This window comes from Streptomyces sp. NPDC050508 (assembly GCF_040655155.1).
GTDB lineage: Bacteria > Actinomycetota > Actinomycetes > Streptomycetales > Streptomycetaceae > Streptomyces.
The window spans coordinates 57,251-111,609 of sequence record NZ_JBFAJJ010000013.1 but is presented as its reverse complement, the minus strand read 5'-3'; the positions used below and the strand labels follow the sequence as shown (position 1 = coordinate 111,609).

Sequence of the window (54,359 nt, the reverse complement as noted above, 5' to 3'; positions counted from 1 at the left end):
CAGGTACTGCTTGAGGCTCTTGCCCTCGGCCGCGGCAGCCGCGCGCACTCCGTCGAGTTCCTCTTCGGTGAAGGACACATTCAGCGATGGCATGCCTCGATGGTACCTAGTTGGTGCCGACGATGCGAGGTGTCCGTCATGGCCGGGCTGCGACATCGGTCGACCCCTTGCTATGGTGCGCCGATGTCCTTGATCAAACAGATCCAAGTCACCTTCGACTGCGCGGAACCCGAGCGCGTCGCCCGCTTCTGGTGCGAGGTGTTGGGGTACGTCGTACCGCCGACGCCGGAAGGTTTTGCCACGTGGGACGACTTCACTCGCTCGCTGCCGGCTGAGCAGCGGGACGCATGGTTTGCGTGCACTGATCCCTCGGGCGTGGGCCCGCGGCTGTACTTCCAGCGCGTGCCCGAGGGCAAGGTCGTCAAGAACCGGGTGCATCTTGATGTGCGGACCGCCACCGGTCTCGTGGGGGAAGAGCGCCTCGCCACGCTCGAAGCAGAGTGCGCACGACTGGTCGCCCTCGGCGCGGTGCACGTGCGAACGCTGGTCGCCGACGAGGAGAACGAGTCGTGCATCGTGATGCAGGACGTCGAGGGCAACGAGTTCTGTCTCGACTGAGCATCCCCCCATAGGCTGCGGAAATGATCTCGCGCGATTACCTCCTCGAACTGTTCTCGCTGGACGGCCGGGTCGCCCTGGTGACGGGCGGCAGTTCCGGCATCGGCCGGGCTGTGGCCGGGGCTCTCGCGCGGGCGGGGGCAGGCGTCGTCGTGGTGGCGCGCAAGGAGGAGGAACTCGCCGCCACGGTCGACGAGTTGGTGGCCGAGGACTGCCGGGCCGCCTGGGTGAGCGGCGATCTGGGGACACGTGACGGGGTGCGGGCGGCGGCGGAGGCCGCGGCCGAGGTGTTCGGGGAGCCGGACATTCTCGTGAACAGCGCCGGCATCAACCTGCGGCCGCCGATGGGCGAGTTGGACGACAAGGTGTGGGACACCACGATGTCGGTGAACCTGGAGGCGCCCTACCTCCTGGGGCAGCGGTTCGGTCCCGGCATGGCCGAGCGGGGCTTCGGACGGATCATCCACATCACCTCCCAGCAGGCACACCGCGCGTTCGTGCAGAGTGGCGCCTACGGGGTGTCCAAGGGGGCGCTGGAGTCACTGGCCCGGTCGCAGGCCGAGGCCTGGTCGCCGTACGGCGTCACCTGCAACACGCTGGTGCCGGGTTTCGTGATGACACCGCTCAACGCGCGGCTGTCGAACGACCCCGAGAAGGTGGCGGCACTGGCCGCGCGAACTCTGGTCGGGCGCAACGGTCTTGCCGAGGACTTCGCGGGTGCCGCGGTGTTCCTGGCGAGCCGCGCGTCCGCCTACGTCACCGGGCAGTCGGTCTTCGTCGACGGCGGATTCTCCGTGCACTGAGGCCTGTTGGGAACGTCATGATCGTCGAGGCCCTGAAGAGTCACTGAACTGGTTGCGAACAGCCCTGTGGGGCTTCGAGGATGGGACCCATGCCTGAATCCCCCGACATCGCGGCTGTCTGGAGCATTCTCCTGGAACGCAGGCCCGGCACTCGGGGGGCCACGCAGGAGGACCTGTTGCCAGTCGTCGAGGCCGCGTACGCCGAGCCGCGCCTGCGCGCTCTCTACCCCTTCCCGACGCATGGGACGCTGCGCTTCCTGCGTGGCACCCCGCCGTGGAGAGAACCGAACCACGACGACCTGCCCTTCATCCTGTACGGCGGGCCGCCGTACGAGGTCTACACATCCGGCTACGGCGAGCTGCTCGGCGAGGCCGGGACACCCGCGGAAGCCGCCGCGCTCGTGGTGAGCCACCTGCCCACGGGGCAGGGCCCCGCCTGACGACCTGTCACCGCCCGCTCCCCCGCCGTAGAAAACGGATCACGGGATGGCCGGGGTCGTGATCGATCTCGACGCGGACGCCGTAGACGTCCTTGATGAGGGTGGGGGTGAGGACGTCGGTCGGGGTGCCCTCGGCGACCGTGCGGCCGTTGTCCAGGACGAGCAGGCGGTCGCAGTACATCGCGGCGAGGTTGAGGTCGTGCAGGGCGATCACGGTGGTGACCGGGAGGTCGGCGACGAGGTCCAGGAGGTCCAACTGGTGCTGGATGTCGAGGTGGTTGGTCGGCTCGTCCAGGAGGAGCTCGCGGGGTTCCTGGGCCAACGCGCGCGCTATCTGGGCGCGTTGGCGTTCGCCTCCGGAGAGGGTGTGCCAGGACTGGTCGGCCCGGTCGGTCAGCCCGGTGCGTTGCAGTGCCTCGGTGACGGCGCGGGCGTCGGCGGCCGACGCCGGTGACCAGGCTCGGCGGTGAGGGATACGGCCGAGGGCGACGACCTCGCGGACGGTCAACTCGGTCTGGGTGTGGGTGTGCTGTTCCACGGTGGCGATACGGCGGGCGGTGGCGCGGCGTCCGACCGCGGGCAGCGGCCGCCCGTCCAGCGTGACGACTCCGGTGGAGGCGGGAAGGACACCGGCGAGCAGGCGCAACAGCGTTGACTTTCCTGACCCGTTGGGGCCGAGCAGTCCGACGGTCTCGCCGGGCCGCAGGACAAGTGTGACGCCGTCGACGATGAGCCGACCGTCCGTGCGGCGGGCGACGCGGTCGGCGCACAGTCCGCCGCCCGAGGCGTCGGACAGGAGGTCGCTCATGCCTTCCTCCGCCCTCGGTACAGCACCACCACGAACGCGGGTACGCCGATCAGGGACGTCACCACACCCACCGGTACCTCCTGCGGATCGACGACCGTACGGGCGAGGGTGTCCACCCACACCAGGAACACGGCCCCGGTCAGTGCGGTGACGGGCAGCAGACGTACGTGCCCGGCACCGGTGAGCGCGCGCGTGACATGGGGCAGGACAAGGCCGACGAAGCCGATCGCTCCGGCGCAGCTGACCAAAACGGCGGTGAGGAGTGCCGTGGCGCACAGCAGGATCAGCCGGGCCCGGGAGACGTTCACGCCGAGCCCCGCGGCCGCCTCCTCGCCGAAGGCGAACGCGTCCAGGGTGGTCGCGTGGCCCAGGCACACGACCAGGACGAGGGCCAACGCGCCAGCGCACAGCGCCACTTGACCCCAGTCGGCGCCGGACAGCGAGCCGAGCAGCCAGAACAGCACGCCCTTGGTGGTCTCGGCGTCCGCCGAGGTCAGCACGGTGAAGGAGGTGAGCGCGGAGAAGAGTTGCGTGGCGGCCACGCCGGACAGCACGACCCGGTCCATGCTCGCGCCGAGGCTGTGGCTGAGCAGCATCACCAGCCCGAAGGAGAGCAGCGCACCGACGAAGGCGCCCGCCGACAGCGACACGGCTCCGCCACCCACGCCGAGCACCACGACCGCGACCGCGCCCGTGGACGCCCCGGAGGAGATACCGAGCACGAAGGGGTCGGCCAACGGGTTGCGCAGCAGGGACTGCATGACCGCGCCGCACAGCGCGAGCCCCGCACCGCAGACGGCGGCCAGCAGGGTGCGGGGCGTGCGCAGGTCCCAGACGATGCCGTCGCGGAGCGGGGCGAGCGTGCTGTCCCCGCCACCGAGGTGGGAGGCGACCGACGCCCACACATCGGCCGTGGAGATGTCGGCGGGTCCGATGGTTACGGCGAAGGCCACGGAGACCGCCAGTGCCGCGAGTCCGCCGCCCGTCAACAGCAGGGTGCGGAGGGTCACTTGGCGAGTCCGAAGTCGCGCAGGCCGGCGGCGACCTGCTCGATCCCCTCGACGGTGCGGATGGAGGGGTTCATCGCCTGACCGCTGAGCAGGATGTACCGCTTCTTCCTGACGGCGGTGAGGTTGCGGGTGGCGGCGTTGGTCTCCAGGAAGTGGATCTTCGCCTTGGCGGTCTCCGCGGTCTGTGACTTGCGGGTCAGGTCGCCGAGGACGATGACGTCGGGGTCGCGGTCGGCGACGGTCTCCCAGTTGATCTGGGGCCACTCGTCGTGGGTGTCGGCGAAGGCGTTCTTCGCGCCGACGGCACGGGTGATGGCGCCGGGGGCGCCGCAGCAGCCGGCGAGGTAGGGCGACTGGGAGTTGGCGAACCAGTACATGAGGGAGGTGCCGGAGGCGTCGAGGCCGGTGGTGGCCTTGGTCACCCGCGCCTTCAGCTGGGCCACGAGCCTGTCGCCGCGTTCCTTGACGCCCATCGCGCGGGACAGGTCGCGTATCTCGCCGTAGACGGTGTCGAGGGTGAGCGGTGTGCTGCGCGAGCCGTCGCCGCCGCTGTCGTTGTCCTTGCCCGCGCAGTCGGACGGCGAGACGTACGTCGGCACGCCCAGCTTCTCGAACTGTTCGCGGGTGGCGACACCGCCCTTGCCGAGCGTCGAGACGAAGGAGGCGGTGACGAAGTCGGGTTCGGCGTCGAGGACCTTCTCGAAGGAGGGGGCGTTGTCGGCGAGGCGCGGCACGGTCGCGTTCGCCTTCTCCAGGCCCTTGAGCACCGGGTCGGTCCAGGTCGCGGTGCCGGCCATGCGGTCGGCGAGGCCGAGGGAGAGCAGGATCTCCGTGGTGCCCTGGTTGAGGGAGACGACGCGCTTCGGGGCCGACTTCAGCGTGACCTTCTGCCCGCAGTCGGTGAGGGTGAGCGGGAAGCCCGCGGCGGACTTCTCCGCCTCGCTGTCGGCGCTGTTCCCGTCGGAGCCTCCGCATGCGGTCAGCAGCAGGGCGGGCGCGAGGAGAAGGGCCGCGGTACGGCGGCGCAGCGGTACGGGGGCGGTACGGATCACGGGCATGCCTTGCCTGTCGGGGCTCGAACGCGGAGCCTGGCCTACGAACTTCCCCTCGCCGAGGGCGAGAAGGCGCCAGCAGGTCTTCGGACTCGGGTTCGTCCGGACGGGGCGCCTTCCCGGCGCGTCACGCACCGGCTCCTTCGGCCGGCCCGTGTCGCTCCAGTGACGTCAGTGCCCCGCCCGTCCCCCTCACCGCTGCGCGTCAGTTCCGGATTCGCACCGGATTCCCTGGCCTCGGTTGTGGCACGACTGGCCCCCACAACGTATCAAGATCACCCATTGGCTCCCGCGACGGGGTCACCGGGGTGTGCGCCGCGTTCGCGATCGGTGGCACGGATGCGGATTGCGCCCACCCGACCGATGAGTTCCGTCTCGCCGCGTCGTCTGCATGGTGGGAACGTCTCCTTCCGCACCCGCGGAGGCCCGAGACGACACGAGACGACAAGGAGCGTGCACACCGTGGACCGGGAGAACGTGAGAGCCACCCTGACTGTCGCCGCACCCGCAGCGAGGCTGTTCGCGGTGCTGGCGGACCCGACGACCCATGCTGCGATCGACGGCACCGGCTGGGTTCAGGATCCCGTCGAGCGGGCGCCGCTGACCGAGGTCGGGCAGATTTTCCGGATGGACATGTACCACGCCAACCATCCGAACGGTGACTACCAGGTGGTCAACAAGGTCCAGGTGCTCGACCCGCCACACACCATCGGCTGGCTGACGGGGCAGGACAAGGGCGGCGGTGACCTGGAGTTCGGCGGCTGGAGCTGGCGCTACGACCTCGCACCGCTCGGTCCGTCCGAGACGGAGGTCACGCTCACCTACGACTGGTCGGCGGTGCCGCAGTTCATCCGGGACCGCGGCATCCGGTTCCCACCGTTCGGCCCTGACCATCTCACCAACTCGCTGCACCACCTGGCGGAGCTTGCCGTACCGACGCCCCCTGCCAGGCGGCAGAGTCTCCCGCACTCGTAGGACCGTCCAGCTTCTCTTCGGATCCGTCCGGCCCCTGTGCAATTTGCCCGGGTCGGGCGGATCGTGAGTGCCTCGACTCGTACGCGTGGAGGTCCAACGGCCATGTCCCAACTGATCGTTGTCAGCGTCGACGGATCCGCGGACAGTCGCGTCGCGGCCAACTGGGCAGCAGCCGAAGCGGAGTTGCGAGGACTCCCCCTGCGGGTCGTACACGTCTCGGCCCTCCCCGAGGAGCAGCTGCTGACCACATGGCCGTATTTCCGTGAGCCCTCCCCCGACGCGCTCGTGGCAGCGCTCGAAGAGGACCACCCGGGGCTCCGGGCCGAGGGGCTCGGTCTGACCGGAGCGATCGTGCCGGCGCTGCTGCCCCTGACCGCCGAGGCCGACTGCACGGTGCTCGGGCTGCGTGGTGCGGGTGGATTCACAGGCCTGGCCCTCGGTTCCGTGGCGCACGGGGTCGCCGAGCGCTCGGAGGGGCCGGTGGTGCTGGTGCCGAGGGGATCGGGTCGGACGCGCCGCGGGCGGTCGCCGTACGGGGTGATGTTGGGCGTCGATGTCGGCGCCCCGGTGACCTCCGTCGTCGACTTCGCCTTCGACGCCGCCAGCCGGCGCGGCACCGGTCTGCACATCGTGCGCGCCTGGCGACTGCCCTCCCCCGCCGAGCGGTGGATGCCGTACGCGCCGCCCGAGGAGGACCGAGGGAGCTGGGAGGACCAGGAGGTGCAGCGCCTCTCGGACGCGTTGCGGCCGTGGCGCGAGAAGTATCCGGACGTGGGCGTCTACGAGGATCTCCGCCTCCAGAGCCCACCGGCGGCCCTGCTCCAGGCGTCGGCCTCGGCGGAGTTGCTGGTGCTCGGCCGCGCGGACCGGACACTCGGACCCACGCTGCACGCCGTACTGGAACACACCGCGTGCCCGGTGGCCGTGGTCCCGCACTGAGCACGCACGCCGTTCAACTGTTCGGACAACCCGGAGTGGCGGCTCCGTCAGGCTGATCAACGAACACCTGCTGCTTCGGCGGCAGTTGGCCACCGACAGGCACGGCGATTTCATGCACCGTCACGCCGGGACGGGATCCGGCTCCTTCGAGGGAGTGGCGGCGTCCGGGCGCGTGGGCTGGAGGAGGCGTTCGGCGAGCGGGGCGAAGATCAGGCCGAGGGCCGTCCAGAGGATGAACTGCGCGGCGACGGAGTAGAAGCGGAAGGCGTACAGCACGTCGGCGGGGAAGCCCGGGTAGACGATGGTGCCCTTGGAATTCTTCAGCGGCAGTGGTGTCTCGGTGGCCTGGTTGCCGAAGTTGGCCTTGTTGTACGAGAGATGGCCGAACTGAGGCAGGAGCAGCATGACGATCCCGATCGCGACGACGAACGCGGCGCCGGCGAGGAGGGTGGCGTTCCAGTTGCCGAAGCGCGTCTGGAGTCGCTTGCCGAGATAGACGGCTCCCGCGAGGAAGGCGACGGAGCACACGACCATGATCAGGTAGAGGGCGCTGCGCTGCTGGATGGTCTCTTCGTGGCCGATCGCGGGCGGGTTGGCCGGATACTTCAGGAACGGCACCAGGTACATGCCGAGGAACCCGCCACCGGCGACGAGGAGTGCGAGGTTGCGCGCCCGCAGGCCACCGGTGCGGCCGAGGCAGACGGTGTAGGCGACGGCGAACAGGGCGCCCATCGCCATACCGAAGAAGACCATGCCGACGCCGATGCCCACGTTGGCCTGGATGGTCCGGCTGAAAAGGTCGTGGCCTGCGACCTCGGCGGGCATGCCGGCCGCCTTGTCCAGGGCGTTCTGGGCGGCGTCACGTCCGCTCTCGTAGTCGATGGCCTTGGCGATCTGTGGCTCGGCGAAGATGCGCGCGAACACGAACGCGAGCAGGCCCGCGACTGCGCCGGCAAGTATGCCGCGCAGTATGAGCTTCTTTTCCATGTCGAGTTGTCCGTACGTCCAGGTGCCGGCGGAAGGTCAGTGGCAGGGGAAGCCGAGGAAGTGGCGGGCGTCGTGGACGAACTCGTGGACGTGCGTGTCGTTGCCGAACACCGACACGGCACCCTGGTCGACGCCGACGAAGTAGTAGACGGCCAGCGCGATCAGCGCGGTGCCGACCAGCCAGACGATCGACTTCGAGATCGGCAGGACAACCGGCGTGGCGACCGGACGGGATGTGGAAATGCTGCTCAAGGTGAGCCCTCCTTCGGGATCGTGCGTCCCTTGCGTGTACGGGCGAGTGAGGGTTCAGTGTCTGACTCGCCCACCACCTTCCGGCGGCGGGCTCACAGTGGCGCGACCGTGCTGGAATTTCACCAGCTTCCTTATGCCATCACTACAGGGGGAGAGTACGGCGCGTGTCTCCGGACCGTCAATCAGGCCCGGTCCAAGAGCCGGTCGGCGCAACGACGCCGTCGGCACCGGGTGTTGCTGCGGTTGGGCGCCGGGCACGGTCAACAGGCGCCCGGTGGCAGGCCGTTCACGTGTAGCGCGGCGGGGTGGTGCGCGTGTGCAGCATCACAACAGACACGTCATCAAGCGGGCTCGCGGGTGGCGGCGTCCTCCTTGGACACTCCGGCGAGCAGACAGTCACCGAACGGATGAGCGGACGGGCGCCATGAAGGCCCCGGCGGCGGACCGGCGTCACACGGGTGGCGTATTCGCGTGGCGGGGCGGCAGGCAGCGGCCTAGTAATGGACTGGATCAGCTTGTTCATCGCGCATCGGGGGGCGATAGCAGCATCACCCTCTTCATGGAGCCGAGCATGACCACCCGCTCTTTCTCGCCCAGCCCGGACCGACCCGAAATACCTCACGGCAGCGCGGCTCCCGCGCAGGCCGGCCCTGAGGACGAGCACGCCGATCCGATGCACGGCCTGGTGCATGCCGCCGTCGCCGACCGGCCTCTTGAGGAGGTCCTCCAGCTCATCACCTTGCTGGAGCAGTCACCGAAGTACGCGCAGGCCACCGTCGACGCCCTGCGGGCGGTCGGTGTGGACCGGTCCGTGGAGGACGTGACGCGTCTGGTGACCCTGCTGACCCGGCCGCCGCGCAATCCCGACTGCGCCGACGAGGCGATCCGCGCGGCAGCCGAATGCCGGCCCGTGGAGGACGTCACGCGGCTGATGGACCTGCTGCACCAGGCACCGCTGGAGCCGCACTGCGCCGAGGAGGCGGTACGGGCCGCGGCCGGCAGGCCCGTCGAGGAACTCGTCCAGTTGATCGGCCGCCTGGCCGAGGAACAGGACACACCCGGACACGTCTCGGGGGTGGCGGCGGATCAGTCCACCGCTCAGGCCGCTCCGGTCTCCGAAGCGGCCGGACGAATGCCGGCAGGCCCACCCGATCCGGAGCGTGCGGGCGGTCGTACGGCTCGTCAGCACCGTCCACGGCGTCCGCGGACGGCGACGCGGGGCAGCGCTCCCCCGGCCTGGCCCAGGCTGTTCGCGGCTGCGGCGCTCGTCCTGTGCGGGCTGTCGTACTTCCCGCTGCACCGCGACGGAGCCTCCGGCACCGCCTACGGGTTCGCGCTCGGTGTCTCGATCCTGTGCGTTCTGCTGGCTCCGGCGCTGGTCCTCCACGGCAGCGTGTCGGTGCTCGCCGTTTCGCTGGTGGTGCCGGCCGCGTTGGCGGCGATCCAGTTGTTCGACGGGAGGTTCCACTCGACCCGCCTGTCGCAGGCGCTGCGGATCACTGCCGCGCCGCCCTGGTTCGCGGGGCTGATGGCCGTGCTCGCCGCACTGGCGGCTCTCACGGCGCTGCTCGCGCTCCTCGCCTCACGGAGGTTCGGCAGGCAGCTCGACCTTCCCGGTCATCCCGATGACCGGGCGCCGGCCGAGGCGAGCCGGACACCTCAGTAGGGTCGGCCACCGCCGGGTCCGGTCATGGGGTCTGCGATTCCCGCAGGCCCCATGACCATCGCCAGGGCGTACCGTCACGTCGACGACTGTTCCGAGAGCGTCTCGGTGAACGGAGTCACAGGCCGTTCCAGACTCTCGCCGTCGACGGTGATGTCGACCGCTTCGTTGTAGAAGGCGCGGAGGTCTTTGACCGCGCCGACCGCGGGCAGGGGCTCCGGGTAGCTCCAGACGATGTTCGGCGGAACGCCGGGAGCACCGGCCTCGTTCTGCCAGGACCAGTACGTGGCGGTCCCCTTGTAGGGGCACCCCGTGCTGTGGTCGGTCGGTTCGAAGAGGTCCAGGCGGACGTCCTCGCGCGGGATGTAGTAACGGGTCGGCAGGCCGGTCTCGAAGAGGAGGACCGGACGGTGGGTGTCGGCGACGACCGTGCCGCCGATCTCGACCCGGACGTGACGGCTGCTGGGGATGGCGTCCACCCGTTTGTGCGGGTCGCGGGGGTGGATGAAGATCTCTTCCTCCTCCTCGTACCAGTGGTCCAGGCCCCGGCCGACCCGCCGGAACCACTCGAACGCGATGTATCCGGCCAGGTCTTCGGCGGGGAACGTCCAGGCCGCGTTCTCCACCAGCTCGCCGTCGACTTCGAGGTCGTAGAAGATGCGTGATCCGGTGTGCGTGCCGGTCGCGGGGTGCTTCGCCGGGTGGAGCAGGTCCTCGCGGGTCTCCTCGTGGGGGAAGGCGTACAGCGGTACCGGTACGCCGGGCTCCCAGACGAGGACGGGGTGCCTGCTGTCCACGACGGTGACGTCGCCCTTGCGGCCCCGCACCCAGCGGGGGCTCGGCTCCCACAGGAGTCCTTCAGGGGTGGTCCTGACGTCTCGCGCGGTGGGGAACGTGCTCATGGCCGTTGCTCCTTGGGGTGTGAGGCGGGATGAACATCCCCAAGTGTCACCGTGTGCGGGTCACAGCTGTACGGCCGTGCGGATCAGCCCGGCGAGGGCGAGGGAGCGGCTGTGGGCGGGCCAGGCGATGTGGGTGACGACGAGGGGTGCGTCGGTCACGGGGACGGCGGCGTGCTCGGCCCACAGCCAGGAGCGGGCGGAGTCGGGGAAGACGGCCACGGTGCGTCCGAGGGCGATCAGTTGGGCCAGTTGTGTCTGGTCGTGGATCTCGGGGCCCGGGCCGGGTGGATACGTGCCGTGGCGGGGCCAGCGGGCGAGCGGAAGATCGGGGACGTCGCTGATGTCGGCCAGGGTCAGCGTCTTGCGTGCGGCGAGGGGGTGCCCGGCGGGGAGGATGGCGATCTGCTCCTCCGTCATCAGTTCCTCGCTGTCGAACCCGGCGAGGGAGTTGAACGGCGCGTGCATGAGCGCAACATCGGCGCGGCCGTCGCGCAGCAGCTCCGGCTGCTCGCACATGCCGCTCGGCAGCACCTCGATCTCGGCGGCGTCGGGCTCGGCCGCGTAGGCGTCGAGGAGCTTCCGCAGCAGTTCGTGCGACGCGGCGGCCTTCACGGCCAGCACCAGGCGGTTGCGGGGACCGCCGGGGCTGTCGGCGCCACCGGCGCGACGGGTGCGGCGAACGGCTGCGGTGGTCGCGTCGAGGGCCGCACGGCCCTCGTGCAGCAGCACCTCTCCGGCGCCGGTCAGGGCGACGCCGCGGCGGTTGCGTTCCAACAGGCAGACACCGAGGCGCCGTTCGAGCTGCTGGATGGCCCGGGAGAGCGGTGGTTGGGCGATGCCGAGGCGCTCGGCGGCGCGGCCGAAGTGCAACTCCTCGGCTACGGCCACGAAGTACCTCAACTCGCGGGTCTCCAGGGTGTCCATGGCCACAGCCTAGTTCGGTGATACCCACCGGGTATGACAGAGCACCGTATCGGTGTTGGCCGGGCCGCTCGTCCGCGAGTGACCATCAACGGCATGAGCGAAACGAAGATCGCGCTGGTGACCGGCGCGAACAAGGGAATCGGGTACGAGATCGCGGCCGGGCTGGGCGCCCTCGGGTACCGCGTGGGCGTGGGAGCCCGCGCGGAGGCCCGGCGCGAGAGTGCCGTCGAGAAGCTGCGCGCCGCCGGGGTGGACGCGTTCGGGGTACCGCTGGACGTGACCGGTGACCGGAGCGTCACCGATGCCGCGGAGCTGATCGAGCGGCGGGCCGGGCGCCTGGACGTCCTGGTCAACAACGCCGGTATCTCAGGGGAGATCGGCCCGGGGTGGGTGCAGGACCCGACCACGCTCGACCTCGACCTGGTCCGCACGGTCGTGGAGACCAACGTCATCGGTGTCATTCGGGTGACCAACGCGATGCTGCCGCTGCTCCGGCGCTCGACGTCACCGCGCGTCGTCAACATCTCCAGCGCCGTCGCCTCCCTGACCCGGCAGGCGGACCCGGAGATCGAGATTGGCCCCGTCATGGCGGCCTACTCGCCGTCGAAGTCGTTCCTCAACGCCGTCACGGTGCAGTACGCCCGGCAGTTGGCCGATACGAACATCCTGATCAACGCCGCCTGCCCGGGCCTGGTCGCGACCGACTTCACCGGCTTCCACGGACCCCGTACCCCCGAACAGGGCGCGGCCACAGCGATCCGGCTCGCCACGCTGCCCGACGGGGGCCCGACCGGTTCGTTCTTCGAGGACGACGGTGTCGTCCCCTGGTGACCCCGAACGGCGATGCACCGACCTCGGGAGTCGGCTCACACTCCGTGCAGGCGGGCCTCCCAACGGGCGTGTGAGCGGCGGCCCGACAGGCGCCACAGCAGGCGGGCGGGCAATGGCGCCTTGGTGAGAATCGTTTGCTGCTCTTCGGGAGTTGCTACCGCCATCAACGCGCTGAAGGCGCGCAGCAGATACTTCTTGTCCAGCTTCGCCAGGCTGATCTCACCGAGTTGCTCCCATTCGGCGGCGCTCAGGTATTCGGCGGCCAACGGCAGGATGGTGTGCTCCTCCTCGTCCATGTGCGCGGTCAACACCGAGCCCAGTTCGGTGAGTTGCGCCGCCACCTGCTCGCACAGGAGCTGCCGGGGATCGGCGGCCAGGCTGTCCAGCACGCTCGTCACCTGCGTGGCCAACTCCTCAAGCCGGTGGTGCTGTTCCTCCATACGCGTGATGGCCTCGGCCTGCACCGTCGTCCGTGCCGCGAGCCGGGGCCAGAGGAATTCGTCCTCGCTGACGTGATGGGCTTCCAGACCCATGAGCATGAACCGCACGGCGTCGACGACCAGTTCGGCCCGCGCGGTGTCGCCGAACCGCAGTCCGCGCACCAAGTCCGGCAGTTCCGCGCATGATTGACGGAAAGTGCGATGGACGACCACCATGTCGTGGACATCCGGCTTCGAGGTGACTACATCAGACATGGTGTTCCCTAGCCCTTGCTCAGCTGGTCGTGAAAACGGTGTGCCAGGTCCGTCAGCTCTTCCGCGTTCCGCGCGGTCTGCTGCAGGTCGATGAGGACCTCGTCGGCCCCGGCCGCATGGGCGGCGAGCAGGTAGTCCGAAACCTGCACGACCGTTCCCCGGTGCGGTACGGCGTCGCTCGGCGCGGCCTCGGCCGTCACCACGGGGTTCACCCGGACGACGGTGCGCAGGGTGTCGGGGTCACGTCCGTTGGCCTCCGCGATCTGCCGGATCTGGCTGATGACGTAGGCCAGTTGCGGCACCGGCAGCGCCACTCCCGCCCAGCCGTCGGCGCGCCGACCGATACGTTCCAGAGTGGCCGGAGTGAAACCGCCCAGGAGCACCGGCGGGCGGGGACGCTGTACGGGGAGCGTCTCGATGTGCGCGCTCGGGATCGTCCACAGAGCCCCCTTGTGCTCGGCCGACGAACCGGACCAGACGTGTTCCAGCACGTCCAGGATCTCTTCCAGCCGTGCCCCGCGCCCCCGCCACGGCACACCGATGGCCTCGTACTCGTCGGAGGACCAGCCGAGCCCGAACCCGATGTCGAGCCGCCCTCCGCTGAGGATGTCGACGGACGTCAGTGAACGGACCAGCAGGAGCGGGGAGTAGAAGGGCGCGTTGAGCGTGCTGGTCCCCAGGCGCAGCCGTCGGGTGGCGTGTGCCAGGAAGGACAGGGTCGCGATGGGGTCCAGGAAGTTGTGGTACTCCTCCGGGACGGGACCACCGCCGGGATACGGGTCACGGGGTTGTGTCGGGACCAGCGCCCGGTCGCCCACCCACAGGCTGTCGAAGCCGATCGCTTCGACCGTGGTGGCGAACCCGGAGATCGTTGAGGGGTCGGTGAACGATCCGTACTGGGGAGAGCCCAGGCCGATCTTGAGCATGTCTGTCACCTGTTCGTGTGCGTGGAGATGCGGAGGCAGCGGAAGGACGTGCGGATTCCCTACGGCTGCGGTCCGTTCTCGGATCACCGTGCCGAACTCGGATCGACATTCGGTCGACGGCGTGTGAAAGCGCGGCCGACTCGGTGGGCGAACAGGCTCAGCGGTGCGCGGCTTCCCGCCGCAGGCGGTCGCTCACCTCGTACACATGCTGGGCCGCGGCGATGTTCACCTCGGCCCGGTCCGAACTCAGCGCGGTGAACAGGCGGGCCACCTCCTGGCTGAAGTAGGCCGGGCTGTTCGGATCGTCCTCCGCGCCGCCGGCGGCCTCCGACTCGGCGAAGAACTCGACGGCCTCCGTGGTCCGCCCCCGGTCCGCCAGTACTACCGACAGCAGCCGGGTGGACAGGAACAGCGTCAGCGGGATGCCACCGTCGCGCGAACGCCGGATCCCCTCGCGCAGATCGGTTTCCGCCGCTGTCAGATCACCGCGGATGAAGGCGAGCCAGGCCCGGATGTGCCGGGTCTCCGCCGGCATCGCCGGGTCGTCGCCCAGGTCGGCCGCGGCGACCGCGTGGTCCGTGACACGTTCCAGTTCCCGCTGATGCGCGGGGCCGGCGAAGAGTCCGCTCGACGCGATCACCGAGAGCGCGGCGACGACGATCCGCGATGCCCCCGGGATGTCGCGCAGCACGCGGGAGAACACCGCGACCAGCAGCGTGTGTTCGGCCAGCAGCCAGGCACGCGCTTCCTCGGCGTCGGCGAACCGCAGTCCGGTCTGTGGCACGGAGAAGAGATGGATGCTGAGCGAGCCCGCCTGCTCGGTCGCGCTCATGGCCTGGAGCAGGGTGGCCTGAAGGAACATCGTCAGCCGCACCAGAGCCGCCTCGCGGTCCGCGACGGGATCCTCGCGGTCGGCACGACGGGCGGCGAACGCCCGTACCAGATCGTGGAAGCGGTAGCGGTCGGCCGAATGCGGTTCGAGGAGACCGGCCTCCACCAGATGTTCAAGTTGCTCCTCGGTTTCCTGTTCGGGCCGGTCGAGCAGTACCGCCGCGACGGCGACCGGGAAGTCGGCGGCGTCGAGCAGTGCGCACAGGCGCATCGCCCGTGCCCGATCCGGGGCGAGGGCCCGGTATCCGACCTGGAAGGTGGCCTCTACGGACATGTCTCCGGCGCGCAGCTCGTCGAGCCGGCGCTCCTCGGCACGCAGGCGCAGCAACTGCGCGCCGAGTCCGCGTCCGGGGCGAGCCGCCGTACGGGCACCGATGATGCGCAGCGCCAACGGCAACTGCCCGCACGCGTGCACCAGTTCCAGGGCGAGTTCCGGGTCGGCGGCGATCTCGGCGTCGCCGGTGAACCGGCCCAGCATGGCCACCGCCTCCTGCTGATCGGGCACCGGTACCTCGAAACGCGTCGCGCCCGGCGGTACGAGCGACCGGTGCCGGGTCGTGATCAGCGCGGCGTTGCCGGGTGTGCCCGGGAGCAGCGGGGTCACCTGGGCGGTGTCGGAGGCGTTGTCCAGGAGCACCAGGATCCGGCGGTCTGCGGTCAGGGTGCGATAGGCCCCGGCGCGGGCGGTGGGCGTCGCGGGGATGTCGGCGGTGGGCATGCCGAGTGCCAGGAGGAAGTCGACCAACACGTCTGCGGGGTCGGCGGGTTGGCCGCCGTCGCCCCGCAGGTCCACATAGAGCTGCCCGTCCGGATAGTCGCCGCGGCTGCCGTGGGCGACGCGCAACGCGAGCGCGGTCTTCCCCACGCCGCCGATCCCGCTGAGCACCGTGAGCGCGACCGCTTCCCCACTGGGCCGCAACGCGAGCCGGAGCCGCTCCCGCAACCGCTCCCGCCCGACGAAGTCGCCCGGCGCCGGGGGGAGTTGCTGCGGGCGGACACCGACCGGGACCTCCTCGATCCGCGTGGTCGTCGACCGATCGGCTTCGGGAGCGGTGCCTGATGCGACGACCTGTCCCTCGACGCCCGACCGCGTCGCCGCGATATCGCCGACGGCACCGGCAGACGCCGTAGGACTGGTCGATGCCGTAGGACCGGTCGAGGTAGTGGTACCGAACAACGGCGCGGCACCGGCGAGTTGTCCCTCCGAGCGCGGCTCGACGGGGTCGGGCTCGGTGCCGCTGAGGATGCGTGTCTGCAACTGACGCAGTTCCGGCCCTGGTTCCATGCCCAGTTCGGCCACCATGGTCTCGCGGGCCGCAGTGTAGACCGCCAGGGCCTCCGCCGCCCGCCCAGCCTGGTACAGCGCACGCATGCGCAGCGCGTACAGGTCCTCCCGCAGCGGATGGTCGGCGATCAGCGAGCTCAGTTCCGTCGCCACGCGGGCGTGCTCGCCCAGTTCAGCGGCGCAACTCAACTGCCCCACCCGGGCGTTCAGCCGTAGATCCACGAAACGTCCGCGGTGCCGCCGGGCGTAGGGGCCGGGTACGCCGGACAGTGGTTCCCCCGACCACAGTGCCAGCGCGGTGTCGAACGCGCGCAGGGCGGGGCCGGTCTGCCGCGCGGCCCGCAGTTCCTCGCCGTCACGGACGAGTCGCTCGAAACGCAGGGCGTCGACGGCCTGTTCCGGGATGCCGAGTTGGTAGCCGCCCTGTGTGGTTTCCAGTCGGGAACGCTCCTCGCCCAACGCGAGGCGGATGCGGTAGACGTACGTCTGCACCGAGCGCACCGCATTGCCGGGCGGCTCTTCCCACAGCGCGTCGATGAGGTGGTCGAGGCCGCACTGGCGTCCTTCTCCGAGCAGGAGCCGGACCAGGACCGCACGCTGCAGCGGGCTGCCGAGCTCCAGCGCACGCCCGTCATGACGGCCTCTCAGTGGCCCCAGCAGCCCGAACTCGTACCCTTCCACCGCCGTTGCCACGCGGCCGAGTCTAGCGGGGCGAACGAAATCGCCTCGTCGAGGGGAACGAAAGCCAACCGTTGACGAGTGGGCGGAGGACGGATCCAGTGCACAACCCTGACAAGAAACTGTCACACACGGTCCGGAATCCCCCACCGGGCGGCCGAGGTTGGCACTGGCACGACCCCGCTTCGAGGCCGGGCCTCGCGCGACGAAGGAGTGACCATGACCGTCGACCTCACTACGACAGATCTGCAGGCCTTCGCCCAGGAATGGCTGGAGTGGTACCGCGGTCAGGAGGAACGGCTCGCGGCCCCGCACGGGTTCCTGGCGATCACCGGCCTGCACTGGCTCGACGGCCGGCCGCAGCGGTTCCCGGACGCTCCGGGCGCCTGGTGGACCGACGACGCGGGGGTCGCCGTAGCGCTCGACGACGGTGAGGAACTCGTGGTGGAGGGAACACCGGTGCGGGGTGAGCACCGCTTCGGTGTGCTGCCCGAGCGTGGGGGTGTCGACGCCGTGTGGGGCGATGCCGTGATCGAGGTGGCCAAGCGCGGCGGAAACGACATCGTGCGGCCCCGGCACCCGGACGCGCCGCTGCGTACCGCCTTCGCCGGTACGCCTGCCTACGCGCCGGATCCCCGGTGGGTGGTGCGGGGACGGTACACAGCCTTCGACGCGCCGCGTCCGACGACCGTGGGTGCCGCGGTCGAGGGGCTGGAGCATGTGTACGACGCGCCGGGCCGGGTCGAGTTCGAACTGGACGGGCGCCAACTGGCCCTGACCGCGTTCCCCGGACGGGGACCGGGCGGGCTGATGGTGCTCTTCACCGACGCCACCTCCGGCGTGACCACGTACGCCGCGAACCGGGCCCTCGTGCTCGCCCCGCCGGCCGCCGACGGCACGGTCGTCCTGGACTTCAACCGCGCGACGAACCTGCCGTGCGCCTATACCGACCTGGCCACCTGCCCGCTGCCACCGGCGGAGAACCGGCTGCCGGTGGCCGTCGAGGCCGGGCAGAAGACGCCCCGTGAGCGGGGTGGGGTCTGACCCGGTACGTCCCTGCGTCCCCCTTCGACAACCATGCGCACCCCTGAGTCGTCCCTCTTAGTGGCGCGCCCTTTTTCGCGCGGCCGTACCCCCCACCGACACTGCGTACCGCCTTCGCGCAGGAAAGAGGCCGCATGCTCCGTATCCACTTCACCTCGCAGGACCTGCAGAACATCCGGGTCGCCCGCCAGCCCCATGCCCTCTGGGAACTGGTGTGTGGTGTCTGCCGGTTGGACACGCGACAGGGGGCGCTCGAATTCGGGCACTGGCGCCGTTCGGTGCACGACCGGCTGGCCGAGGAACCACGGGCCAGGCGTGCCCTGCTGCCCCTGCAGACGCTGATTCCTCCGGTGGGCTACATCCCCGACTTCCTCACGCCGTCGGTCACGAGCGGCGGGCTGGCCGGCGGCCTCGACGAGGTACGGGCCACCTCCCGCAACCGGTTGACCCGTGAGCTGTCCCGGCTCGCCGAGTCCCGTCCGCTGCCGCCCTGGGTCGCCACCCTCAACAGGCCGGGCACCAAAGCCCTGGGAACGTTGACGCGAGCGCTGGAGCTGTCCTGCAGGACACTGCTTGAACCGTACTGGCCCCGCATCCAGACCGCCGTCGGCACCGATGTCGAACTGCGTGCGCGCACGCTCCTCGACGGCGGCACCTCCGGCCTCCTCAACGCGCTGCGCCCGCACGCCCGTTGGCACGCTCCCGTGCTGGAGGTGGACTATCCCGTCGACCGCGAGCTGCACCTCGACGGGCGCGGTCTGCTGCTCATCCCGTCGTACTTCTGCTGGCGCAGGCCCACCGCCCTCGCGGACCCCACGCTCGGGCCGGTGCTCGTCTACCCGGTCGCCAAACAACCCCTGGAGATTGTCCGCGCGAGCAAGGACGGGCTGGAGCGGCTGCTGGGCCGTACCCGGACGGTCGTCCTCGCGTATCTGGCCAGCCATGGAGCGCGTACGACGTCCGAAGTGGCCATGGCGGCCAACATCGCGCTGCCCAGCGCCAGTTACCAGTTAGGCGTGCTGCGCGACGGAGGACTCGTCGCCAGTCACCGGGACGGCCAGTTCGTACGGCACTCGGCAACACCCCTGGGCCTGCGCGTGCTTGACCGATGAACGAGCGCGGCAGGAGCGAAGAAGGAGTCGCCTCACAAACCTCGATCGGAGTCACTTAGAACGGTTTCGAATTCATTGCCACCTCGTGCCCCTCACGGCCATCGTTTGAGCCGATCGCACACGACCAACTGGATCGACGGCGTCGGCCGTTGCCAGTGACACGCCTGACGCTGACCACGTCATCACATACAGGGGGACATCTCATGCGCCGTACTTCGGCCGTCATCGGCACCGCCGTCGCCACGCTCGCCTTCCTCGCGCCCGCCGGCATGGCCGTCGCGGCACCCGCCGAGACGTCGTACACCGTCGTGCCGTACGAGAACGTCAAGGTGCGCCAGCTGCCGACCAAGAACAGTGCGTACCTGGCCACTCTGACCGCGGGCAGTTCGTACACGGCGTACTGCTGGACCCACGGCCAGTCCATCAGTGACCACGGCATCACGAACGACATCTGGATCTCGTTCGCCGACGGCTACAGCAGCGCCGTCTACTTCAAGGGCAACCAGTACGGCAACCTGCCAGCCTCCGCGGAGTGCTGAGACCGGTCGACAGACACGCCGACGTGGCGTAGCGCGGGCGCGGCGGCCACCGTACACAGGGGGACGGTGGGCGCCGCGCACGCGGGTCAGCCCGCCTGTCGCCGGTCCGCCGTGCGGCGATGAGTGAGGGGTTCCCGCAGGTCCAGGTGCTCGCGCAGGGTCGTACCGGTGTAGTCGGTGCGGTAGACGCCGCGTTCCTGCAGTGCGGGGACCAACAGGTTCACGATGTCGTCGAGGCCGTCGGGGATCAGGTAGGGCGTGACGTTGAAGCCGTCGACGGCGCCGTGCCGGACGAAGTGGGCGAACTTGTCCGCGAGGCCTGCCGGGGTGCCGACGTGGCCGCGTTGGGGGCCGAGGGCGATGACGGTCTCGCGCAGCGACCACCGGTTCGCGTCGGCCTTCTCCCGCCATTCGGCGACCACTTGGCGGGGGTCGGCGATCCGCCGTGCGCCGAAGGAGCCGTCGTTCTCGGCGACGACCGGGTCCTCCTTGGGCAGTGGTCCGTCGGCGTCGCGGCCGGAGAGGTCGATGCCCCACAGGAGGCCGGCGATGCCCAACGCAGTTGCGGGGGTGACCTGTTGGAGGCGGATCCAGCGCTTCTTCTCCAGGGCCTCCTCCTCCGTCGCTCCGATGATGATCTCGGTGCCCGGGAGGATACGCAGGTCGTCGTCGGGTCGGCCGACGGCCCGCAGTCGGCGCCGCAGGTCGTCGGCGAAGGCGAGGGCGTCGTCGAAGTCGCTGCCGTGGGCGGAGAAGATGACGTCGGCGTTGCGGGCGGCGAAGTCCCGGCCCTCGCCGGAGTCCCCGGCCTGGAAGATCACCGGGTGTCCTTGGGCGCTGCGCGGCAGGGTGGGTGCGAGGTCGACGTCGAACTGCGGTCCCTGGTGGTGGACTTGGCGTACGGCACCGGGTGCCGCCCACGCCGGGGCCCCGACCGAGCCGGAGATGGCGCCGTCCGCCCAGCTGTCCCAGATCGCGCGGGCGACGGTGAGGAACTCCTCGGCGCGCCGGTAGCGGTCGGCGTGGTCGAGGTAGCCGCCGCGGCGGAAGTTGGCGCCGGTCCAGGCGTTGTCGGTGGTCACCACGTTCCAGCCGGCACGGCCCTCGGAGAGCAGGTCGAGGCCGGACAGCCGGCGGGCGAGGTCGGCGGGTTCGTTGAAGGTGGTGTTGGAGGTGCTGACCAGGCCGATGCGGTCTGTCACGGCGGCCAGGGCGGCGAGTTGGGTGATGGCGTCCGGCCGTCCGGCGACGTCGAGGTCGTGGATCTGTCCGTCGACCTCGCGCAGCCGCAGCCCCTCCCCCAGGAAGAACGCGTCGAACAGGCCCCGTTCGGCGGTCTGCGCGACGCGCCGGAAGTTGGCGGGGTCGATCTGGGAGCCGCTGGCCGGATCGGACCAGATGGTCCAGTGGTTGACACCCTGGAAGAAGACGCCGAAGTGGAGCCGGGCGTCGGGGCGGGGGACGTCGAGGGGATCGGTGCGGGTCATCGGACGTCCTCCTGCGCCGCCGTGACGGCGTAGCGGTTCGCGGGCCGGTCGAGGCCCAGGTGGCTGCGCAAGGACGCGCCGGCCAACGGGCGGACGGCATAACGTCGTTCGAAAAGATGAGGCAGGACCAGCCGGGAAAGCTCCAGGAGGTCCTCGTCCAACACGAGCGGATGCAGGCGCACTCCGTCGACCACTCCCCTCAACTCCCCCAGGAGCGCGGCGAGTCCGGCGGCCGATCCGATGTGACGCAGCCGTCCCCGGTCGCTCCAGGGCGCATGCCGCTCCAGGTCGGCGACGCGTTCCTCGGCCGTGGCCTCTGCGGTGTCGAGGGCGACCTCGACCTCGGCGAAGGTGCGCGGCGTTCCGGCGGTGGCCGCGCCCGCGGTGACCGTGGCGAGGTCGCGGCCGTCGACGAGGGCGACGTCGAGTTGGGCGACGGGCACGCGGTCGGGCCGGCCGAGCACGACGAGTTGGCCCTGCGGTGGGCGCGGCACGATCGCCGGGCCCTTCACGGCGTAGGTGTCGCCGGTGAAGTCGACGTAGTGGAGCCGGTCGCGGTCGAGGTAGCGGCTGGTGGCCACGGAGCGGATGACCGCGTCGTCCTCCCAGGAGTCCCACAGGTCGCGGACGACCTCGACGCCGTCGCGGGACTCACGCGCGCGAGCCGCGGCTCCGTCGACGAGCGGGCGGCCCCACACGGAGGCGGCCTCGGCGCGCGCCTCCTCGCTCACCACCCAACCGGCGCGCCCGACCGAGATGTGGTCCAGGGACGCCAACTGGCTGGAGACATGGAAGGGTTCGGCGTAGGTGAGCGGTACGACCGGCGCGACGCCGACGACACTCGTCGACGCGGCGATGAACGCGGCCCGCTCGACCGCGCCGATACGACCGACCACGTCGGGCGTGGTGTCGGGCGGGAGCGCGCCGTCCTCCAGGGTGAGCAGGGTGAACCCGGCGTTCTCCGCGTCGGCGGCGACGCGGGCCACCCGGCGCGGGGTGAGCAGCTGGTCGGGCGAGTGGGCGGCGCGGCGCCAGGCCGCGGGATGGGTGCCGTCGCCGTCGATTTCGAGGGCGAGCCGCAGGGCGGGGCCGGACATGGGGTTCCTTCCGAGGGCACGGCGAGACGGCCGGCCCGACGGGCCGACGCGGGTCAGGGGCGTGCGGAAGGACAGACGGCGGAGGCGGTACGGCAGTAGTCGACATGCCGCCGGATGATCAGCCGCGTACCCGTGCCGGCACCGTGTGGTGCGTCGCCACGTACGCGCATCGGGGCCTCCACCCGTCCGGGAGCGATCGATTCAACCTACGTCGTCGCCCCCGGAAGATGTCAAGAACATTAGATGTACGCGCATGCGACAGTGCCGCGGCCGGTCACCCGGAGTGGCAAGTCGTGTCGGGTCCTCCGAGGCCGAGTTCGCGCTCGCCAAGAGGGGTGAAGAAGCGCTCGACGTCCGCGTCGGTGACCTCAGTGAGCGTGGGCGGCGACCAGCGTGGGTTGCGGTCCTTGTCGATGATCTGGGCGCGGATGCCCTCCACCAGGTCGGGAGCGGCCAGCGCGTGGCAGGAGACCCGATACTCCTGGTCGAGGACCTCCTCCAGTGCGCCGAGTCGCCGGGCCCTGCGGAGTGCGGCGAGGGTGACCTTGAGGGAGGTGGGTGACTTGGTCAGCAGCGTTTCGGCGGCTTCCTTGGCCGCGCTGTCGCCGTGGTCGAGCAGACGCCCGACGACCTCTTCGACGGTGCGGGCGGAGTAGCAGACGTCCATCCAGGCCTGCGCGGCGGCGAGTTCACCGGGCGGGGCCGGCCGTACGTACCGGCCCAGAACCTCCCGTGCCGGTGCGTGGGCGAGGTCGTCCAGCAGCGACGGCAGGGATCGCGACGGTACGTAGTGGTCGGCGAGATCGCACAACAGGGCGTCGGACGCGCCCACTTGGGCGCCGGTCAGCGCCAGGTGAGTGCCGAGTTCCCCGGGCGCGCGGGCGAGGAGATACGTGCCGCCGACGTCCGGCACGAAGCCGATGCCGGTCTCGGGCATGGCGACGCGCGAGCGTTCGGTGACGATCCGGACGCTGCCGTGCGCGGAAACACCGACGCCAGCGCCCATGACGATGCCGTCCATGACGGCGACATACGGCTTCGGGTAGCGGGCGATGCGGGCGTTGAGCCGGTACTCGTCGTACCAGAAGGCGGCGGACGCCGAACCGTCGCCGTCGCGGGCGTCGTCGTGGATGGCGCGGATGTCGCCGCCCGCGCACAGCCCCCGCTCCCCCGCGCCGGTGAGGACGACGGTCTCGACGGCCGGGTCGTGCTCCCAGGCCGTCAGCGCCTCGTCGATGCGGCGGACCATGGTGTGGGTCAGGGCGTTGAGCGCCTTGGGCCGGTTGAGGGTGAGGTACGCGGCACGTCCCTCGGTACGCAGGAGTACGGAGTCGTCGGTGCCGGCGCGCATGGGCTTGTCGGTTCCTTCCAGGATCTGGTGGACCCGAGGGTCCCGGACGATCTTCCCGATACCGTAATCGCTCGGGCAGCCGTGCCGGACGCGCGCGGAAGCGACGTGGGGAAAAGGGTTGGCAGCGACGACGACCGGGCTGCTAATTTGCCGGAGGCCGTGATGACGCACGAGGAGGTGAGACCCATGAACGCTGTATCCAGGTGGGTGCTCCCCCTTTTCAGCACGGTTGGGCCAGTGACATAGGTGTCGCCGGGAGCGCCTCCGCAACAAGGCGATCCCGAAAGGCGACAACCATGAATTCTGAACACTTGTACTTCACCGCGGAGACCACGTCGAGCGGTGTCATTCAGCGCGACTTCACCATCGGTGATGTCACCGGCGCCCTCTGGTCGCCCGAATCCGGTGCCGACCACGCGCCCCTCGTACTGATGGGGCACGGCGGCGGCAACCACAGGAAGTCACCGGCGATGGTGGGCCGTGCCCAACTCCTGGTGGCCGACGGTGGTTTCCATGTCGCCGTCATCGACGCCCCCGGTCATGGCGGCCGCCCCCGCACCGCGCACGACGAGCTGGAGATCGACGCGATGCAGCGGGCGATGGCCGCGGGCGAACCGGTCGGCGAGATCGTCGTCCGGTACAACGCCCACCTCGCGGAGCGCGCCGTACCGGAGTGGCTGGCGACCCTGGACGCCCTCCAGAAGGTGCCGGAGATCGGCGCCGACGGACCCGTGGGCTACTACGGCCTGAACATGGGCACGGCGATCGGGGTGCCGCTGACGGCGGTCGAACCCCGCATCACCGCCGCGGTGTTCGGCCTCCACTGGCCCGAGGCCCTCGCCGAGCAGGCCCGGCAGATCACCATCCCGATCGAGTACGCGCTCCAGTGGGACGACGAACACATCCCGCGCGAGTCCGGTCTCGCGTTGTTCGACGCCTTCGCCTCGAAGGAGAAGTCGTTGCACGTCAACTCGGGCACACACAAGGAACTGCCCAGGTTCGAGGCGCACAGCGCGGTCCGGTTCTTCGTCCGCCATCTCGTCCGGGACGTCCCGGCACCCGCGTGATCTGACGCTCTTGATCTGACGGGTGTCGGTACCTGACCGACGCCGAACACTAGGCCGTCGAGGGCGCTCCGGCGTCCTCGACGAGGTCGAGCCCCGTCATGAGCTCGGAGAAGGCGAGGGCCGCGGTGGGGGACGTGAAGAGCCGGTCGAGTCGGGCGCGGGCCAGTCCGCGGTGGAAGGGACCGGAGCGGGAGGCGTCGCCGGCGTCATGGAGCATCCGGGTCATCCAGTGGGAGAACTCCTGGTCGTTCCAGACCCGGCGCAGACAACGCTGCGAGTAGGTGCCCAGGGCCGTGTCGTCGTGGTCGTGGACGGAGTCGCGTACGGCCCGGGCGAAGAGGTCAGCGTCGTAGAGGGCGAGGTTCATCCCCTTGCCGCCCATCGGCGAGACGATGTGGGCCGCGTCTCCGACGAGGAAGAGCCGGCCGTACTGCATCGGGTCGTGGACCAGGCTGCGGAGCCGGAAGATCTCGCGGTCGGTGATCGGGCCGGAGACGAGGTCCGCGTCGCCGAGCCGGGTGCGCAGGGCGTCCCAGACGCGGGCGTCGGACCAGGCGTCGGGGTGATCGTCCGGCGGGCACTGGAGGTAGTAACGGCTGGTGTACGGGCCCCGCGGGAAGTGGGCGGCGAAGCCCTGCGGGCTGACGGCCAGGAGCGGGTGGGCCGGGGGCGGGGCATCGGCCAGGACCGTCAGCCAGCCGATGCCGTGATCGAAGGCGTACGGCGTGAGGGCCCCGTCGGGGACGGCGGTGCGGCTGATGCCGTGGTCGCCGTCGCAGCCCGCGACGAAGGTGCAGGTGAGGGTGCGGAGGCTGCCGTCAGCGGTGCGGTAGCGGACGGTCGGCTGTTCGCCGGTCAAGTCGTGCAGGGAGACGTCCGCTGCCTCGAAGCGCAGGTCACCGCCGTCCGCCAGATACGCGGCAGTGAGCTTCTGGACCAGCATCTGCTGGGGGCAGAGTCGGGCCGTAGGACCTTCGGAGCCGTCGTAGTCGGACACCAGATGGGTCTCGCCGTCGACCCGGACCTCCAGGATGCCCTGGTGCGGGACACCGCCCAGGACACGGTCGGCCAGCCCCCAGGAGTCGAACATGCGCACGGCGCGGGTCTCGACGATGCCGGCCCGCTGGCGCTCTGCCACGTATTCGCGGGTCTGGCGTTCCAGGACGACGCAGTCGATACCGCTGCTCCGCAACAGGTTGGCGACGGTCAGACCGGCCGGGCCCGCACCGATCACCACCACGGTCGTGGATTCCGGCGACTCGCTCAACTCCGGCGCACTGTCGGCCACTTGACCACCTCCGCGAGCACCCTAACCGAGCGGGTCCGTCTTCGAGCAGTAGTCCCGATCGACAGCGTCCCGGGCAGAAGCGTCGGCCGCGGTGGCGGGCATGGTGGGGAGAGGGGTGGCCTGTGCGCCGCCGCCTCCGGCAGTGACTGCGAGGCGCCCTCGGTGAGCTGGGCGTCGTAGGTGTGCACCGTGGCCTCCTGGACCTGGTGCCGGGCCACGGCACCGCTGGTCTGCGGTGACTGCGACCCGCCCCAACACGTCCAGCAGCCGCAGCAGTACAGGGAATTCCAGGGTCGTTGCCACACCGACTGTCCATTGCCCGCTTCCGGTGTCCTCATAAGGGCGCCCCACCGGTCAGCGCGCGAGGGGTCCTGACCGTCGACCGTGTCCGGTGGAGCCGCCGGAAATTGACGGAGTGGTCGTTACCTCACGGGGTATGCGCGGGGAACGCGGAAGGCGGTGAGACGATCCGGATGGAACCAGACGCATCGGAGGACGACGACACAGCGCTGCAGCCCCGGGCTCAGGCCATACGGTCCACCGTGGCGTTGGACGGGGACGGCTCGTGCGTCGCCGAAGCCCGCCGACTGGCCGCGACGTTCCTGATCCGGGCACGGGCCCAGTACGGACTGCCGGTGTCGGCCCGCGCCATGGATCTCACGCAGTTGGTGGTCAGCGAACTGGTCACCAATGCCCGCACGTACGCGCCCGGCCCGGTGCTGATGGATCTGCGGATCGTCGATGCCCTGGTCGAGGTGGAGGTGTGGGACTCCGACCCGGTGCTGCCGCTCGCCCACGCCGCTGATGCCCAACGGGTGGGGCAGCACGGTCTGGAGATCGTGCGGGCCGTCGCACGCGGCTTCGAGGCACAGCGCGAGTCGGTGGGCAAGCGGATCACCGCCCGCATCGCGTTGACGGATGCCCCGGACTGACGGATGCCCCACAGCGGTGGGGCACAAGTGCCGGACCACGGCACCGAGTTGAGGCGGCTACGGTATCGGCGGGATGCGGTACACGGAGACGTGGGAACGCGACTCGGCGGTGAACTCGGCGCCGCACCAGTCCGCATGCCTCGTCTCCAGTTCGAAGCCGGCGAGTTGAGCCATGAGGTCGAGTTCGGCCGGCCAGATGTAGCGGTGAGGGCTGCGGAAGAGTTGCGCCTGCTCGGTCTCGTCGAACCGGAAGTGGTGCGAGACGACGTGCTGCCGCAGGACGTCGTAGGTGTCCAGACCGATGTAGTCGTGGTCGGTCTGCCAGACCGTGGCTGTCTGTCCTGGCGGGAGCTTGCGCAACTCGGGCACCCAGAGCTCGATCACGAACCGGCCACCGGGCGTGAGGTGGCGGGCGGCGTTGCGGAAGCACTCGACCTGACCGGCCTGGGTGAGCAGGTTGGAGATCGTGTTGTAGACGAGGTAGACCAGGCTGTACTTCCCGGGGGCGACAGTGGTCGTCATGTCTCCGATGATCACGGGGATCGTCGCTTCGTCCGCCTTGGTTCGCAGTTGCTCGACCATCGGGGGTGACAACTCGATGCCGGTGACGGGGACTCCGCGCTCGGCGAGCGGGACGGCCACCCGGCCGGTCCCGACGGCGAACTCAAGCGCTGCCCCCTCCCCCGCGAGTTGGGCGAGGCGGTCCACCGTCGGCCCCAGGGTGTCGGACGCGAACATGCCGGTGCCTGGCGTGTCATACCGCTGGGCTGCGTCGGCGTTCCAGATCTTCTCCTGCCACATTGCGTCAACGCTCGCCGCCGGTAGACGAGTTGTCCAACGAATTTGTCGCACCGCTCGAAGGCGGGAGAGACGCCTGCGGCAGCCGCAGCACGAAACTCGCTCCGGGTGGACGGCCCGTGAGGGTGAGCGTGAGCGTGCCGTGATGGCAGTGGGCGAGGTCGCGGGCGATGGCGAGGCCCAGGCCGCTGCCGCCGGCGTCGCGTGAGCGGGCGTCGTCGAGCCGGGTGAAGCGTTCGAAGATGCGCTCCGCGTCCTCGGCGGGCACGCCCGGTCCGTCGTCGTACACCTCCGTGACGACCCCACCACCCTCATGGTGAACGGTGATCAGGACACGGCTCGCGGCATGGCGGACGGCGTTGTCCACGAGATTGCGCAGCAGCCGTTCGAGTTCGCTCCGGTCACCCTGGACGAGTGCGGGACCGGTGCTGTCGCAGGTGAGGGTCAACTGCCCCTCTGCGAGCGGGTATTGGTCGGTCAGCCGGGAGGCGAGGGCCGCCAGGTCGACGGTGGCGGGCCCGCTCGCCGGGGCGCGGGCATCGAGCCGGGCCAGTAGCAGGAGGTCCTCGGCGAGCGCCTGCAGGCGACGGGTCTGTCGTACGGCTGTGGCGGTCGCGGCGGGCCAGTCGGTGCGCTCGGGATAGGCGAGCGCGACCTCCAGGCTGGCCAGCAACGTGGTGAGGGGGCTGCGCAGTTCGTGGGCGGCGTCCGCGACGAAGCGTCGCTGCTGGGCGGCGGCGTCGTCGAGGCGCTGGAGGGTGGCGTTGATGGTGGTGGCCAGGGCGGCGATCTCGTCTCCCGTGTCAGGGACGTCGACGCGCTCACGGGGCTCGGTCGCGGTCACCGAGGCGGTACGGGCGCGGATGGCCTCGACCGGCCGCAGGGCGAGCCGGGTGGCGGTGTAGGCGACTGCGGCGATCAGGACGAGACCGGCGATCCCGGCGCGCAGCAGCAGTCCGTCGGCGGTCGTGACGACCGCCTCGGCGGCGTGCGGGGTGAGGACGACGTAGACCCGCAGCGTGGCGTCGTCGGCAATGCCCAGTTCGGCGGCTTTGGTGTGGCCGAGTTCGCTCGCCCTGACGTCGGCGGTCATGGCCCGGAAGGTGCGGCCGGCCAGTTCGGCACTCCCGTACGTGTTCTCGTGCCGGGCCGGTATGCGGACGGTGCGGATGTTCCACGCCTCGAACCGCCCGGACGTCGGCGGCGCGGGCAGCACATGCCGGGTGCCGGAGTCGAAGCCGTCCAGAACGGAACTGCGGGCCACCGCGGACCGTCGGCCGGTGGCAACGATCTCGTAGGGCAGGGCACTTCTGTCACCGGGCGCGACACCCTCGTGCAACTGGCCGACGAGAGACCAGAGTTGTTCCTGCGCCTGCACTTCGGTGGTGTCCATGCTCTGCCGGTACACGTCACGGTGGAGCCACCAGCCGATGCCGACGAGGACGACGGCGGCGGCCGAGGTGGCGGCCAGGGCGGCGCGGGCCCGTACCGAACGCGGCCACCGACGGCGCCGCGGCTCAGGCGCGTTCACGGTCGTCCACCAGCCGGTAGCCGATTCCCCGTACGGTCTGCAGGGACCGCCGGTCGAACGCGGCGTCCAGCTTCTTGCGGAGCGCGCTGACGCGTGCCTCCACCAGGTTGGGATCCCAAGCCTCGTCGGGCCACGCGTGATGCAGCAGGTCGCTTTTCGACACCGGCTGTCCCGCCCGGCGGGCCAGCAGTTCCAGCACGGCGAACTCGCGAGGCGTGAGGTCCACCCGGGTACCGGCCCGGCGGCAGACCCGGGCGGCGACGTCCACCGAGAGATCGCCCACCGCGAGGACGGGCAGAGCGGTCGTCGAAGCCCTCCGCACCAGGGCCCGTAGCCGCGCGACGAGCACCACATAGGAGAAGGGCTTGGACAGGTAGTCGTCGGCCCCGGTGTCCAGGGCCTCCGCCTGATCCCATTCGCCGTCCTTCGCGGTGAGCACCAGGATGGGAGTGGTGTTGCCCTCGCGGCGCAACTGGGCGCACACCTTGTAGCCGTTGAGGCCGGGCAGCATCAGGTCCAGGACGACGAGCGCGTATGCGCCGGTCCGGGCCATCCACAGTCCCTGTCGGCCGTCGTGGGCGAGATCGACGCTGTATCCCTCGGCGGTCAGGCCGGTGTGCAGGGTACGAGCGAGATCGATCTCGTCTTCGATCACCAGGATGCGCATGACGTGCAGCGTCGCACAGTCCCCGAACCGCTTCCTGATCCCGTGATCAGGTCGGGTCAGCATCCGATCAGCGAAGACCGGGCACTCTGACGGCCCCCTTGTTCCCTCCGAGAGGCCGTTCGCGATCAGTACCGTCCGTCAACAGGAAACGCGGCCGGCGAATTCCGGCTCGTCCGCCGGATTCTCCGGCGACCGCTCCGCATTCCGCGCCAGGGCCTTTGTCACCATCGCGCCAATGACGGCGACATTCGCTCTCGGACTCTGGGGAATTCGCAGACAGAACAGTATGTGGGGTGACGAGTCCGTCACCTGTCAGCTCGCACACCGCAACCTGACCCAGATCTGGCGCACCACCCAGCATGTCGATCTGGTCCACGCCTTCTATTACGCCGTCATGCACGAGATCTACGGCCTCTTCGGTGGCGGTCTGCTGACGTTGCGACTGCCGTCGGTGCTGGCGATGTCCGTGGCGGCGGCCGGAATCGCACTTCTCGGACTGCGCCTCGCGGGACCGCGTGCCGGACTGCTGGCGGGTGTCCTGTTCCCGCTTGTTCCGCAGATCCAGCAGTACACGCAAGAAGGCCGTTCCTATGCCATGGTGTGTGCCCTCGTCACCTGGGCGACCTGTGCGCTGGTCGCCGGCGTCGCGCGGCACACATGGTGGCGGTGGCTGGTCTACGGCACCCTCATGCTGCTTGCCTGTCTGCTGCACGAGTTCGCCGTCCTCGCCCTGCCCGCGCACGGCGTCACGTTGCTCGTCTCCGGCGCTCCACGCCCGGTACGGAGGGCGTGGACCATGACGGCCGCGTACGTCACGGCCGGGCTGCTGCCCCTGGCGATCCGCAGTTCGGGGCAGTCGAGCCAGGTCTCCTGGATTTCCTGGCCTGATCCGGTGCAGTTTCTGGGATTCCTGGCCATGGTCGTCGTGGGCGTGAGCTGTTCCCGGTGCCTCGTGCATTCCAGGGGGCCGATATCACTGCCGTCCCTCGCCCTGCCGATTCTCGTACTCCCCGCCCTCCTGCTGCTCCTCTTCTCACCGATCAAGCCCCTTTTCGTCGACCGGTACGTCCTCTACGGCAGTATCGGCTTCGCATTGCTGCTCGGTGCCGGGATCGACGGTTTCCACAAAAGGCGGCTGTCTTCTCGGACTTCATGGGTAGCCACCGTCGCTGTCCTGACCGCACTCGTCCCGTCGACCCTTTACCTGCGGACGCCGCAAAGCCGACACGACGACGTGATCGCCATCGGCAACGCGGTACGGCATGCGGGCCGCCCCGGAGACGGACTGCTCTATCTGCCGGCCCGACACCGGGTCTGGACGGAAGCAACCCCCGCCGACATTCGTTCCCTGAGAGATCTCGCCCTGGCGCAGGACCCCGTTTCCTCCGACACGCTCGCCGGAATCGAGCTTCCCGCCCGGGACATACCGGAACGCATTCTGGAATTCAGCCGGATCGTCGCGGTTCGCGATGCGGAGGGTGCGCACTCGGACACGGACGCGCGGGAGCAGGCGAAGACCAGGACCTTGGAGCGCTGTTTCAGTACGGGCGGAACAACTCCAGTCACCGGGGCGCGTATCACCGTCTACATCCGCAACTACCTTGCCTGTCCCGCTCGTTGACGACAGGCACGGTCGGCGAGAGCTCAAGTCGCCGCCGTCTCCGTGCGGTGGACGAACTCGCTGATGCGGGTGGCGAGTTCGGGCCACAGCTCCTGCGGAAGGCTGTGGCCCATCCCCTCAAGGATCACCAGTTCGGCGCCCGGTACGGCGGCGGCCGTGGCGCGACCGCCGCTGACGTCGCACACGATGTCGGCGGCGCCGTGCACCACCAGTGTGGGCACCCGTAGTGACCGCAGCCGTGCGGTGCGGTCACCCGTCGCGACGACCGCGAGGCCCTGCCGCTGCATGCCGAGGGCGTCGTATCCCCGGTCGAAGACGCGTCCGGCCCGCTCGGCCGCCGCGGACGCGTCGAACTTCGAGCCCGGGGACGCGGCGAGCCGCAGGGCGCGCACCTGCCACGCGACGAACGCCTCCCGGTCCGGCGGCGGTGCTCCCAGTCCGGCGAACAGCGAGAAGTCGGCCTCCCCCATGCCGGGCTCACCAGTCGTGGACATCATCGAGGTGAGCGAGCGGACCCGTTCCGGGTACTCGATCGCGATCATCTGGGCGATCATCCCGCCCATGGAGGAGCCGACGAGGTGTGCGCCGGTGAGGTCGAGCGCATCGAGCAGGCCGACGGTGTCGGCCGCCAGGTCGGAGAGCGTGTAGGACACCGTCGAGAGGTCACCGGCCAGGGCCGCCGCGAAATCCGGCATGGGCGCGTCGGGGAAGTGCGACGACCGGCCGGCGTCGCGGGTGTCGAAGCGGATCACCTGCAGACCCCGGTCCACGAGCGCCTGGCAGAACCCCTCCGGCCAGTTGATCATCTGCGCACCGGCTCCCATGACCAGCACGGCGGGCGGTGCGTCGGGGTCACCGAACCGTTCGTAGGCGATCTCGATTCCGGACGGGCCGACGTTCCGTGCTTTCAGTTCTGGCATGGCCGAAACGGTAGCCATCGTGCGGCTGCGAGAGATCGATCCGCGGTCTGACGTTTTTCGCTCCACCCCCGGGTTACGGTGGAAGCGGCCAGGAATTCGCTCGGCACGCGGAAGTGCCTCGCCTCGCCTAGAGTGTTGTGGACGACGTGCTCATTCAGGTTGCCTCTCGCGCCTGACCCTTTTCCGTCGATTCTCCGTGTGACGTACTCAAGAAGTTCGATCATTTCGAGAGGAACACACCATGCCCTTCGCCACGACCACGGACGGCACGCAGATCTTCTACAAGGACTGGGGATCGGGACAGCCCGTCGTCTTCTCCCACGGCTGGCCACTGACCGCCGACGCGTGGGATCCCCAACTGAAGTTCATGGCGGACAACGGCTTCCGGGTCGTGGCCCACGACCGGCGCGGGGGCGGACGTTCCGGTCAGCCCTGGGACGGCAACAACCTCGACACGTACGCCGACGACCTGGCATCGGTCATCGAAACCCTCGACCTGCGTGACGTGATCCTGGTCGGCCACTCGACCGGCGGCGGCGAAGTCACCCGCTACATAGGCCGGCACGGCTCGGACCGTGTCGCGAAAGCCGTCCTGCTCGGCGCGATCCCGCCACTCATGCTCAAGACGGAGGCCAACCCCGAAGGGTTGCCGATCGAGGTCTTCGACGAGATCCGCAAGGGCGTGGAGACGGACCGTTCGCAGTTCTACAAGGATCTCAGCGCCCCGTTCTACGGCGCCAACCGGGACGACTCGACCGTCACCCAGGGAACCCGCGACGAATTCTGGCTCTGGAGCATGACCGTGGGAATCAAGGGCGCTTATGACTGTGTGAAGGCGTTCTCCGAGACCGACCTCACCGAAGACCTCAAGAAGATCGACGTCCCCACGTTGATCGTGCACGGCGACGACGACCAGATCGTCCCCATAGTGGCCTCCGCCGACAAGTCCTCGAAGCTCGTCAAGGACGCGACCTACAAGATCTACCCGGGCGCTCCCCACGGCCTGGCGATGGTGCCCAGGTTCGCCGAGCAGTTCAACTCGGATCTCCTTGACTTCGCGCGGAGTTGATCGGCATGTAGCTGATCGAATTCAGGGCAGGAGGATGCGGGAAGAGGGGCCGGAGGGCCGCCCTCCCGGCTGGTTCTGCGTCGTCGCTGCGGCGCGCCATCTCCGTCCACCACGACCCGGCGTCCTCGATGTACCGCAGCAGTACTCCTTCACGGATGCCCCGGGGGCAGACGGTGACGGTCTTGATGCCCGTCAGTTTCATGGCCGTGTGCCCGACCACGGCTCCGGCCAGGCTCTGTGCGGCCCGCGGTGCCGAGACGCCTGGGAGCAGGGCCCGCTCGGAGGTCGCGAGGGCGGCCTGGCGCGGCACCGCAGAGCCGTGCCAGTTGCTGGAAGGTACGTGACGTCACCATCGTGGTCCGTGGCCCTTCCCAGCGGATCCGTGCGGCCACGTCCCGCAGTTGGTGGCGTACCTCGCGACGCAGTGCCTTGACCGTCTGCTCGGGCGGCGGGTCCTGGCCGTAGAAGAACTCCCGGGTGAGGCGGCCCGCGCCGAGCGGGAGGGACGCCACGAAGTCCGGCAGTCGGCCGCGGCCGAACGCGACCTCGAACGATCCGCCGCCGATGTCGAAGAGGGCGAGCGGCCCGGCGCGCCAGCCCATCCAGCGCCGGGCGCCGAGAAACGTGAGTTCGCCCTCCAACTCTCCCGGCCGCGCCCCCTTGCCGGGCGGTCTCGGTGGCGGCCGACACCGCCTTCACGAGGTGGCGTACGGATTCCTCGGGGATCTCCCCGTGCGGCCCGACGCGTTCGGAGAGCCGTAACTTCCACTTGGCCGTGTGTACGGGCAGCGGCGCTCCGTCCCCGACATCGGCCACCACGAGCCGAGCCGTGTTCGACCCCACGTCCACCACGCTCATCCGCATGAGCCGGTGAGTACCCAGGGTGAGAGCCGTCAGTCGTCGGCGTGCGTTGTGTTGGGTCACACATGACTCAGCCACGCACGTCGTCGAGTTGGTCCCAGGTGCGGGGTGATGCAGGCCTGGTAGGCGAGGAGGTCGTCCTTCGTGTAATCCCTGCCGGCCATCAGGAACCGTGGTGTCACATCCACGGACCGGGCGGTGTCTTTATGCCGAACCGCCTCACAGGCACCCGTAGAAGGAGAACACCATGACGCTCCGCGTCCCGAAGGCCGAGCTCCCCGTCGAGCTCCGCGAGAACCTGCTCAAGCAGCTCGGGGCCGTGCCCGAGCCCGTCGAAGTGCTGTGGAATCAGCCCCAACTCGCCCAGGCCAACCAGGAGTTCACCGCCAGGGTGAGCACGTGGGATGCGGCCGACGCGAGTCTCAAGACGTTCGCGCACATGGCCGTCGCCGCACAGGTCGGCTGCAGTTGGTGCCTCGACATCAACTACTTCCTCGCGCTGAACCAGAACCTGGACCCGGCCAAGGCGAGCCAGGTGCCGCGCTGGCGGCAGTCGGAGGTGTTCACGCCGCTGGAGCGGGACGTGCTGGAGTACGCCGAGGCCATGACGAACACGCCGCCGACCGTCACCGACGAGCTGTCGAAGAGCCTCCTCGACCGGCTGGGTCCCGCGGCACTGGTCGAACTCACCGTGTTCATCGGCTTCGCCAACATGGCGGCCAGGTGCAACACGGCACACGGCATCACCTCGCAGGGCTACTCCGACGCATGCGGGATTCCACTGGCCGCGCGGGCGGGGAACGCCGGCGCCGACGTAGCGTCGACGGCATGACCCAGGACCCCTTCGTCGCCCACCGCAGCCTCCTGTTCACGGTCGCCTACGAGATGCTCGGGTCGGCGGCCGACGCGGAGGACGTGCTGCAGGAGTCCTGGCTGCGGTGGGCCGGCGTCGATCAGTCGCAGGTGCGGGACCCGCGGTCGTACCTGATCCGGCTCGTCACCCGGCAGGCGCTCAACCGGCTGCGCACGCTGTCGCGGCGCCGCGAGGACTACGTCGGCGAGTGGCTGCCGGAACCCCTGCTCACCAGTCCTGATGTCGCCGAGGACGTCGAGCTCGCGGAGAACGTGTCGATCGCGATGCTGACCGTCCTGGAGACGCTCGGGCCCACCGAGCGGGCGGTGTTCGTGCTGCGCGAGGTGTTCGAGATGCCGTACGGGGAGATCGCCGAGGTCATCGGGAAGTCCGCCGCCACGGTACGGCAGGTCGCGCGGCGGGCGCGCGAGCATGTGGCGGCCCGACGGCCGCGGGTACAGGTCAGCCGGTCGGAGCAGCAGGCCGTGGTGGAACGGTTCCTGTGCGCTTTGCGGACCGGGCAGTTGCAGGAGCTGATGGAGGTCATGGCGCCGGACGTGGTGCTGGTGACCGACGGTGGCGGAGTGGTGGCCGCCGCTCTCGCCCCGATCCACGGGGTCGACCTGGTGGCGCCGATCCTCGCCCGCGCGAGCCGGTTGGTGGCCGCGTTCGACACGACGCCCGTGTGGCTCAACGGCGAGCCCGCGGGCCGGATCGAGATCGACGGCGAGCCGTCCGCGGTGAGTCTCGTGGTGGAGGACGGCCGGGTCACCCGGATCTATGTGGTGCGCAATCCAAGGAAGTTGACGCAGTTGGACGAGCCGACCGAGCTCGCCAGGTGAGTGTGCCGCCGCGCTGGTCCGGCGTCCGGAACCAGCGCGGCCCCGTCCTAACTTCGGTATGCACAGGGGGGAGTTGAGGAGACCGGCACTGCGCTCGGCTCGGGGTCGCGCTGTGCATGCTTCGGCGCACGAGAAGGGACGGTCAATGGGGCAGTCACACCTGTCCGGGCAGGACGGCGAAGTACCCCTGCGCGGAGGACGCGTCACCCCTGGCGTGGTGCGCGTCGGCGACACGGTCCGTCGACCCGTCACGGAAGCGTCGCCCTTCGTCGCGCAACTCCTCGGCCGCCTCGAACAGCACGGCTTCACCGGAGCGCCGCGCCACCTCGGCCTCGACGCGGCCGGACGCGACACGTTCAGCTACCTCCCCGGTCAGGTGCCGCCCAGGTTCCGGCACTGGACCGACGCACAGGTCACCGCGGCCGGCGCCCTGCTCCGTTCCCTGCACGACGCCACCCGTGGCTGCGCGCTCGCCGGGTCGTGCCCTGTCGTCTGCCACCACGACCCCGGGCCGAACAACACCGTGTTCCGCGACGGCCTGCCCTTCGCCTTCATCGACTTCGACACCGCCGCGCCCGGCGATCCCCTCGAAGACGTCGGATACGCGGCCTGGACATGGTGCGTCTCCTCCCGCCCCACCGCTCCGCCCGCCGCGGCGCAGGCGGTCCAGGTGCGCATCCTCGCCGACGCCTACGGCCTCGACGCCTCCGCTCGCGGGAGCCTCGTCGACGCGATGCTCGACCGCCAGATCCGCAACGCGAGTTGGTGGCGTGAACGCCTCATCGACCCCGAACACCCGCTGGAGGCCGACGAGTTGATCGCCTCTCGTATCGCGTGGTCCGAGCGCGAGCATGCCCACACCTCCGCCCATCGCGCCGCGTTCGAGAAAGCGCTGGACTAGCGCCCGGAAGGCGCTACCAGGTCACGCGCTCACCTTGGCGATGAACGAGGCCAGGTTCGCCACGGTCCGCTCGGTCTTCTCCTGCAGGGTGAGGGACTCGTGGAGGCGGGCGCCGATGCCCGTGTCCTTCTTTCCGCGTACGTACAGGGAACAGGCCAGGTCGCTGCAGATGTAGATGCCGACCGAGTTGCCCTGCTGCCCGGCCTTCCCCGACCTCGGCGCGACCATCAGCGAGACGCCCCCGGTGTGCGTGGTCAGGCACACCGAGCACATGCTGCGGCGCAGTTGCCAGGAGCCGGCGCCCGAGGCGCGCAGCTGGATGCCGACGGGACGGCTGGACAGTTCGGCCACGACGTAGGCCCGGTCGGGGGCCTGGGGATCGCGCCAGCCCAGGAAGTCCAGGTCGTCCCAGCAGCGCTCGGCCAGGTCACGGGGGACGGCCAAGCGCTTGGCCTCGCCCTTGGTGCAGTTCACGAACGCGGTACGTATCTCTTGCTCGGTCAGCGGCTTCATAACGGGCACGCTAATTTGCCTAATCAAGTTAGGCAAATGCATAATCGTCATTGTCAGGGGTGAGGTTCGATTCGGAGGGTGAACATGACAGGGACCGGGCGGGCAGGACTGACCACGGAACGTCTCGTCCGGGCAGGGGCGGACCTGGCCGACGAGATCGGTTTCGAGCACGCGACCCCCGCGGAGCTCGCCCGGCGGTTCGGCGTCAGGACAGCGAGCCTGTACTCGCACGTGAAGAACGCCCACGACCTCAAGACCAGGATCGCGCTGCTCGCCCTGGAGGAACTCGCCGACCAGGTCTCGGCCGCGGTGGCCGGACGGGCCGGCAAGGACGCCCTGACCGCCTTCGCGAACGTCTACCGCGACTACGCCCTGAAGCACCCTGGGCGTTTCACGGCGGCCCGGTTCCGGCTCGACCCGGATACGGCGGCCGCCAGCGCCGGTGTCCGGCACGCCCAGATGACACGGGCGATCCTGCGCGGATACGACCTGGCCGAACCCCACCAGACGCACGCGGTGCGGCTGTTGGGCAGCGTCTTCACCGGCTATGTCGGCCTGGAGACCGCGGGCGGCTTCAGCCACAGCGCCCCCGACTCGCAGGAGAGCTGGACCGAGATCCTCAACGCGCTCGACGCCCTGCTGCGCACCTGGCCCACCACCTCCGCTTCCTCCTGACCGACCCTCCCGCCCACCCACTTGAACGAAGAAGCCGACGAGACCGAAGAGATGAACGACGAGAACGGCTGGACCACCACCCCCATCACCGCCGCTCTCGTGCGCGGCGCCCTCGACCTGGAGCGCACCGAACGCGGCGTCCTGCCCCACCGGTTGCCCGCCCGCGTCCGGCGGCAGATCCCCGACGTCCAGCTGGCCATGGCGGAGTCACAGCCCTCCGGAGTACGGCTGGTCTTCCGCACCCGGGCCACAGCCGTCGAGTTGGACGTCGTGGCCACGAAGCGGGTCTACGTCGGAGTGCTGCCACGCCCGGACGGCGTGTACGAACTCCTCGTCGAGGGGCGGCTCATGGGCCGGGCCGGTGTGAGCGACGGCGACACGGTCACCATGGACATGACTTCCGGGGCCGTGGAGACGCGTCCTGGGCCGATGGAGACCGTGCGTTTCACCGGCCTGCCGGACGACGAGAAGGACGTCGAGATCTGGCTGCCGCACAACGAGAGCACCCAGTTGGTCGCCCTGCGCACCGACGCCCCCGTCCGCACACCACTCCCCGGCGACCGCAAGGTCTGGCTGCACCACGGCAGTTCGATAAGCCACGGCTCCAACGCCGAGGCTCCGACCGGGACTTGGCCCGCGCTGGCCGCCACCCTGGGCAAGGTGGAGCTGGTCAACCTGGGTTTCGGCGGCGGCGCCCTGCTGGACCCGTTCACCGCGCGCACGATGCGCGACACCCCCGCCGACCTGATCAGCGTCAAGATCGGCATCAACCTCGTCAACAGCGACCTGATGCGGCTGCGCGCCTTCGGCCCGGCCGTGCACGGTTTCCTCGACACGATCCGCGACGGCCACCCCACCGCCCCGCTGCTGGTCGTCTCGCCCTTCTACTGCGCCATCCACGAGGACACACCCGGGCCCAGCGCGCCGGACCTCAGGGCCATCGGCGAGGGGCAGTTGCGGTTCGTGGCCACCGGCGATCCCGCGGAGACCGCCGCCGGGAAACTGACCCTCACCGTGATCCGGGACGAGTTGGCCCGCATCGTCGAGCAGCGTGCAGCCACCGACCCGAACCTGCACTACCTGGACGGCCTAGCCCTCTACGGCGAAGCAGACCACGCCGAACTGCCCCTGCCCGACAACCTGCACCCGGACCCCGCCACCCACCGGCACATCGGCGAACGCTTCGCCCAACTCGCCTTCGCCGACGGCCCTTTCACGACACAGGGTTAGCCACCGCGTCGCCGTAGAGGATGACAAGCCGCCGACCCCGAACAGCGGGCGCTGATGGACCAGTTCATCCTTCTTCGTCCTCAACCCGGGCCCGAGGTACCCGATATGGAAGGGGCAGGGCTCCGATCCGGCAGCGGACAGGCGGCGCGCAGGTCGTCCAGCTTCTCCGCGTCGGTCGTCCCGGGCGCCGCCGTGTACGTGACGATCCTGAGGTCGGTGCCGGCGGCCATCACGACGTCGAGATCGAGGTCGATGTCTCCCACCCGCGGATGTTCGATGGTCTTGCGGTCTCCGACATGGGTGCGGGCCGTGCCGTTGGACCACAGGTGGGCGAAGCGCGGACTGTCGCGCAGCATGCGTTCGACGAAGGCGACGAGCCGCATGTCATGGGGATGGGCCGCGGCGGTCACCCGCAGGTCGGCGACGAGGTCCTCCTCCTCGACTTCGTCGCCCTCCCAGGACCGGACGGGCCAGCCCGCGATCGGTTCCCTCCTCCGTCCGTCGCTCGGCCGGAACATCCCGGCGACGAGATTGCGCTCGTCCCAGCCGTACGTGCGGGGATCACCGACCGCGGCGGACCACATCTCGTTCCAGCCGATGAGGGTCCAGTCGGCGGCGAACACCGCGGTGGGGTTGCCCGCCAGCCGGCCGACGAGCCGGTGCACCCTCGCGGGCACGTGCCGCGACACGTTCCCGGCCGAGGGCGGCGCGAGCTGGGCGCAGCGGAACAGATGGTCGCGCTCGGACGGTTCGAGGCGCAGTGCCCTGGCCAGCGCGGTGACGACCTGGGCCGAGGGATGACGGGCGCGCCCCTGCTCCAGCCGGACCACGTAGTCGACCGACAGGCCCGCCAGCCGGGCCAGTTCCTCCCGGCGCAGTCCGGGGATGCGTCGGTCCCCGCCCGCCTCCAGCCCGCTGTCCTGCGGTGACACCCGCTCACGCCACCCCCGCAGAGCGATGCCGAAGTGGTTAGTCGTAGCCATGCAGAACATCGTCGTCCAGATGCCGTGCGGCACGCGAAAGTTCCGCCTCCGGGCAACGGATTCTTTACCCGACGGACTCGACGGCTCCTCGTGTCCTGCCGTGTGGGGTCACGGCGTTGCTCCAGTGGGCCCGGGTGAACGCGGCGGCGGCGTCGAGCGCGGCAACGGCCTCGTCGAGCATCACGGCGAACCCCTGGAAGACGTGCGGTACTTCGGGCCAGACCTGTAGTTCGACCTGAACGTCGTGTTCGGCGGCGCGCGCTGCGAGCCGTATGGCGTCGTCCAGCAGGATCTCGTGCGAGCCGACCTGGATGAACAGGGGTGCCAGGCCGGTCAGATCCGCGAAGACGGGGCTGGCGTGAGGGGTGGTGGGATCCGTGTCGCGCAGATAGTCACGGGCACGCCTGCGCAGGCCCTCCGGGGTCAGTGCGGGATCGACGGCCGCCTTGCTCACCGCGCTGGCACCGGACACGGTCAGGTCGACCCACGGGGAGAAGACCGCGGCCGACGAGGGCTGGGGCAGCCCCGCGTCCTTGGCGGCGACCAGTGTCGCGGCGACGAGACCGCCGCCTGCGGACTCACCGACGAAGGCGATGGCGGAGCTGGGAAGTCCGTCGTCGAGCAGGGACCGGTAGACGGCCAGGGCGTCGTCGACCGCCGCGGGGAACGGGTGCTCGGGGGCCAGCCGGTAGTCGACACAGAGGGCGCGTGCGTCGGTGCGCCGGACGATCTCGGCGGCCAGCCCCACGGCGTCGGCCGCCGTGCCGACGGCATAGGCGCCACCGTGCAGGTACAGGACCACGGTCTCCGGGTCGCTCGCCGGCGTCTCGACGGTGACGACCGGTACGCCGCCCAGTTCGCCCGCCGTGGTCGAGACATCGGGAGGCAACGGGATGGAGGCCATCATGTCGCGGAAGACGACGCGCTGTTCGACGACATCGCCTCCGAGGTCGAGCGGAGCGTGTCGCAGCATGTCGTCGAGGGCCTGGCGTTGTTGCCGGGACATGGCTGTGCCTTTCGTGTTTCCGGTGAAGGCCGTGGTGGCTGAGGAGCTGCGGATCTGCTGCGGATCTGCTGCTGGTCAGCGCGGTGGCCCGACGATGACCTGGCCGTACTTGTCGGCAGCCTCGGCCATGAGGTCCCGCGAGATCTCGAAGCCCTCGGGGCGAGGGGTCGTGAGGTCACGACCGGCGTGGCGGAACATGCCCTCGATGCCGCCGGGCGTGCAGATCATCAACAGGTCGGCCGTGTCGGAGGTGATCCGGTAGCCGTGCGGGACGTTCCGCGGGAGGAAGACGATGCCGCCCTCCGACAACTCCATCTCCTCGTCGTCGCACCACAGCAGCGCACTGCCCTTGATCAGCATGAAGACCTCGTCCTCACGCGTGTGCTTGTGATACGGCGGCGCCTCGCCCTTGGCGACGGAGAACCGTCCCACCGTCAACTGCCCACCGGTGGCCGCGGCGTCCAGGAGCACGGCGAACTCACCACCGGCGAGCCATTCGAGTTTCTGCTGCTGCTCGGGCTGTGCGAGGTAGGCCATGGTCATGGCGGTGTCCGTTCTGCGCGATCGGCGAAGCCGGCGCCTTCGTCTCCGGCGAAGCCGGGACACGGGTCCAGCTGGTCGGTCATGGCTCTCTCAGGTCGGGGCCGTGGCCCACCTGTTCGATGATCCTCTTCGTGGAACACCGGCCGCCACCCGTGTGGGTAGGAACAGCAGTACCACTCCCCCTGCGTTCTTCGGCTTGTGGCATCCTCTGCTGCCATGGATGTCTCGACTGATCAAGAACTGCCGTCCGGGGACGAGGACATGGAGAGCCGGGCGGTCTCCGGCGATCGACTCACGTTCTTCGGAGACGCGGTCGTCGCCATCGCGCTCACGCTGTTGGCTCTGGAGCTGCCGGTACCGGAGGGGTCGACCAACTCCGAGCTGTGGCACTCGGCCACGTCACACCGTGAGAGCTATCTGGCGTTCATGATCAGCTTCGTGGTGATCGCCGCGCACTGGCGCTCCCACCATCGGGTGTTCCGCTATGTCACCGCGACGAACAGCCGGTTGACGTCTCTGACCATGTACTGGCTGCTCATGCTGGTGATCACCCCGTTCGCGACCGACGTGATCGGCGGCCACGGAGCGTTCCAGGCCCGGTTCGTCTTCTACGCCACCGTGCAGTTCGCGGCCTGCCTCCTGTTCATACTCATGGTCCGTGAAGTCCGCCGTGACGACCTCTTCCGCGTCGGCACTCCGCCGGAGCTGTTCTCCCGGGCGATCCGCCGACTCGGCATGGTGGCGGTGGGCTTCCTGGTGTCGATCCCGGTCTCGCTCGTCACCGGCTGGGCGTATCTCTGCTGGATCGTGGTGCCGGTCGCCGACTCGATCATCGACACACGCCGCAACCGCTCCGGGGAACAGACCTCGGACGACTGAAGACGGGACGAAATACCCGACCCGGATCGGCCTTTGACCAGTCTCGACGAGGAGGCGATCGAGCACTACGCCCACCTCACACGCCTGCTACTCGACCACGTCCACGCGCCCCTGACCGGCGGCATCTTCCTGCGTGGCGTCCTGCCCACTCCCGACGCGGTACGGATGGTCACCGGTGACGGCACTGCGCAGACAGACGCGACGGTGACGGGCATGGCCCTGGTCCAGGTGCACACGGACACCGCCCGGCCCACCGGTCCGACCGAGGGCGACCGGGCGCTGCGCACCCTGGCATGGCCGTTCGTCGAGACACCGCCGAGCCCGGCTCTGTGCGGGTTCCTGTTCACCGGCCCTGATTCGTACTCGGGTCAGAGTTCGAAGACCGCCTGACGGTGCGAGAGGGTGATGCGACGCCTGGTCGGGTCGACGTCGAGGATCTTGACGGTTAGTGCGTCACCGACCTGGATGCCCAACTGCGGGGTTTCCAGGTGCTCGTCGGCCAGTTCGGCGGTGTGCACCAGCCCCTCGAAACCGTTCGCCCTCTCCTCGATGCGTACGAAGACACCGAACGGTACGAGTTTGGTGACGCGGCCGACGACCGTCCGGCCGACCTGACCGATCAGCTGCCGCATCGGGTCTTCCTGCAGGGCCTTGAGGGACAGTGCCACGCGTTCCCGGATCGGGTCGGCGTCGAGAACCTCGGCGCTGATCCGCTGACCGACGGAGACGACCTCGGAGGGGTGGCTGATGTGACGCCATGACACCTCGGGGACATTGATCATCGCTTCGAAGCCGCCGATGTCCACGAAGGTGACGCCGAAGTCGGCGATGTGGGTCACCGTGCCGGTGACGATCTCGCCTCGGTGAAGGGTCTTGAGGAAGGCCCAGTTCCGGTCGCTCGGCGTCGGCTCGGTCCGCCAACGGGCCCTTACCACACCGTCGTTGTCGGGCATGACGGCGGTGAACAGGGGCGTCCGTTCTTCGGCGGACACGGACAGAAGCGCTGCGGCGTCGGCACCGGACATCCGGGCGGCCAGCTCCGAGAACTCGTCCTCGTCGGCAATGGCGCTGTGGATCCGACCGTCCTTGTCCTGCCAGACGCCTTCGACGAGGCCTTCGGTGGGGAGGCCGCCGAGGACCGCTGCGATGTCGGAGGACAGGTCGGGCCATACGGCAAGCAAGGCGCGGGGCGCGATTCCGGCGCGCACCGTGTCGATGGTGTCGTAGGTGAGGCGGTGCCATCGCGAGACGCCCTCGATGTACATCTCCTCCAGGAGTCCGGCGCCGTACGTGGCGACCGCCCAGTGCAGGCGGGCCCAGAAGTCGTCGTCGCCCGGCCGCTGGACGTTCTCCCCGTCGGTCTCCATGTCGTAGGGAGAGGAGTCCAGGCGTTCCGGGAACAGCCCGAGCGCGCGGGTTCGTACCAACGCCTCCTCGCAGGGCCGACTGCTGCCGACGTAGAGATACTGGTCCCATCCGACGTGCACCGCGAAGGTGCCCTCCACCTCCAGTCGGCACCACAGGCCGCTGTCGCGCAGCATGAGGCGCACCAGTTCCAGTGCGGTGCCGATCGGCACCTCTGTTCCGTCGTGGAACTCGGCGAGACCCGTCGGAAGGAGTCCGCCGAGCCCGAAGTCCTCCAGGGAGGGGATGTGCGGCTCGCGGACTGACAGGCGGTCGACACCGGTGTCCGCGGCGAAGGCATCGACCGCCTGAAGGTAGGACGCCTCGATCGCACCGTGGTCGCTGACGGTGTCCAAGGTGCCGGTGTAGTGGCCGTGTTCGTCGCGGTCGGCGGGGTCGTACTTGGTGACGCGGTGGACGTAGGGGAGCTGCACATCCCCATCTTCCGGTACGCCCCTGACACCGTCCGCACCCTTTTCCTCTTTCCTCAGAGAGCCGGCTCTGCCCGCAGGGGCTCAAGGTGTGTCCCCCGAGCATGCTGACGTCGTTGCGCCAGGCGGACAGCGGAAGGTGCCGCCAGTCCTGTGAGCAGGAACAGCGCTCCCACCACGTACCAGCCGGGGCGGCCCCAGGTGATGCAGAGCGCGATGAGCAGTCCCGGGCCGAACACCTCGGCCAGTCCGGCGCCCAGGCCGAACACTCCCAGGTACTGGCCGGTCGCATGCCTCGGGGCGAGTGCGAAGGACACCTCGAAGCCCGCCGCGGAATGCCACAGTTCACCGACCGTGTGGATGACCACCGCGGTGATGAGGAGCATCGTGGCGGCCCACGCCCGAGTCCCCGCCGCGAGCGAGATCAGTGCGCAGGCGACGAGGAAGGCCACGCCCGCCCGACGGTAGGCACGTCCACCGGCCGCGGGGGAATCGACGTCGCGACCGACCCGTACCTGGAATACGACGACGATGACCGTGCCGGTGAGCATCGTGCCCGAGATGAGCCAGTGCGGTGCGGCGGTGGACCCGATCAACCAGAGCGGGATGGCCACGGTAAGCACCTTGAACTGGATGGCCATGATGCCGTCGAGGACGGTCAGCAACAGGTAGGAGTGATCCCGGAGGGCGATCCAGCGAGGACCGTCGACCACGGGTCCGGGGGCGACGGGCGGCAGCAGGACCAGGATCGCCGCCGAGCACGCGAAGGCGATCGCGTTGCCGACGACCATGAACTGATAGGCGGTCAGGGTGCCCACCTGGACGATCCAGCCGGCGCCCACCGCGCCTATGGAGATGCCGACGTTGGTGACGGCGCGGAGATAGGCGCGGAACTCCTGCGGCCGGTCTCCTCCGTAGTGCCGGATGAGCGGGCTGCGTGCGGCGAGTCCGGCCGCCTTCGCCGCGGCTGCCACGCCGATCACGAGGACGAACGGCCAGAAGCTGTCGGCCAGGACGAACCCGGCGGTGGCCAGCGCCTGGACGACCAGCGTGGTCGCGTAGACGCCGCGGGCGCCGTACACGTCGGCGAGGTGCCCCACGGCGATGCCGACGCCCAGCGCGACGATTCCGGCGATGCCGAGGCCGAGCCCCACCTGGCCGGGCGGCAGCCGTACGGCCTGTGTGAAGTACAGGACTCCGGCCGTCAGGTAGAGGCCGCTGCCCACCGTGTAGATGAAGTTCGAGGCGGCAAGCACTCGCTGCGGTCCGGCGTCCGGGATCAGACGGGGCATGAAGTGGTTCCGGGTTCTGGGGAGTTGTGGTCGTCGACCGGTGGGCGGTGGACCGGTCGGCGTCGGCGTTCCGCGCTGGCCGAGACCGTCAGGGCCGCGAGGGTCATCGCGATCAGGAGGCCCCAGGCCGGTGCGAAACCGCCGGTGACGTCCTTCAGGAGGCCGAGCACGGGCGGCACCGTGACGATGGCGATCTGGTTGACGGACATGGCGAGACCCAGCGCGAGTCCCGTCCTCCCCAGCGGCGCCGATTCGGTCACGTGGGCGACCCAGGGGCCGTACCAGCCGAATCCGAAGAAGCCCAGCCAGACGAATGTGCAGCAGGCCAGGGCGGGTGAACGGCCCGCAGGGGTCAGCAGTACGGTCATCCCCGCGATCACGGCGACCATGCAGACGCGGACGGAGGCGTAGCGCCCGGAGGTGGCGCGGTCGCTCCAGGCCGCGAGGGAGATGCGTCCGACGACGCCCGCGATCTGTACGGCCACCAGGACCAGGGCCGCCGTGCCGGCTCCGACGGAAGTCACTTCGTGGAGGTACAGGACCGTCAGGATGCCGACGCCGCACTGGACCGAGATCAGGCTCGTCCCGGAGAGCATGATCCTGGCCATGGACGGTTCCCGGAGCATGCGGAGTCGAGCACCGAGTTGCGTCGGGAGAGAGCCATGCAACTCCCGTGCCCGGGTAGTGACTTGACCGGGTGGCCGACGGTAGAAGCCCATGAAGACACCGGCCCCCAGCAGCGCGACCAGCCCACCGGTCACGAGCGTCGCCCGCCAGCCCAAGGCCCCGGCAACGACGGGGAGTACGGCTGAGGCGAGCGCCGCGCCCAGCGGCAGACCCGCCTGGCGGACGCCCATCGCGAAGCCTCGTCGGGACGCGTCGAACCAGGACGCCACCGACTTGCTCCCGCCGGGCTGGACGGTGCTGTATCCCGCGCCGACGACCAGCAACGCGCAGAGCAGCCAGAGGTATCCCGGCGCGAGGCTTCCCACACCCAGGGCCACGGCGACCACACAGGCGCCCACTCCGACGACCCAGCGCTCGTCGTAGCGGTCCAGCAACTCCCCCGCCACCGGCAGTCCGATGAGCGGAGCCAGCTGGGCCGCCGAGATCAGCAGGCCCAACTGTGCTGTGCTCAGGCCCAGTTCACGTTGCAGGGCGATGCCCATCGCCCCGATGCCCTGGACGAAAAACCCCGACGCGGCCTGTGTGAAGGTGGCGATGCCGAGAACGGTCCACCGGTAACGCGCGGCGTCGTCCCGGCCGATCACGGGCGCCAGTACAGGGAGGGATCGGGATGGGCGGTGAAGCCGAGGTCGCGGTACAGCGGCTCGCCCTCGGCAGAGGCGTACAGGTCGACCCGGGCGACGCCACTGTCCCGGAACCAGTCGAGCAGACCCCGCATGATCGACCGGCTGTGACCGCGTCGCCGGTGGGCCGGGTCGGTGACCACGCCGAGCACCTGCCCGATCCGGCCGTTGCGCAGGTGCGGGCCGGGCAGCCGCTGCTCGATCGTGCCGATGCCGCAGGCGGCCAGGGCGCCGTCGTCGCCGTCCACGACGAGGATGCGCACGGCGTCCGCGGTCAGCTGTTCCTTCAGCACCCCGGCAAGGGTGTCCAGCCAATCCCCGTCCGCCGAACCGGGGTTGAAGAAGTCGCCGCCCAGGTCCTCGAACAGCAGCGCCCGTAGACGTACCAGCTCCACGAGGTCGTACTCCACCGCCTGCCGTACCGGTGAGGGGGTTCCGTTGTCGCGTTGTCGCATGCCGACCAGACTGGTGTAATGGCCTTATGCACCTCAACCCTTACGGCGAGGATGCCGTGAACCTGGCCGCGGATCTGGTCAACCGGCCCCCTGCCGACGCCGTGGAACTCGCGGACCGCTGCCGTGCGGCCGGTCTGGTGGTGGATCGGCCGGCGACCTCGGCGGATCTCGACCGCGCGCGGGCCGCGCTGCGGGCGTGGGAGAGGGTCGTCGACGCCACCGACGAGCACGAGCGTGCCGAGTCGGTCAACCGGATGCTGGAGGAGGCCGCCGCCTACCCGCGGATGACCGACCACGCGGGCAGTGGCTGGCACCTCCACTACCGCGACGACCGCAAACCCCTGGGCGACGTGCTGTTCTCACTGATCTCCGTGGGCACGGCACTGCACCTGACGGGACGCGGGATGCACCGCCTCCGGCGCTGCGCCGTGACCGAGTGTGACATGGCCTTCGCCGACACCTCCCGCACGGGGCGGCAGCGCTACTGCTCCCAACTCTGCGCGAACCGCGACGCCGTACGCCGTCACCGGGCCCGGGACCACGGAAAAGGGGCGGCCAGTATGTACAAGGGAAAATCCAGTTCATCAGTGCGCAAATCGATCACTGGATCGGTGTAATCGGCACATACGTCGCACCGCGTAGCGATCTAGCGTCGGAATGCACGGGGCCGCACGGACCAGAAAGGCATTCAGACACTCATGCCCATCCCGCATACCGCCGTCATGCCCGAAGCAGAGTTCGACACCCTGACCGTTTCCCGCGGCGTCGGGCAACCGCCCGCTGCCGACCTCCTGCTGCCGGTCGACGAACTGCCCGAGACGTCCTCGTCGCCCGACCTGATCTGCCGCCGCGTACGCGACGAGCTGATGCTCGACGGCAACGCACGTCTCAACCTCGCCACCTTCGTGACGACGTGGATGGAGCCGCAGGCAAGGGAGTTGATGGCGGAGACCGCCGAGAAGAACCTCGCCGACCGCGCCGAGTACCCGCAGATCACCGCCATGGAGGAGCGCTGCGTACGGATGCTCGCCCGGCTCTGGCACGCACCGCACCCGGAGCAGGTCCGCGGCTGCTCCACCACCGGCTCCAGCGAGGCGGCCATGCTCGGCGGGCTCGCGCTCAAGCGCCGCTGGCAGGAGCGGCGCCGCGCCCAGGGCAAGGACACCGCGCGCCCGAACCTCGTGATGGGTGCGAACGTCCAGGTGTGCTGGAAGAAGTTCGCCAACTACTTCGAGGTGGAGCCGCGTTACGTCCCGATGGAACCGGGCCGCTATCACCTCACGCCCGACACCCTCACCGCGTACTGCGACGACAACACCATCGGCGTCGTGACGATCCTCGGCTCCACGTTCGACGGTTCCTACGAGCCCGTCGCGGACATCTGCATGGCCCTGGACGGATACGAGGCCGCCACCGGTATCGACATCCCCGTGCATGTCGACGGCGCGTCCGGCGCCATGGTCGCCCCGTTCCTCGACCCGGAACTCATGTGGGACTTCCAGCTCGAACGCGTCGCCTCCATCAACACCTCGGGACACAAGTACGGGCACGTCTTCCCCGGCCTGGGCTGGGCCCTGTGGCGCGACGCCGAAGCCCTCCCCGACGACCTGGTGTTCGAGGTCGACTACCTGGGCGGCAGCTCCCCCAGCTTCACCCTCAACTTCTCGCGGCCGGGCGCGCATGTCGTCGCGCAGTACTACAGCTTCCTCCGGTACGGCTTCGAAGGGCTGCGGGAGCTGGCGGCCCAGAGCCGCACCACGGCCCGCGCACTCGCCGCGCGCATCCGGACGATCGCCCCCTACGAGTTGATCACGGACGGCTCCGAACTCCCCGCCTTCGCCTTCCGGTTGGCCCCCGGCACGCAGGGCTTCAGCGTGTTCGACGTCTCCCACGCCATGCGCGCACGCGGCTGGCACCTGCCCGCCTACAGCTTCCCCGTCCCGTGCCAGGACGTCGCGGTGCTGCGCCTGGTGGTGCGTACCGGATTCACCGCCGAACTCGCCGGCATGTTCATCGCGGACCTGACCGAGGTGACCAGGAACCTCCACATCGGCCGGCCGACGCCCGCGCCGCTGATCAAGCCACTCGTCACCGCCTGACGGCGGCGCACGCGGTCCGCGGGAACACCGCTCAGCGGGTGTGCCGGCGGACCGCGTCGAGGAGTTGGTCGATGTCGTCGGCGCTGTGCGAGAAGGCGGTGACGAACCGGACGATGCCCGGTTCCCAGCGGTCGTGGTAGAAGGCGTAGCCCTCGTCGAGGAGTCCTTCGGTGACCTGCTGGGGCAGGCGGCAGAAGAGGATGTTGGCCTCTGGGGTGGCCAACAGGCCTGCGCCGGCGATGGACTTGAGGCCGTCGCCGAGCCGGGTGGCCATCGCGTTGGCCTGGTGGGCGTTGCGCAGCCACAGGTCGTCGGTGAGGTACGCGTCGATCTGGGCCGTGTGGAAGCGCATCTTGGAGGCGAGTTGGCCGGCGCGCTTGGCGCGGAAGGCGAGTTCGCCCGCGAGTGCGGGGTCGAAGGAGACGATGGCGTCGGCGGTCATCGCACCGTTCTTGGTGGCGCCGAAGGACAGCACGTCGATGCCGGCCTTCCAGGTCATCTCGGCCGGGGTGGCGCCGAGTTGGACCAGGGCGTTGGCGAAGCGCGCCCCGTCCATGTGGACGCGCAGGCCCGCGTCCTTGGCGATGGCGGACAGGCGGCGGATCTCCTCCAGGGTGTAGACGCTGCCACTCTCGGTGGCCTGACTGATGCTCACCACGGACGGCTGCACACTGTGCACGTCACCGGCCCGGCGGCGCACCGCCGCCCGCAACACGTCCGGGTCGATCTTGCTGTCGGGGCCCGGGACACCGACGAGCTTGGCGCCGTTGGTGAAGAACTCCGGAGCGCCGCACTCGTCGGTGTTGATGTGACTGTCCGGGTGGGAGAGCACGCTGCCCCACGGCGGGGTGAGGGCGGCCAGGCTCAGACCGTTGGCGGCGGACCCGGTGGAGACCGGGAAGACGTCGACGTCCCGCTCGAAGATCTCGCCGAGCCTGCGGCGGGCGCTGTCGGTGAAGGGGTCGTTGCCGTAGGGCAGGACCTGCCCGGCTGCCGTGTCGGCGACGGCCCGGGCTATCTGTGGGGACGCTCCGGCCATGTTGTCGCTGATGAAGGCACGGCTGGAGGGAGTGGTGGCGATGGCGGTGCTCATGCGCGGGGTTCCTCGGTCTCAAGTCCTGCTGAGGTATTGGCTGTTGACGGTGTCTCAGGTGCTGATGGGGGAGGCGAAGACGACGCTGATGTCGACTTCGTCGGCGCCGGTGCGGTAGAAGTGCGGGGCGTCTCCGGCGAAGGCGAGCATGTCGCCCGGGCCCAGATCCTCCGGGGCGTCGACAGGGCCGGCGGTGACGTGTCCGGTGGCGATGAGCAGGTGCTCGATGGTGCCGGTGGCGTGCGGCACGCCGGCCAGCTCCGTCTCGGGCGGAATGCGCAGCCGCCAGATCTCCAGGCTGTTGCCGCTGCTGATCCGGCGTAGCAACTCCCGTGAGACCTCGCCGGGTTCGATGTCCGTACCGGGCCGGAAGACCGGCCCGGTGTCGGCGTCACGGGCGAGCAGGTCGGCGATCGGGATGCGCAGGGCGATGGCGATCGCGTCCAGGGTGTCGATCGTCGGATTGCCGTTGCCCGCCTCCAGTTGCGACAGGGTGGCCTTGCTCAGCCCGGCGCGCCGCGCCATCTCCGCGGCGCTCATGCCGCGCTGCTGGCGGCGCAGCCGGATCTTCGCGCCGACCGCGGCCGCGGTACTGCTGACCGGCCGCCGGCCGGACGGAGGGGGCGTCATCGAGGGCTCCGGTGGGTTGCGGTGTAGGACACGCGGATACGGCCCTTCTTGACCTTCAGCGTCGGCAGCGCCAGTCCGGTCAGGTCCCCGAGGCTGCGCACGTGCGTGCCTCCGCAGGGCGCGGCGTGCAGCGCGTCGAGATGCACGACGCGCCGCCCGTCGGCGAGGCACCGCGCGAAGACGGGCAGGTCGTCGGCGACCGCGGCCGCCGCGGCGGCTCGCAGCTCGGCGGTCAGTTCCTCCCGCCCTTCGGGGTCGGCCAGCCGCGCGTCCGGCCCGGGCACCTGGAACTCGATGCGCGCCTGACCCGGGAAATGGTTGCTGGCGACCATCTCCCACCCCTGCATCCGCCCGACCGCCTCGACGAGGTGTCCGGCGGTGTGCAGCGCGGCATGCAGGGTCCGGACCTCAAGATCGATCCGGGCTCGCACCCTCTCCCCCACGGCAAGGGACGGAAGGCCGCCGCCCACGGGCGCCGTCGCCACGACCAGTCCCGCGTCACGATCCCGGACCGGGACGATCTCCGCGTCCGCCAGCCATCCCCGGTCGGCGGGCTGGCCCCCTCCCTGCGGATGGAACAGACAGTCTTCGACGGCCGCCCAGGGCAGCCCGTCCCGCTCGCCGACCGCGATCACCCGCGTATCGACCTGCTCGAAGTAGGTGTCGTCGAGGTAGGCGCCGATCTGCGCACCTTCCCGAGAGACCGCAATCGAATGAACCATGCGTTCACTATACCGAACTACAGGGCGACGGTGAACGCATCGTTCGTTTTAATCAACGAGAGCGGCCAGAAATCGACGAGTGACCGAGAACATCCGCACCAAGAGAAGCGCCACGCTGTGAAGCGGCATCATGGTCCATTCGGGGGTGGTGCGAGTGCCGGAGAAGAAACCGTCGCGACAGGATCTGAACAGGAGTCGCCGCAGAAGTGGCTTCGTCGGTCGACACGGCGAACTGGGGTTGTTCCGCGACAACTTGTCCCGGGACCCCCGGGACGAGGCCTTTCAGTACCTGTTCCACGTCCACGGACAGGCAGGCGTCGGCAAGACATCGCTCGTCGGACAATGGGACTCCGCCGCCCGGGAGTTGGGCGCGGCGACCGCCTATCTCGACCATGACGTACACAGCGTCGTCGAGGCGATGGAAGCGATCGCCGTCCAATTCAGGCGGCAGGGCGCGCCATTGAAGGGGTTCGAGAAGCTGCTGGCGGCCTACCACCAGCGCCGCCATGAGGCCGAGATGCCGATGGGCGCCACGTCACCGGGCGGTGTCGGTGTCGCGGGAGAGGGCGACGGGCCTGTTCCCTCGGCGTCGTTGTCCAGCGCGGTGGTGGTACAGGCCGGGCTGACCGGGCTGGGTCTGCTGCCCGGGATGGGCCCGATCGCAGGCGCGATGGATCCGCAGCAGTTGGCACAGAACGCCGACCGTATGCGCGTTGCGCTCAGTACCCGGTTCCGCAGTCACGCCGATGTCCAGCTGGTGATGTCTCCGGTGCAGACACTGACGCCCGCGTTTCTGGAAGACCTGGCGGAGGTGGCCGAGCGGCGTCCGTGGGTCGTGCTGTTCTTCGACGTGTTCGAGCAGACCGGCCCGGTGCTGGACACATGGCTGCGGGACATCCTGGTCGGCGAGGCGTACCCGGGTCTCCCCCTCAATGTCCTCGCGGTCCTCTCCGGCCAAGGCCGGCTCGACACCCGGTGCTGGGGCGATCATCTGGACCTGGTGGCCGAGGTCCCGCTGACCGTCTTCACCGAGGACGAGGCCCGGCAGTTGCTGGCCGGTCGCGGTGTCACCGACGAGGAAGTCATCCAGGTCATCCTCCAGCTGACCGGCCGGTTGCCGGTTCTGGTCGACACGCTCGCTTTGAAGCGCCCGCGGGATTCGGGAGAAGTGGCTGATCCGTCCGAGACCGCGGTCGGTCGCTTCCTGAGAGGGGTGACGGATCCTGATCATCAGGTCGCCGCCCAAGTCTGCGCCCTTCCCCTCCAGTTGGACGAGGACATCTATCGCGCAACAGTCCCCGAAGCGGCGGTCGATCGGTACGCGTGGTTGTGCAGCCTGCCGTTCGTCACCCATCAGGCCGGCCGTTGTCGTTACCACGACGTCGTACGCGACCCGATGGTCCGCCTGCAACGCACCCAGTCCCCCACTCTCTGGCAGCAGCGGCACACCGCCCTCGCCCGCACCCACCAGCAGCGACGCCACGCGTCGGAGGACATGCTCCCTGCCGGTGAGTACTGGAACAACGCCGCTTGGCGGGACCACCGGCTCAACGAGACCTACCACCGCCTGTGCGCCCGCCCCGGCCACGCACTTCCCAAGGCCCTCCACGACGTGGTCTGTGCGTGCGATCACGGGATCGCCGGCTTGCGGCGCTGGTCCCAGATGATCGCCCAGGCCGGACACGACTCCGCGGACGAGAGCCTCACCCTGTGGGGGGACCGACTGACCGCCGCCTCCCGGGAGGACACCGCGGGCATCGTCCCCGCACTGACCCAACTGGTGGCCGCTTCGGCGATCGAGCCCGCCGACCGCGTACTTGCCTACACCTTGCGGGGCCGTGAACACCGCAAAGGGAAGCGCTACGCCGAAGCCCTGCGCGACTACGCCTCCGCGCTGGCCATGGATCCCCGGTTCGCTCGCGCTCTGTACGGTCAAGGCGAGACCAGGCGTCTGATGGGCCAGTACGAGCAGGCGCTCCCCAGCTTCACCCACGCCATCGAACTCGACGCCGACAACTTCTGGAACGTCGCCAGTCGTGGGCAGACCTACCGCGCCATGGGCCGCCACGACGACGCCCTCACCGACCAGACCCGCGCCATCGAACTCGCCCCGCACAACGCCTGGGCCATCACCTCGCGCGGGTTCACCTACCAGACCATGAGGCGCTACGACGACGCTCTGGCCGACTACGACCATGCCATCCGACTCGAGCCGGACTACGCCTGGGCCATCCGCAACCGCGCAGCCACCTGTCACGCGATGGACCGCTACGAAGACGCCCTCACCGACTACACCCGCGCCATCCAACTCGTCCCCGACGACGCCTGGCTCGTCCTCCAGCGGGGCGACATCCATCGTGCCATGGGCCGCTACGAAGACGCCCTCACCGACTACACCCGCGCCATCCAACTGGACCCGGACAGTGCCTGGCCCG

Annotated in this window: 54 protein-coding genes, 1 pseudogene and 2 riboswitches (2 of these 57 running past the window's edge); of the genes and pseudogenes, 24 read left to right on the top strand and 31 right to left on the bottom strand. The window is 69.7% G+C overall.

The window, feature by feature from the left end; genetic code table 11:
- Positions 1 to 93: the 5' end (the start) of a hypothetical protein gene (locus AB0I69_RS32530; protein WP_363099323.1), read on the bottom strand. 144 nt of this gene lie to the left of the window's left edge; 93 of the gene's 237 nt are visible here — the first part of the coding sequence; its start codon is at positions 91 to 93; its stop codon lies beyond the left edge, outside the window.
- Positions 94 to 183: 90 nt separating this feature from the next.
- Here AB0I69_RS32530 and AB0I69_RS32525 point away from each other — a divergent pair, with 90 nt between their 5' ends.
- The 3 genes from AB0I69_RS32525 to AB0I69_RS32515 all read left to right on the top strand — a co-directional run bounded on the left by AB0I69_RS32525 (position 184) and on the right by AB0I69_RS32515 (position 1,861).
- Positions 184 to 618 carry a VOC family protein gene (locus AB0I69_RS32525; RefSeq protein WP_363099322.1) on the top strand — a complete coding sequence of 145 codons (435 nt, stop codon included), beginning with the start codon at positions 184 to 186 and terminating at the stop codon, positions 616 to 618.
- A gap of 23 nt (positions 619 to 641) precedes the next feature.
- Positions 642 to 1,421 carry an SDR family oxidoreductase gene (locus AB0I69_RS32520; RefSeq protein WP_363099321.1) on the top strand — a complete coding sequence of 260 codons (780 nt, stop codon included), beginning with the start codon at positions 642 to 644 and terminating at the stop codon, positions 1,419 to 1,421.
- An 89-nt stretch (positions 1,422 to 1,510) separates the two neighbouring features.
- Complete coding sequence (locus AB0I69_RS32515; protein ID WP_363099320.1) at positions 1,511 to 1,861, top strand: DUF6193 family natural product biosynthesis protein; 351 nt, start codon at positions 1,511 to 1,513, stop codon at positions 1,859 to 1,861.
- Positions 1,862 to 1,868: 7 nt separating this feature from the next.
- Here the strand turns inward: AB0I69_RS32515 and AB0I69_RS32510 are convergent, their stop codons facing one another.
- Genes AB0I69_RS32510 through AB0I69_RS32500 form a run of 3 tightly spaced genes read right to left on the bottom strand, consistent with a single transcriptional unit; the run spans position 1,869 to position 4,737 of the window.
- A complete protein-coding gene (locus tag AB0I69_RS32510) occupies positions 1,869 to 2,669 on the bottom strand; it encodes an ABC transporter ATP-binding protein (RefSeq protein ID WP_363099319.1) in 801 nt (266 codons plus the stop codon).
- A complete protein-coding gene (locus AB0I69_RS32505; RefSeq protein WP_363099318.1) occupies positions 2,666 to 3,679 on the bottom strand; it encodes an iron chelate uptake ABC transporter family permease subunit in 1,014 nt (337 codons plus the stop codon). The genes AB0I69_RS32510 and AB0I69_RS32505 overlap by 4 nt, the downstream gene beginning before the upstream one ends.
- Positions 3,676 to 4,737, bottom strand: a complete 1,062-nt coding sequence (locus AB0I69_RS32500; RefSeq protein ID WP_363099317.1) for an ABC transporter substrate-binding protein — start codon at positions 4,735 to 4,737, stop codon at positions 3,676 to 3,678. The genes AB0I69_RS32505 and AB0I69_RS32500 overlap by 4 nt, the downstream gene beginning before the upstream one ends.
- A gap of 53 nt (positions 4,738 to 4,790) precedes the next feature.
- Positions 4,791 to 5,003, bottom strand: a riboswitch (cobalamin riboswitch).
- A 190-nt stretch (positions 5,004 to 5,193) separates the two neighbouring features.
- On the opposite strand from AB0I69_RS32500, the gene AB0I69_RS32495 reads away from it, so the two are divergent.
- A complete protein-coding gene (locus tag AB0I69_RS32495) occupies positions 5,194 to 5,706 on the top strand; it encodes a polyketide cyclase (RefSeq protein WP_363099316.1) in 513 nt (170 codons plus the stop codon).
- Positions 5,707 to 5,808: 102 nt separating this feature from the next.
- Positions 5,809 to 6,645, top strand: a complete 837-nt coding sequence (locus AB0I69_RS32490) for a universal stress protein (RefSeq protein WP_363099315.1) — start codon at positions 5,809 to 5,811, stop codon at positions 6,643 to 6,645.
- A gap of 120 nt (positions 6,646 to 6,765) precedes the next feature.
- On the opposite strand, the gene AB0I69_RS32485 is transcribed toward AB0I69_RS32490, so the two are convergent.
- Complete coding sequence (locus AB0I69_RS32485; RefSeq protein ID WP_363099314.1) at positions 6,766 to 7,632, bottom strand: CbtA family protein; 867 nt, start codon at positions 7,630 to 7,632, stop codon at positions 6,766 to 6,768.
- Positions 7,633 to 7,668: 36 nt separating this feature from the next.
- Positions 7,669 to 7,833 carry a CbtB-domain containing protein gene (locus AB0I69_RS32480; protein WP_363099485.1) on the bottom strand — a complete coding sequence of 55 codons (165 nt, stop codon included), beginning with the start codon at positions 7,831 to 7,833 and terminating at the stop codon, positions 7,669 to 7,671.
- 108 nt (positions 7,834 to 7,941) lie between these two features.
- Positions 7,942 to 8,015, bottom strand: a riboswitch (cobalamin riboswitch).
- A gap of 440 nt (positions 8,016 to 8,455) precedes the next feature.
- Between AB0I69_RS32480 and AB0I69_RS32475 the strand changes: the two genes are divergently transcribed.
- A complete protein-coding gene (locus tag AB0I69_RS32475) occupies positions 8,456 to 9,550 on the top strand; it encodes a hypothetical protein (protein ID WP_363099313.1) in 1,095 nt (364 codons plus the stop codon).
- A gap of 74 nt (positions 9,551 to 9,624) precedes the next feature.
- On the opposite strand, the gene AB0I69_RS32470 is transcribed toward AB0I69_RS32475, so the two are convergent.
- Positions 9,625 to 10,449, bottom strand: a complete 825-nt coding sequence (locus AB0I69_RS32470) for a DUF427 domain-containing protein (protein WP_363099312.1) — start codon at positions 10,447 to 10,449, stop codon at positions 9,625 to 9,627.
- 60 nt (positions 10,450 to 10,509) lie between these two features.
- Complete coding sequence (locus AB0I69_RS32465) at positions 10,510 to 11,373, bottom strand: LysR family transcriptional regulator (protein WP_363099311.1); 864 nt, start codon at positions 11,371 to 11,373, stop codon at positions 10,510 to 10,512.
- Between the two features lie 93 nt (positions 11,374 to 11,466).
- Between AB0I69_RS32465 and AB0I69_RS32460 the strand changes: the two genes are divergently transcribed.
- Positions 11,467 to 12,204 carry an SDR family oxidoreductase gene (locus tag AB0I69_RS32460; RefSeq protein ID WP_363099310.1) on the top strand — a complete coding sequence of 246 codons (738 nt, stop codon included), beginning with the start codon at positions 11,467 to 11,469 and terminating at the stop codon, positions 12,202 to 12,204.
- A gap of 35 nt (positions 12,205 to 12,239) precedes the next feature.
- On the opposite strand, the gene AB0I69_RS32455 is transcribed toward AB0I69_RS32460, so the two are convergent.
- The 3 genes from AB0I69_RS32455 to AB0I69_RS32445 form a co-directional block, all read right to left on the bottom strand.
- The gene (locus AB0I69_RS32455) at positions 12,240 to 12,899 is read right to left on the bottom strand and encodes a hemerythrin domain-containing protein (protein ID WP_363099309.1); all 660 of its coding nucleotides are present in this window, start codon (positions 12,897 to 12,899) and stop codon (positions 12,240 to 12,242) included.
- Between the two features lie 8 nt (positions 12,900 to 12,907).
- Positions 12,908 to 13,825 carry a TIGR03619 family F420-dependent LLM class oxidoreductase gene (locus AB0I69_RS32450; RefSeq protein ID WP_363099308.1) on the bottom strand — a complete coding sequence of 306 codons (918 nt, stop codon included), beginning with the start codon at positions 13,823 to 13,825 and terminating at the stop codon, positions 12,908 to 12,910.
- Between the two features lie 157 nt (positions 13,826 to 13,982).
- Complete coding sequence (locus AB0I69_RS32445) at positions 13,983 to 16,694, bottom strand: BTAD domain-containing putative transcriptional regulator (RefSeq protein WP_363099307.1); 2,712 nt, start codon at positions 16,692 to 16,694, stop codon at positions 13,983 to 13,985.
- A 204-nt stretch (positions 16,695 to 16,898) separates the two neighbouring features.
- Here AB0I69_RS32445 and AB0I69_RS32440 point away from each other — a divergent pair, with 204 nt between their 5' ends.
- The 3 genes from AB0I69_RS32440 (at position 16,899) to AB0I69_RS32430 (ending at position 19,374) form a co-directional block, all read left to right on the top strand.
- Positions 16,899 to 17,723 (top strand): DUF1684 domain-containing protein, encoded by an 825-nt coding sequence (locus tag AB0I69_RS32440; protein WP_363099306.1) that lies wholly within the window; start codon positions 16,899 to 16,901, stop codon positions 17,721 to 17,723.
- 134 nt (positions 17,724 to 17,857) lie between these two features.
- Entirely contained in the window at positions 17,858 to 18,835 is a 978-nt protein-coding gene (locus AB0I69_RS32435; RefSeq protein WP_363099305.1) for a helix-turn-helix transcriptional regulator, read from the top strand.
- A gap of 203 nt (positions 18,836 to 19,038) precedes the next feature.
- Positions 19,039 to 19,374 (top strand): SH3 domain-containing protein, encoded by a 336-nt coding sequence (locus AB0I69_RS32430; RefSeq protein ID WP_363099304.1) that lies wholly within the window; start codon positions 19,039 to 19,041, stop codon positions 19,372 to 19,374.
- Between the two features lie 86 nt (positions 19,375 to 19,460).
- On the opposite strand, the gene AB0I69_RS32425 is transcribed toward AB0I69_RS32430, so the two are convergent.
- From AB0I69_RS32425 to AB0I69_RS32415, 3 genes are all read right to left on the bottom strand, one after another.
- Positions 19,461 to 20,861, bottom strand: coding sequence for an NtaA/DmoA family FMN-dependent monooxygenase (locus tag AB0I69_RS32425; protein WP_363099303.1), 1,401 nt, complete (start codon positions 20,859 to 20,861; stop codon positions 19,461 to 19,463).
- Complete coding sequence (locus tag AB0I69_RS32420; protein ID WP_363099302.1) at positions 20,858 to 21,958, bottom strand: LLM class flavin-dependent oxidoreductase; 1,101 nt, start codon at positions 21,956 to 21,958, stop codon at positions 20,858 to 20,860. Before AB0I69_RS32420 ends, AB0I69_RS32425 begins: the two co-directional genes overlap by 4 nt.
- 274 nt (positions 21,959 to 22,232) lie before the next feature.
- Positions 22,233 to 23,309 carry an enoyl-CoA hydratase/isomerase family protein gene (locus tag AB0I69_RS32415; protein ID WP_363099301.1) on the bottom strand — a complete coding sequence of 359 codons (1,077 nt, stop codon included), beginning with the start codon at positions 23,307 to 23,309 and terminating at the stop codon, positions 22,233 to 22,235.
- A gap of 296 nt (positions 23,310 to 23,605) precedes the next feature.
- Between AB0I69_RS32415 and AB0I69_RS32410 the strand changes: the two genes are divergently transcribed.
- A complete protein-coding gene (locus tag AB0I69_RS32410; protein ID WP_363099300.1) occupies positions 23,606 to 24,376 on the top strand; it encodes an alpha/beta hydrolase in 771 nt (256 codons plus the stop codon).
- A gap of 49 nt (positions 24,377 to 24,425) precedes the next feature.
- On the opposite strand, the gene AB0I69_RS32405 is transcribed toward AB0I69_RS32410, so the two are convergent.
- Entirely contained in the window at positions 24,426 to 25,664 is a 1,239-nt protein-coding gene (locus AB0I69_RS32405; RefSeq protein ID WP_363099299.1) for a 4-hydroxybenzoate 3-monooxygenase, read from the bottom strand.
- A gap of 473 nt (positions 25,665 to 26,137) precedes the next feature.
- On the opposite strand from AB0I69_RS32405, the gene AB0I69_RS32400 reads away from it, so the two are divergent.
- Positions 26,138 to 26,596: an ATP-binding protein gene (locus AB0I69_RS32400; protein ID WP_363099298.1), complete on the top strand. Its 459-nt coding sequence runs from the start codon at positions 26,138 to 26,140 to the stop codon at positions 26,594 to 26,596.
- 57 nt (positions 26,597 to 26,653) lie between these two features.
- Here the strand turns inward: AB0I69_RS32400 and AB0I69_RS32395 are convergent, their stop codons facing one another.
- The 3 genes from AB0I69_RS32395 to AB0I69_RS32385 are packed head-to-tail and all read right to left on the bottom strand — an operon-like array spanning position 26,654 to position 29,592.
- Positions 26,654 to 27,397 (bottom strand): class I SAM-dependent methyltransferase, encoded by a 744-nt coding sequence (locus AB0I69_RS32395; RefSeq protein ID WP_363099297.1) that lies wholly within the window; start codon positions 27,395 to 27,397, stop codon positions 26,654 to 26,656.
- Positions 27,398 to 27,401: 4 nt separating this feature from the next.
- Positions 27,402 to 28,925, bottom strand: coding sequence for an ATP-binding protein (locus AB0I69_RS32390; RefSeq protein ID WP_363099296.1), 1,524 nt, complete (start codon positions 28,923 to 28,925; stop codon positions 27,402 to 27,404).
- A complete protein-coding gene (locus tag AB0I69_RS32385; protein WP_363099295.1) occupies positions 28,912 to 29,592 on the bottom strand; it encodes a response regulator transcription factor in 681 nt (226 codons plus the stop codon). Before AB0I69_RS32385 ends, AB0I69_RS32390 begins: the two co-directional genes overlap by 14 nt.
- Before the next feature lie 286 nt (positions 29,593 to 29,878).
- Here AB0I69_RS32385 and AB0I69_RS32380 point away from each other — a divergent pair, with 286 nt between their 5' ends.
- A complete protein-coding gene (locus AB0I69_RS32380; protein WP_363099294.1) occupies positions 29,879 to 31,213 on the top strand; it encodes a glycosyltransferase family 39 protein in 1,335 nt (444 codons plus the stop codon).
- Between the two features lie 23 nt (positions 31,214 to 31,236).
- On the opposite strand, the gene AB0I69_RS32375 is transcribed toward AB0I69_RS32380, so the two are convergent.
- A complete protein-coding gene (locus AB0I69_RS32375) occupies positions 31,237 to 32,133 on the bottom strand; it encodes an alpha/beta hydrolase (RefSeq protein WP_363099293.1) in 897 nt (298 codons plus the stop codon).
- 241 nt (positions 32,134 to 32,374) lie between these two features.
- Here AB0I69_RS32375 and AB0I69_RS32370 point away from each other — a divergent pair, with 241 nt between their 5' ends.
- Positions 32,375 to 33,202: an alpha/beta hydrolase gene (locus AB0I69_RS32370; protein WP_363099292.1), complete on the top strand. Its 828-nt coding sequence runs from the start codon at positions 32,375 to 32,377 to the stop codon at positions 33,200 to 33,202.
- On the opposite strand, the pseudogene AB0I69_RS32365 reads toward AB0I69_RS32370, so the two are convergent.
- A pseudogene (locus tag AB0I69_RS32365) lies at positions 33,168 to 34,066 on the bottom strand (Ppx/GppA family phosphatase). The gene AB0I69_RS32370 and the pseudogene AB0I69_RS32365 sit on opposite strands and share 35 nt — an antisense overlap.
- 244 nt (positions 34,067 to 34,310) lie before the next feature.
- Between AB0I69_RS32365 and AB0I69_RS32360 the strand changes: the two are divergent.
- From AB0I69_RS32360 to AB0I69_RS32350, 3 genes are all read left to right on the top strand, one after another.
- Positions 34,311 to 34,895, top strand: a complete 585-nt coding sequence (locus tag AB0I69_RS32360; RefSeq protein WP_363099291.1) for a carboxymuconolactone decarboxylase family protein — start codon at positions 34,311 to 34,313, stop codon at positions 34,893 to 34,895.
- Positions 34,892 to 35,758: an RNA polymerase sigma-70 factor gene (locus tag AB0I69_RS32355; protein WP_363099290.1), complete on the top strand. Its 867-nt coding sequence runs from the start codon at positions 34,892 to 34,894 to the stop codon at positions 35,756 to 35,758. The genes AB0I69_RS32360 and AB0I69_RS32355 overlap by 4 nt, the downstream gene beginning before the upstream one ends.
- Before the next feature lie 145 nt (positions 35,759 to 35,903).
- Positions 35,904 to 36,659: an aminoglycoside phosphotransferase family protein gene (locus AB0I69_RS32350; protein ID WP_363099289.1), complete on the top strand. Its 756-nt coding sequence runs from the start codon at positions 35,904 to 35,906 to the stop codon at positions 36,657 to 36,659.
- Between the two features lie 21 nt (positions 36,660 to 36,680).
- Here AB0I69_RS32350 and AB0I69_RS32345 read toward each other — a convergent pair whose 3' ends face one another.
- Positions 36,681 to 37,172, bottom strand: a complete 492-nt coding sequence (locus tag AB0I69_RS32345) for an FBP domain-containing protein (protein ID WP_363099288.1) — start codon at positions 37,170 to 37,172, stop codon at positions 36,681 to 36,683.
- A gap of 84 nt (positions 37,173 to 37,256) precedes the next feature.
- Here AB0I69_RS32345 and AB0I69_RS32340 point away from each other — a divergent pair, with 84 nt between their 5' ends.
- Together AB0I69_RS32340 and AB0I69_RS32335 are read left to right on the top strand one after the other, a co-directional pair.
- Positions 37,257 to 37,847, top strand: coding sequence for a WHG domain-containing protein (locus AB0I69_RS32340; protein WP_363099287.1), 591 nt, complete (start codon positions 37,257 to 37,259; stop codon positions 37,845 to 37,847).
- Between the two features lie 51 nt (positions 37,848 to 37,898).
- Entirely contained in the window at positions 37,899 to 39,077 is a 1,179-nt protein-coding gene (locus tag AB0I69_RS32335; RefSeq protein WP_363099484.1) for a GDSL-type esterase/lipase family protein, read from the top strand.
- Between the two features lie 80 nt (positions 39,078 to 39,157).
- On the opposite strand, the gene AB0I69_RS32330 is transcribed toward AB0I69_RS32335, so the two are convergent.
- From AB0I69_RS32330 to AB0I69_RS32320, 3 genes are all read right to left on the bottom strand, one after another.
- Positions 39,158 to 40,060, bottom strand: coding sequence for a helix-turn-helix transcriptional regulator (locus tag AB0I69_RS32330; RefSeq protein ID WP_363099286.1), 903 nt, complete (start codon positions 40,058 to 40,060; stop codon positions 39,158 to 39,160).
- Between the two features lie 64 nt (positions 40,061 to 40,124).
- Complete coding sequence (locus AB0I69_RS32325) at positions 40,125 to 41,066, bottom strand: alpha/beta hydrolase (RefSeq protein WP_363099285.1); 942 nt, start codon at positions 41,064 to 41,066, stop codon at positions 40,125 to 40,127.
- A 75-nt stretch (positions 41,067 to 41,141) separates the two neighbouring features.
- Positions 41,142 to 41,609 carry a cupin domain-containing protein gene (locus tag AB0I69_RS32320; protein ID WP_363099284.1) on the bottom strand — a complete coding sequence of 156 codons (468 nt, stop codon included), beginning with the start codon at positions 41,607 to 41,609 and terminating at the stop codon, positions 41,142 to 41,144.
- A gap of 216 nt (positions 41,610 to 41,825) precedes the next feature.
- Between AB0I69_RS32320 and AB0I69_RS32315 the strand changes: the two genes are divergently transcribed.
- The gene (locus AB0I69_RS32315; protein ID WP_363099283.1) at positions 41,826 to 42,488 is read left to right on the top strand and encodes a TMEM175 family protein; all 663 of its coding nucleotides are present in this window, start codon (positions 41,826 to 41,828) and stop codon (positions 42,486 to 42,488) included.
- Positions 42,489 to 42,521: 33 nt separating this feature from the next.
- A complete protein-coding gene (locus tag AB0I69_RS32310) occupies positions 42,522 to 42,878 on the top strand; it encodes a hypothetical protein (protein WP_363099282.1) in 357 nt (118 codons plus the stop codon).
- Here AB0I69_RS32310 and AB0I69_RS32305 read toward each other — a convergent pair.
- The 4 genes from AB0I69_RS32305 to AB0I69_RS32290 are packed head-to-tail and all read right to left on the bottom strand — an operon-like array spanning position 42,857 to position 47,380.
- Positions 42,857 to 44,326 (bottom strand): S1 RNA-binding domain-containing protein, encoded by a 1,470-nt coding sequence (locus tag AB0I69_RS32305; protein WP_363099281.1) that lies wholly within the window; start codon positions 44,324 to 44,326, stop codon positions 42,857 to 42,859. The genes AB0I69_RS32310 and AB0I69_RS32305 overlap by 22 nt on opposite strands.
- Before the next feature lie 53 nt (positions 44,327 to 44,379).
- Positions 44,380 to 45,615, bottom strand: coding sequence for an MFS transporter (locus AB0I69_RS32300; RefSeq protein ID WP_363099280.1), 1,236 nt, complete (start codon positions 45,613 to 45,615; stop codon positions 44,380 to 44,382).
- Positions 45,603 to 46,886 (bottom strand): MFS transporter, encoded by a 1,284-nt coding sequence (locus tag AB0I69_RS32295; RefSeq protein ID WP_363099279.1) that lies wholly within the window; start codon positions 46,884 to 46,886, stop codon positions 45,603 to 45,605. Before AB0I69_RS32295 ends, AB0I69_RS32300 begins: the two co-directional genes overlap by 13 nt.
- Positions 46,883 to 47,380 carry a GNAT family N-acetyltransferase gene (locus tag AB0I69_RS32290; RefSeq protein WP_363099278.1) on the bottom strand — a complete coding sequence of 166 codons (498 nt, stop codon included), beginning with the start codon at positions 47,378 to 47,380 and terminating at the stop codon, positions 46,883 to 46,885. The genes AB0I69_RS32295 and AB0I69_RS32290 overlap by 4 nt, the downstream gene beginning before the upstream one ends.
- Before the next feature lie 26 nt (positions 47,381 to 47,406).
- Here AB0I69_RS32290 and AB0I69_RS32285 point away from each other — a divergent pair, with 26 nt between their 5' ends.
- Positions 47,407 to 47,997, top strand: a complete 591-nt coding sequence (locus tag AB0I69_RS32285; protein ID WP_363099277.1) for a CGNR zinc finger domain-containing protein — start codon at positions 47,407 to 47,409, stop codon at positions 47,995 to 47,997.
- A 105-nt stretch (positions 47,998 to 48,102) separates the two neighbouring features.
- A complete protein-coding gene (locus AB0I69_RS32280; RefSeq protein ID WP_363099276.1) occupies positions 48,103 to 49,479 on the top strand; it encodes a glutamate decarboxylase in 1,377 nt (458 codons plus the stop codon).
- Between the two features lie 31 nt (positions 49,480 to 49,510).
- On the opposite strand, the gene AB0I69_RS32275 is transcribed toward AB0I69_RS32280, so the two are convergent.
- From AB0I69_RS32275 to AB0I69_RS32265, 3 genes are read right to left on the bottom strand one after another with little or no spacing between them, the layout of a single operon-like run.
- Complete coding sequence (locus AB0I69_RS32275; protein ID WP_363099275.1) at positions 49,511 to 50,572, bottom strand: low specificity L-threonine aldolase; 1,062 nt, start codon at positions 50,570 to 50,572, stop codon at positions 49,511 to 49,513.
- A gap of 54 nt (positions 50,573 to 50,626) precedes the next feature.
- Entirely contained in the window at positions 50,627 to 51,202 is a 576-nt protein-coding gene (locus tag AB0I69_RS32270; protein WP_363099274.1) for an XRE family transcriptional regulator, read from the bottom strand.
- Positions 51,199 to 51,924: a metal-dependent hydrolase gene (locus tag AB0I69_RS32265; protein WP_363099273.1), complete on the bottom strand. Its 726-nt coding sequence runs from the start codon at positions 51,922 to 51,924 to the stop codon at positions 51,199 to 51,201. The genes AB0I69_RS32270 and AB0I69_RS32265 overlap by 4 nt, the downstream gene beginning before the upstream one ends.
- 253 nt (positions 51,925 to 52,177) lie before the next feature.
- On the opposite strand from AB0I69_RS32265, the gene AB0I69_RS32260 reads away from it, so the two are divergent.
- A protein-coding gene (locus AB0I69_RS32260; protein WP_363099272.1) for a tetratricopeptide repeat protein crosses the window boundary here: on the top strand, positions 52,178 to 54,359 show its 5' portion. The gene runs 953 nt beyond the window's last position; the window shows 2,182 of its 3,135 coding nt (coding positions 1–2,182); it begins with the start codon at positions 52,178 to 52,180; its stop codon lies off the right edge, out of view.

Coding starts and splice junctions, on each gene's coding strand:
- AB0I69_RS32410 (WP_363099300.1), top strand. CDS start 23,606: ATGAATTCTGAACACTTGTACTTCACCGCGGAGACCACGTCGAGCGGT.
- AB0I69_RS32510 (WP_363099319.1), bottom strand. CDS start 2,669: ATGAGCGACCTCCTGTCCGACGCCTCGGGCGGCGGACTGTGCGCCGAC.
- AB0I69_RS32265 (WP_363099273.1), bottom strand. CDS start 51,924: ATGGTTCATTCGATTGCGGTCTCTCGGGAAGGTGCGCAGATCGGCGCC.
- AB0I69_RS32270 (WP_363099274.1), bottom strand. CDS start 51,202: ATGACGCCCCCTCCGTCCGGCCGGCGGCCGGTCAGCAGTACCGCGGCC.
- AB0I69_RS32380 (WP_363099294.1), top strand. CDS start 29,879: ATGTGGGGTGACGAGTCCGTCACCTGTCAGCTCGCACACCGCAACCTG.
- AB0I69_RS32370 (WP_363099292.1), top strand. CDS start 32,375: ATGCCCTTCGCCACGACCACGGACGGCACGCAGATCTTCTACAAGGAC.
- AB0I69_RS32430 (WP_363099304.1), top strand. CDS start 19,039: ATGCGCCGTACTTCGGCCGTCATCGGCACCGCCGTCGCCACGCTCGCC.
- AB0I69_RS32490 (WP_363099315.1), top strand. CDS start 5,809: ATGTCCCAACTGATCGTTGTCAGCGTCGACGGATCCGCGGACAGTCGC.
- AB0I69_RS32525 (WP_363099322.1), top strand. CDS start 184: ATGTCCTTGATCAAACAGATCCAAGTCACCTTCGACTGCGCGGAACCC.
- AB0I69_RS32455 (WP_363099309.1), bottom strand. CDS start 12,899: ATGTCTGATGTAGTCACCTCGAAGCCGGATGTCCACGACATGGTGGTC.
- AB0I69_RS32500 (WP_363099317.1), bottom strand. CDS start 4,737: ATGCCCGTGATCCGTACCGCCCCCGTACCGCTGCGCCGCCGTACCGCG.
- AB0I69_RS32395 (WP_363099297.1), bottom strand. CDS start 27,397: ATGTGGCAGGAGAAGATCTGGAACGCCGACGCAGCCCAGCGGTATGAC.
- AB0I69_RS32440 (WP_363099306.1), top strand. CDS start 16,899: ATGACCGTCGACCTCACTACGACAGATCTGCAGGCCTTCGCCCAGGAA.
- AB0I69_RS32350 (WP_363099289.1), top strand. CDS start 35,904: ATGGGGCAGTCACACCTGTCCGGGCAGGACGGCGAAGTACCCCTGCGC.
- AB0I69_RS32320 (WP_363099284.1), bottom strand. CDS start 41,609: ATGACCATGGCCTACCTCGCACAGCCCGAGCAGCAGCAGAAACTCGAA.
- AB0I69_RS32435 (WP_363099305.1), top strand. CDS start 17,858: ATGCTCCGTATCCACTTCACCTCGCAGGACCTGCAGAACATCCGGGTC.
- AB0I69_RS32340 (WP_363099287.1), top strand. CDS start 37,257: ATGACAGGGACCGGGCGGGCAGGACTGACCACGGAACGTCTCGTCCGG.
- AB0I69_RS32460 (WP_363099310.1), top strand. CDS start 11,467: ATGAGCGAAACGAAGATCGCGCTGGTGACCGGCGCGAACAAGGGAATC.
- AB0I69_RS32400 (WP_363099298.1), top strand. CDS start 26,138: ATGGAACCAGACGCATCGGAGGACGACGACACAGCGCTGCAGCCCCGG.
- AB0I69_RS32515 (WP_363099320.1), top strand. CDS start 1,511: ATGCCTGAATCCCCCGACATCGCGGCTGTCTGGAGCATTCTCCTGGAA.
- AB0I69_RS32450 (WP_363099308.1), bottom strand. CDS start 13,825: ATGCTCAAGATCGGCCTGGGCTCTCCCCAGTACGGATCGTTCACCGAC.
- AB0I69_RS32420 (WP_363099302.1), bottom strand. CDS start 21,958: ATGTCCGGCCCCGCCCTGCGGCTCGCCCTCGAAATCGACGGCGACGGC.
- AB0I69_RS32485 (WP_363099314.1), bottom strand. CDS start 7,632: ATGGAAAAGAAGCTCATACTGCGCGGCATACTTGCCGGCGCAGTCGCG.
- AB0I69_RS32385 (WP_363099295.1), bottom strand. CDS start 29,592: ATGCGCATCCTGGTGATCGAAGACGAGATCGATCTCGCTCGTACCCTG.
- AB0I69_RS32315 (WP_363099283.1), top strand. CDS start 41,826: ATGGATGTCTCGACTGATCAAGAACTGCCGTCCGGGGACGAGGACATG.
- AB0I69_RS32425 (WP_363099303.1), bottom strand. CDS start 20,861: ATGACCCGCACCGATCCCCTCGACGTCCCCCGCCCCGACGCCCGGCTC.
- AB0I69_RS32280 (WP_363099276.1), top strand. CDS start 48,103: ATGCCCGAAGCAGAGTTCGACACCCTGACCGTTTCCCGCGGCGTCGGG.
- AB0I69_RS32325 (WP_363099285.1), bottom strand. CDS start 41,066: ATGTCCCGGCAACAACGCCAGGCCCTCGACGACATGCTGCGACACGCT.
- AB0I69_RS32465 (WP_363099311.1), bottom strand. CDS start 11,373: ATGGACACCCTGGAGACCCGCGAGTTGAGGTACTTCGTGGCCGTAGCC.
- AB0I69_RS32470 (WP_363099312.1), bottom strand. CDS start 10,449: ATGAGCACGTTCCCCACCGCGCGAGACGTCAGGACCACCCCTGAAGGA.
- AB0I69_RS32275 (WP_363099275.1), bottom strand. CDS start 50,572: ATGAGCACCGCCATCGCCACCACTCCCTCCAGCCGTGCCTTCATCAGC.
- AB0I69_RS32355 (WP_363099290.1), top strand. CDS start 34,892: ATGACCCAGGACCCCTTCGTCGCCCACCGCAGCCTCCTGTTCACGGTC.
- AB0I69_RS32475 (WP_363099313.1), top strand. CDS start 8,456: ATGACCACCCGCTCTTTCTCGCCCAGCCCGGACCGACCCGAAATACCT.
- AB0I69_RS32285 (WP_363099277.1), top strand. CDS start 47,407: ATGCACCTCAACCCTTACGGCGAGGATGCCGTGAACCTGGCCGCGGAT.
- AB0I69_RS32330 (WP_363099286.1), bottom strand. CDS start 40,060: ATGGCTACGACTAACCACTTCGGCATCGCTCTGCGGGGGTGGCGTGAG.
- AB0I69_RS32375 (WP_363099293.1), bottom strand. CDS start 32,133: ATGCCAGAACTGAAAGCACGGAACGTCGGCCCGTCCGGAATCGAGATC.
- AB0I69_RS32335 (WP_363099484.1), top strand. CDS start 37,899: ATGAACGACGAGAACGGCTGGACCACCACCCCCATCACCGCCGCTCTC.
- AB0I69_RS32290 (WP_363099278.1), bottom strand. CDS start 47,380: ATGCGACAACGCGACAACGGAACCCCCTCACCGGTACGGCAGGCGGTG.
- AB0I69_RS32360 (WP_363099291.1), top strand. CDS start 34,311: ATGACGCTCCGCGTCCCGAAGGCCGAGCTCCCCGTCGAGCTCCGCGAG.
- AB0I69_RS32415 (WP_363099301.1), bottom strand. CDS start 23,309: ATGCGCGCCGGCACCGACGACTCCGTACTCCTGCGTACCGAGGGACGT.
- AB0I69_RS32345 (WP_363099288.1), bottom strand. CDS start 37,172: ATGAAGCCGCTGACCGAGCAAGAGATACGTACCGCGTTCGTGAACTGC.
- AB0I69_RS32520 (WP_363099321.1), top strand. CDS start 642: ATGATCTCGCGCGATTACCTCCTCGAACTGTTCTCGCTGGACGGCCGG.
- AB0I69_RS32300 (WP_363099280.1), bottom strand. CDS start 45,615: ATGCCCCGTCTGATCCCGGACGCCGGACCGCAGCGAGTGCTTGCCGCC.